A 54,931-nucleotide genomic window follows, 5' to 3' on the forward strand; every position below is an offset into this window, starting at 1 on the left:
AGTGCGGCTCCCATCTGGAAACCCAGACGGCAACCCGGACATTTGCCGTACACCGCGACGGCGCGCGGCGTTTAGTAGAGAGTGCTATCAATCCATGACAAAGGAGTCATCGTGGCACGCGCCGATTTCGCGACAGTGCAGTCAGCCCCATTTCCCCTCGCTCCAGCCTCACTTGCCAGCGGCCAAGCGCTTGACCCCGGTTTGGCGGCGAGGCCAAACGCCGACGACGATTCCGGGTCCGGCGGCGAGGTCCCCAGCAGCGCGTGGCGGGTGCGCGCCGACGCTTGGGAGTTCCTTGGCTACGCCGTCAAACAGCTGGCCGCCGCCCGGTCTCTCACGGGCGCCGGCCGGCCGCCGCGGGAACTGCCAAGGGACGTCCGAAGGTTGTTGCCGCTGCTGGAATCCCTCGAAATGTATTGGGCGTCTCCGGGACAGCAATATGTCACGGAATTGCGGCGAATCCTGGAGGCTGGAGAATACCTTGAGGCGCTGAACCTCATCGAACCGGTCGCGCGACGAGTTGCCGGCCACAACCACCACGCCCAGGAACCCGCACAGGACCCCGAACGCGAATCGGAACGGGTTGAAGAACCCGCCGAGTCGCGCAAGCGGTTCGAGGTCCTCGTGATCGATGACATATCCAGCGCCGACCGTGAAACCCTTCAAACAGAACTGCATAGCCAGCGCCGTCCCGCCGACGCCTTCAACTACGAGCTGGTGTTCGTGCCGAGCTTCGAGGACGCCATCGTAGCTGTCCTGCTCAACCCCGACATCCAGGCGTGCGTACTGCGGCCAGGCTTCGTCCCCAACAGCAGGCAGCGCCTGGGCCGGGATGTGCGCGGCTTCCTGGACAGGTTCCTGGAGCAGGCGCTCCCCCAGCGACCTCTGGACCGCATCCTGAGCTTGGCGGAGAAGCTGGGCCAACTCCGGCCCGAGCTTGATCTCTACCTGGTGGCGGGGGTGGGGATCGAAGAACTCGCCGGTTCCTTGACCCGCCAATTCCGCCGGATCTTCCGCCGCCAGGATGGGCTGGAGCTCCATTTGTCCTTGCTGGCCGGCATCGCGGAACGGTATGAGGCGCCGTTCTTCCACGCGGTCCAGCAATACAGCCGCAAACCTGCCGGCGTTTTCCATGCCTTGCCCGTGTCCCGGGGCGGATCGGTCATCCATTCCAAATGGATCAACGATCTGGGTGAGTTCTATGGCCTGAACCTGCTCCTCGCGGAAACCTCGGCCACGTCCGGCGGGCTCGATTCGCTCCTGGATCCGCACGGCTCCCTCAAGCAGGCCCAGAAGCTGGCGGCCCGGGCATTCGGTGCCCAGAAATCGCTCTTTGTCACCAATGGAACGTCGACAGCCAACAAGATCGTGCACCAATCGATCCTGGCTCCCGGCGACGTGGTTCTGGTGGACCGAAACTGCCACAAGTCGCACCACTACGCCCTCATGCTGGCCGGCGCGCAGGTCTCGTATTTGGACGCCTACCCTCTGAACGATTTCTCCTTCTACGGCGCCGTTCCTTTGGAAAGCATCAAGCGGATGCTCCTGGATTACCGCCGGGCAGGCCGGCTCCACGAGGTCAAGATGCTCGCCCTCACCAACTGCACGTTCGACGGCATCGTGTACGACGTCGAACGAGTGATGGAGGAGTGCCTCGCCATCAAGCCGGACCTGGTGTTCCTGTGGGACGAGGCCTGGTTCGCCTTCGCAGGCTTCCACCACATCTACCGCCGCCGTACGGCCATGGCTTCGGCCCGGTCCCTCGAGGCAAAGTTCGCGGATCCAGCGTACGCCCGGCGGCACGCCAAACAGCTTCGCGCGCTGGGCGCGCTGGGCGGGGCTGCGGGCGGCGGTGGCCAAGCGGCCAGCGAGCCCGACGACGGCGGGCCCGGTTCCGGCGTCGGGCACGTCAGCGATGAGCTGCTCCTGAAGACACGACTGCTGCCCGATCCGGCGAAGGCCCGCGTGAGGGTCTACTCAACGCAGTCGACGCACAAGACCCTGACGTCGCTCCGGCAGGGGTCCATGATCCATATCCATGACCAGGACTTCGGCCAGTTGAACGAGGAGAGCTTCCGGGAGGCGTACATGACGCACACCTCCACGTCCCCCAACTACCAGATCCTGGCTTCCTTGGACATGGGACGGCGGCAGGTCGAGTTCGAAGGATACGAACTGGTGCAACGGCAGGCAGATCTCGCGGTCAGCATCGCCCAGGCCGTGGCGAGGCATCCCTTGTTGAAGAAGTACTTCCGCGTCCTCGGCACCAAGGACCTCATACCGCCTCAGTACCGCGAAACGAGCCGGCAAATGCCGCTTCGCGACGGGCTCGCGGCCATGTCGGAAGCCTGGGAGCGCGACGAATTCGTTGTTGATCCGAGCCGTTTGACCCTGCATATCGGCCTCACCGGCGTGGACGGCGATACCTTCAAGCACGACTTCCTGATGGACAAGTACGGGATCCAGGTCAACAAGACGTCGAGGAACAGCGTTCTCTTCATGACCAACATCGGCACCTCGCGGAGTGCCGTTGCCTACCTCGTTGAGGTCCTGGTCAAGCTGGCCGAAACCTTTGAAGATGAGCAATCCGGCCTGAGCGGTCTGGGTCAGCGAGCGCGCCTTGCCCGTGTCGCGGCGCTGACCAGCACACCGCCGCCTTTGCCGGACTTCAGCCGCTTCGCCGAACGATTCCGGGTAGATGCGCAGACGCCGGACGGCAACATGCGGGACGCCTACTTCGAGAGCTACAAAGCCGGATCCTGCGAATACTTCAGTGCGGCCGAACTTATGCGAAGGGTCGCCGCGGGAGAGGAAATGGTGTCTGCCTCCTTCGTCACCCCCTATCCGCCCGGATTCCCTGTCTTGGTTCCCGGGCAAGTGATCACGGAGGAGATCCTGGCTTTCATGTCGGCACTGGACACGCGGGAGATCCACGGATTCAACCCTGAATTGGGGTTCAGGGTGTTGACGGGTGAGCTAGCGTCACGCCAAAAGCCTGCATAAGTGAGCGAGCGTTTGCCTCGTAGGACGCTCGCTCATATCTCACGCCATTTTCGCCAACGCTCGCTCACATCTCACGCCATTTTCGCCAACGTTCGCTCATATCTTTAGCCGAGCGCCACGGCCAGGATGCCGAGCACGACGGCGAGCAGCGGAGTCGTGCCCTGAAGAACCGCGGGGCGGAGGTACTTCTTGCCGCTCAAGGCGAGCACGATTGCCGCCAGCAGCATGGAGCCGCACGAGCTGAAGACGAGGGTCCAGCCCACCTGCGGATGACCAAGAGCGACGAAGACGATCCCGGCGATCGCCCCGATGGCAAGGAAGAGGTTGTAGAAACCCTGGTTGTAGGCGAGGCCCTTGGTGGTTTCCGCCTCGGACTGGGAAGCGACGCTAAAGCGCTTCCACGTGGCCGGACGGGTCCAGGTGATGGACTCCATGCTGAAGATGTAGACGTGCAGCAAGCCGGCAAGGAGGGCAAAAATCAGGGAGGCTACGATCATGTGCTGATCCTAGCCTCCCTGCGTTGCGCGGAGGCGCGGCGGCTTGGCCGCCCCGCGAGCCGCGCCTAGCGACTCAGCATGTCCAGTGTTGCTCCGGCGAACGCCCCTGCCGAGGAACTCCAGTGCCCCAGCAGGCCCTGGAGGTTCTCGCCGTCGGCCCGGTGCGGGGTTGTCTCGGCTTCGAGCGTGGCGAGGATGCCGGTGCGGAGCTCCGTGTTGAAGTTCACCTTGCCCACGCGCATTGACGTGGCCTTGACCAGGTCTGCCGCGGGAATGCCCGACGCGCCGTGGAGCACGAGCGGAAGCTCAGTGCGCGATGCAATGTCCTCCAGCACATCCCAGTGCAGCCTGGGCTCGCCGGTGTAACGGCCATGCGCATTCCCTACGGCAACGGCCAGGAGCTGGGCACCAGTGCGGTATACGAATTCCAGTACCTGGCCCGGGTCGGTCAGGCCCGCCGGATGGTCACTGGCCGGATGAGCGTGAACGTCAGCACCGAAGGCCTTGTCCTCGTCGCCCGCCAGCCCGCCAAGTTCCGCTTCGATGACGATGTCCGAAGCACCGGCGTCTAGCACGACCTCATGTACGGAGCGGACCAAAGCGATGTTTTCCTCGAATGGGAGGGAGGAACCGTCGGCCAGGACGGCGTCGGCACCGGCTGCCACCGAATCACGGATGACCTCGAGGTCCGAGGCGTGGTCCAGCTGCACCGAGACCGGCACGCGGGCGTCGTCGGCCAGGGCGCGCAGCGCCGTGATCAGTCGCAAGCCGCTAGGAGTGCCGGCTGTCTTGGGTGCGACCAGCAGAATGATTCCGCGGCCGGACTCCTCTGCTGCGGCCACCACCGCGAGGGCGGTGGTGAAGTCGTAGCAGGTGAAGGCCGGAACCGCGGCTCCTCGCTCCTGCGCGGAGCCTACAAGCTCGTCAAGGCGTACACGCATCAGTGGGCCAGGCCTCCCACCAGGATCCAGGCGACATAGCTGAGCAGGAAGCCCGCGACGCCCAGGATGGTGGTGAGCACGGTCCAGGTCTTGAGGCCGTCGGACACCGTGAGGCCGTAGTAGCGCACCACCACCCAGAAACCGGCGTCGGTCACGTGGGACAGGCCCAGTCCGCCGAAGCCGATCGCGATCACGATGACGGCGATCTGCGCGGGGGTGTAGCCGCCTTGGGCAACGGCAGCCGAGAGGAGGCCGGTGGTGGTGACGATGGCGACCGTGGCCGATCCCTGTGCGGCACGCAGTGCCAGGGAAATGATGAAGCCGAGGAGGATGATCGGCACGCCCAGGGAGTCCAGCGTCTGGGACAAGGCCGCGCCGATGCCGGAGACCTGCAGGACGCCGCCGAACACGCCGCCGGCAGCAACCACCATGAGGATCGAGGCGATGGGAGGCAGCGCGCCTTCGAAGATTTCGCCGGTTTCCTTGAGTGACCACTGGCGGCGGACCGCCAGAAGGAAGAACGCGAGCGCAACGGCCACCAGCAGGGCGAAGAACGGGTTGCCCACGAAAGACGCGACGGCGTACCAGTAGTCCTTCTTGTTGATCAGGAGGGTACCGGCTGTGCCGAGCAGGATCTGGACGATCGGGGCGGCGATGAGGAACATGATCAGGCCCGGACGCGGCGGAGCGACTGCGCTGGCACCGGGACCGTCGTGGCCGACGCGCACCAAGGAATCGGAGCCGAATTCTTCGATCTGGTCGCGGACGCCCGGGAGCAGTTCGTAGTCCTTGCGGTTCATGATGCTGGCAACCCAGTAGGACAGGAAACCGAGCGGCACGCAGATGATGAGCGAAATCATCGCGATCAGTCCGATGTCGGCACCCATGACGCCTGCCCCGGCAACGATGCCCGGGTGGGGAGGAACGGCGACGTGGATCGAGAGCATAATGCCGGCCATGGGAAGGCCGAACTTGATGGGGTGCAGCTTGGCGATCTTCGCGAAGGCGTAGACGATCGGCACCAGGACGATGATGCCTACTTCGAAGAACACCGGAATGGCAACGAGGAAGCCGACGGCGGTCAGTGCCACGGCGACGCGCTTGGCACCGAGCTTCTCGGTGAAGTGGTTGGCCAGCGATTGCACGCCGCCGGACACCTCGATCATGCGGCCCAACACGGCGCCGAGGGCAATCAGCAATGCGACTTTGCCCATGGTTCCGCCCACGCCGTTGGCCACGACGGTGAATACGTCCGCCAAGGGGATCTGCGCGGCAACGGCCACCAGGATGCTCACGGCCAGCAATGCCACGAAGGCCTGGATCTTGAAGCGGATGATCATGAGCAACAGCAGCGCGACGCCCGCAACTGCAATGGTCAGCAGCAGCGGGGTCCCAAGGGCTACGGACGGTTTGATGGCGGGGGCATCAGCTGCCCGGACCGCCAAGGAATTGATGAGGGGAATCATCAGGGGTGTCTCCTTTGACAGAGCCGGCCTGGACTCGAGGCCGGCGAGAGGGGCGACGACGGCGGAGGGGGGACCGCCGTCGTCGCACGTTTCTTTGGGGTGCTTTGCTAGACAGTGCGCCTCGTGGGCGCGACGACCTTGATGACTGCGGAGTCGTCGGCGGCGGCGAGGCCCTGGGCCTGGCCGAGGAGGTAGAGCTGTTCGGCGGCGGCGGCGACTGGGGCGGCGAGGCCGGCGGCGCGCGTCGCCTTGCCGACGATGCCCATGTCCTTCACGAAGATGTCGAGGCGGCTGAGGATCTCGGCGCCATCTTCGGTGTAGGCCTCGAGGATGCGGGGGCCTCGGTTGGACAGCATGAACGAGCCGGCGGCACCTGCTTCCAGCGCCGCGAGGGTCTTCGCCTGGTCGAGTCCGAGGGCGTCCGCGAGTGCCATGGCCTCGGCGGCAGCGGCGATGTGCACGCCGCACAAAAGCTGATTGACGGTCTTGAGGGCCTGGCCGTCGCCGGGCTTGTCGCCCACGATGCTCAGCGTGGAGGCCAACAGTTCGAGCGCGGGGCGGGCCTTTTCCTGGGCCGCCGGCGTTGCGCCAACCACGATCAGGAGGTCGCCTTCCCCGGCACGCTTGGGGCCGCCGGAGAGCGGCGCGTCCACGAGTTCGACGCCGTATTCGGCCAGGCGGGCCACGGTAGCCGGAATAGCCTCGGTACCGACTGTGCTACCGAGGATCACGACAGCGCCCGGCTTGAGCACGGGAGCGACGCCGTTCTCGCCGAAGAGGACGGCGTCGAGCTGTTCGCCGTTGCGCACGGCAAGGAGGAGGGCGTCGGCGCCTTCCGAGGCTTCGCGCGCCGAGGCGAAGGTGCGGATCCCGGCGTCGGCGGCGAGCTTCAGGCGCGGCTCGGCGATATCGAAGCCGTGGACGGTGAGCTGGGTCGCCAGGCGGGTAGCCATCGGCAGGCCCATGGCGCCCAGGCCGAGGACGGCGACGGTGTAATTGCTGGTCATGGTGTTCTCCATTGAATGCTGGGGTTGCGTTAGGAAGAGGATCGGCTAGAAGGTGTTGCTGAGTTTGCGCGTGACGTGCGCGAGGGATTCGTCGTCGCCCACGTTGCCGGCGAAGACGATGTACGGAATGCCCTTCGCGGGTCCGTCCACCGGCTCCCACAGCGAGACGATGCCGGGCAGCATGGGGCCGCGGACTATCGCGTGGCGGATTTCCAGGCCGTGCGCGGCCACGTCCGAGGACGTGATCCCGCCCTTGGCGATGACGAAGCGCGGCGGGAAGGTCTTGAGCGTCCGGTTCACGATCGCGACGACGGCGGCAGAGACGGTGCGGGCAATCTTCAGGCTCGCCGCGGCGTCGTCCGTCTTGATGAGCAGGCGGCTCGTGTGGACGATGACGTCTCCATTGCGGAGGGCAATGACGACGGCGGCGACCGTCTCGTCCAAGTAGGCCTCCGCGCCGCTAGCGAGCAGTTTCTCGACGTCGATCTCGATGATCCGGGCGGCGCCGTGCTGGGCCGTCAGGGCATTGAGCTGGCGCGTGGTGACGCCGACGTGCGAACCAACAACGATGAGGCCACCGGCTGTGGAGGGAGTGTTGCCTTCGTAGGCTTCCTCGCCGCTGAGCGCCTCACGGATTTCCTGGCCGATGCGGCCGCGGACGAAGGGCGGACCCACACGGTAGAGCAGCTTCTTGCCGCGGCGTTCGGCTTCTTCAAGCCCGAGGGCCAGTGCCCGGAAGTCATTCTCGGTGACGATGTCCGCGACGATCGGCGTGGAGTTCGTGGCGGGTTCGATCGCGTCTGCAATGGCCTTGGCGGAAATGGCAGGGTCCTGGGCTGAGGCCCCGGCACGGATGAGGTTCAGGTCCAGGACGATCACATCGCTTGCCTGGAACCGGCCCTGCGACTTCTCCTCCACATACCTGGCCATCTCCGAGTTGGCGAAGCCGAAGCTCGCATCCTTGGCGAACTCGGTCTCGGCAACCGGGGTGAGCTTGCCGGCGTCGTGCCCGGTGCCACGCGTGTAGTGCACGCCGCCAACGGTGACCCGCCCGGCGTCGGGAAACGCCGGGACGATCACGACGCCGTCGGTCGCCTCGCCGGTCACGTCCGCGACAGTGGCGGCAATGACGTCCGGTTCCAGCGGGTAGTGGCCACGGAGGGTGGAGTCGGAGCGGCTGACGAATCCCAAGCGCAGCTGGGAGCCGGCGGCGGCGAGCGCGTTCCGCACGATTTCCTCGTTGCGGGCAGCGGCCTCAACCGGGTCCAGGCTGCGCGTGTTGGTCAGCACGTAGACCGCGGGCTGAGACCGGCTTTCCGCGATGTGGGCGAACGCCCACGTGAAATCGGCGACCTCCCAGCGGGTGAGGACGGGCAGGTTGGCGACCGACTGGGTGCCGGTGGGGTCGTCGTCGAGGACTACCAGGATGCGGGGCGAGGTTGCGGAAGACGCTGCTACGGCGTCGGCAACCAGCTGAGCGGGGATCTGGACTTCAGCCGGGAAGGCAGCCAGGACATCGGCTTCAAGGGTCACTGTGCACTCCATCGTGGTTTTGAAGGTAAATGTAAGATGTCAGACATCTAATATTTGAATGCTAGTGTGACACACCCGCTTTCGGCTGTGCAAGTGTCAGTCGTCACTATGCTTGGCGCATGCTTCAAGAGCCTCCCGCCGTCGCGGCATTACACGCGGACATGCGCCTCCCGGCGGCCGCCGTTAAGGCGGACTTTCCGTCCCAACCTCCCGTTCTGTTGCTGCACGGCTGGGCGTCGACGTCCGCCTATTGGGAGCCACTCGCCACCGAGTTGCTCGACGCCGGACGAACCGTCTGGATCGTCGATTTGCCTGGGTATCACCGCGGGGACATGTTGCCTCCGGGCTTCCAGTGGACTCTGGAATCAGCTGCCGATTCCGTCGCTGCCGTTGCTGCCAGGAACGCGGCACCGGTCCACATTGCGGGCCATTCGATGGGCGGAAGCGTGGCGCTGGCACTGGCCGCGCGGCACCCGGGGCTCGTGGCCAGCGTGGCCCTGATCGGCATGGTTCCGGCCCCGCCGAACGAAGGCTTCAAATCGATGCTCGAATCCCAGCTACGGCAAGGCTTCATTGACGACGCGACGCGCGCCAAGTGCATGAAGGCCTGGTTCGGGGCGTTGTCGCCGGAGGACAATCGCTTGCTGAGCCGAGGATTTGAGCTGCCTTTCGAGGTCCTTGGCCCCAGCGGCCTCGCGGCGATGGCCGGAGTGGCTGCCGATGTCCCCGAAAAGGTGACCGCACCGACGCTGGTGATTGCCGGCGTCGGGGACCGATTACGTTCGCTGGACCAAGCGGAAGCCTTCGTGGCAGCCAGCCCGCTGCGCAGGCTCGTGGCAATACCCGACGCCGGGCACAGCGTCCATTGGGAGCAGCCGCATGCTTGCGCCGTGGCGCTCGGCGCGTTTTGGAACGAAAGCCGGCAACCGCCGGCGTAAGATGTCAGACATCTAGGAACGGAGCACCATGGCACGCAAGTCGCTGGTCGGCGTCGTCGCTGACGAGCTGCTGGACCGCATCGTCGCGGGCGAATTTCCGCCGGGCACAGTGGTTCCCGGCGAACTCGAACTGAGCGCCAAGCATGAAGTCAGCCGCATGACGGTCCGCGAGGCCATGAAGACCCTCGAGGCCCAGAGAATCCTGAGCGTGGAGCGCGGCCGGGGGACTTTCGTCAACCCACTGAACCGCTGGGCTTCCCTCGAAGCTGTGCTGCGTGCGGCTTCGGAAGGAAAGAACGACGCCGCAGCGGCCGTCCAGCTCATCGAGCTGCGCCGCATGCTCGAGACCGGCGCCTGCGAACTGGCCGCCTCACGGGTCTCCCCCGAAGAAATCGACCAGCTGCAGGTTCACGTGTCCGCCATGCAGAAGGCCCACGATTCCAACGATGTGAGCGCGTTCGTCGAGGCGGACTTAGGCTTCCACGATGTCATCCTCCACGCCTCCGGCAACGTCTTCGTCGCTGTGCTCTTCGAACCCCTGCACCGCGTCTTGGAAACCCGGCGCACCCAGACCTCGCAAATCCCCGATATCCAGCGGCACGCGATCGGACATCACCGGGCCATCCTCAAAGCCCTCGAAGCCGGCGACGCCCCCCGGGCCCGCGAGGCCATGGACGCGCACATGCAGCAGACCCTCGACGATCTCAGGACATACGTCCTGGAGGCCTAGGCAGGCCCGGCTCCTTGGGACGCCCGACTGAGTTCTCGGACGCCCGCTCACATATCAACGGTCGCGGGCGGACCCTCGCTCACATGTCAACGGTCGCGGGCGGACCCTCGCTCACATATCAACGGTTGCGGGCGGACCCTCGCTCACATATCAACGGTCGCGGGCGGACCCTCGCTCACATATATCGACCGATCCCAGCAATATCCTGCGGTGTCGTCCTGCAGCACCCTCCAATAAGCCGAGCGCCAAGTTCTTGCCAGATGCCGGCTCCTTCCGCAATGCTTGCAGGTTGCTTGCCATCAGCACCGCCCACGGCCGGGCCGGGCGTCCAGGTCTTGGTTAGAGCGTCATAGCTTTCGCCGGAATTCGGATACGCGATCAACGGGATTGAGGTGACTTTGCGGAGGGCTCGAAGCGACGGAGAGACCAGTTCCAGAGGCACGCAATTTACGCCGATCGCGACGACGCGCGGCTGCGTTGCACAGAGCCTTGCGACGTTGGCCAGCGTTGTGCCGTCGCTGATGTGCTCCCCGTCCCGTAGCGTGAAGGAGAACCATGCTTCGATGTTGAACTCTTCTACGAGTGCCAACAGTGCCTTCGTCTCCGAAACCGAAGGCAACGTCTCACATGCCAGCAGGTCCACTCCCGCCTCCACCAGCGCCGCGATCCGGGGCCTGTGGAATTCCATGAACTCGATCCGGCTGAGGGTGTAGTCCCCGCGGTATTCCGAACCGTCAGCGAGGTAGGCGCCATAAGGGCCTACTGATCCGGCAATCAGCAGGGGTCCCGCTTCCGGGTTTTCAGCCAAGTATTCGCGCCTCGCGTCGTCGGCCAGGCGTACGCTCAATGCCACCAGCCCCAAGGCTTCCGCTTCGCCGATGCCGCGCTGTCTGAAGCCTCGCGGCGTGGCCTGGTAGCTCGCAGTGATGGCTACCGTGGCTCCTGCATCGAAATAGTCGCGGTGCACTTGCTTGATCAGCTGCGGTTGTTCCAGAAGCACCTTGGCCGACCAAAGTGGGTCCTCCAGATTGCAGCCCCGCGCCTCGAGCTCAGTGGCGAGTGCGCCGTCCAGCGTCAGCTTCGAGCCGGCGTCGAGCATGCGGGACAGCGTGATCTTACTGGGCATCGTTCGGGGCTCCAAGCAGTTGATCTTCATTCGTGCCTATGTGGGGACGAGATGGTCCAGCGTGACCACCCTCTCACTATATTCGTCATTATGAGCATTTGAAAATGCTTGTAATGATCAGGCCAGTTATGCCACCATGGCAGTCAAGCAATCGGCGCCAAGCGCAGGGAAGAGGACCCCTTGAAGATAGAAATGAAATCAGTGCGCAAGCTGCGCGTACATTGGCCTATCGCGTCCGAGACTTTCGCTGGGCTCGCTGGGGGCGAGGCCGGTGCGTTCCGGAATGACCACGGCATTACGGCACTGCTTCAGGCCTTGGCGGACTCCCCGGAGTTGGGGGACTTTGGAAACTACAGGCACGTTTTCGAGTCCGGCGTGGGATTCGAAGGATTCACCGTGGCTGAAGGCGCCAACCCCACCTTGGGGCAAGTGGGCCAGCGGACCATTTCGCCGACCTTTGTCTTCACGACGTACTTCGACGCCGCCCTGGACGACGAGCGGGTGGATCGGTTCATGCGTCACCTTGTGGAGATCCACCCTTGGGAAGTCCCTGTCATAGAGCTATCCGGCGTCGTGAGCGTCTCATCCACCGCACTGGCAGAGGCCCGCGAGAGCGGTGTCGCATCATGACCGACAACGCCACGACGGATTTTTGGGACGGGCTCCAGCCCCTCATAGCGGGCAGGACGTTCGCCGACTTGACGCATGCATTCCACCCAGGCCAACCGCACTTCCCCGCTTTCCCCGACGAGATCAGGGAAGCCGTGTTCGATCTGGAGAATGGCGACGGATTCACCGCGCACCGCTATTCGATCATCGGGCAATGGGGAACACACGTTGATCCCCCCTCACATTTCATCCGCGGCGCCCGGTCTTTGGATCAGATCCCGGTAGGGGACATGATCCTTCCGCTGGTCATCCTGGACATTTCAGAACGGGTCAAGGCTGATCCCGATGCCACCCCCACGGTGGCGGACATCCACGCATGGGAAACCCGAAACGGCACTGTCCCGACGGGTAGCTTTGTGGCACTGCGGACCGGCTGGAGCCGACGTTGGCCCGATGCCGACGCCATGGCGAACAGGGACGACGAAGGCATCAGTCACAGTCCGGGCTGGTCGCAGGAGGCCCTCACCTTCCTGATTGAACGACGGTCGATTGCGGCTGTAGGTCATGAACAGACAGACACGGACCCGGGGCTGGCCACTTCCCGCAAGGACTTTAGCCTGGAGACATACGTGCTGGGACAGAACCGTTGGCAGATCGAGCTATTGGCGAACCTGGATGGTCTTCCGGAAAAGGGTGCCGCCCTGGTTGCGACGTGGCCAAAACCCCTTGAGGGCAGCGGCTTTCCCGCCCGGGTGTTTGCTATCCACTGAGTCACGCCCGTCCGGTGGCTAGAATCAGATCCATGCCTAAGACATCCAGCATGGGACGGGGAATCATGGCTGTCCTTGCAGTCGGCTCCCGTAACGCCGAAGGCCTCGCCGGCGGCACGGTCGCCGATATTGCAGCCGATTTAGGCAAGGATCGCAGCCAGGTCTCGCGGAGCCTGCGAGTCGCGGAACAAGAAGGGTTCCTGGAACGCGCCGAGCGGCGGTCCTACAACCTGAACTGGTCACTCTTTACCGACGCCCAGCTTTTGACCGAACAACGGCTGCAGACGGACGGGATCACTGCCCTGGAGGGCCTTGCCGGCGAAACGAACGAAGGATGCTTTCTCGGAGTGCTGAGCGGTGACAGCACGGTGACGGTCGGTGAGCGTATTCCGGCGAGCAGCAACATGGTCGGTTCGTGGTTGGGCCGGCCTTACCCGGCCTACTGCAGCGACGCCGGCCAGGCATTGTTGTGGGAGGCGTCCGACGCCGAGGTCCGAACCGTTTTCGCGTCCTCTGCATTTGTTCGCCACGGCCCCAATACTCCGGTCAATGTCGAGGACTTCCTGACGCGGCTGCATGAGGCTAGGGGGCGGGGGTATTCCATCGTGGATGAGGAAGCAGAACCAGGCTTGTATTCCCTAGCCGTTCCCGTACGGGATTTCAAACGCGAAGTGGTGGCTGCCCTGCAGGTCGTGGGTCCTAAGACACGGCTGGCCGCGCGGCGGGAACTCTGCGCCTCGGCTCTCGTGTCGTGGGGAAAGTGGCTCGAATCGACGATGGGTCAGGGACTGCCGCAGGCGCTGGCCTAGCTCGCAAGGCCCCTTCCTCCCGTATTGTCCCGAGTACTGCGACCGCATGATCCGAGCCGCGCGGCGGCTTCCGTGAGAACCTTCGCGATTTTCCCGGCCCTGGGCTCGATCTGGGGCCGGTTGCCCAGAACACTAAGTGAAGCAAGAATCACTCCTTCCGGGTCACGGACAGGAACGGCCAATTCGTAGACGCCATGTTCGAATTCTTCGGCCGCCACTATGAAGCCCCGGTTCCGGTCCCTGTCCATCAGCTCGCAGACCTCCTCGGTCGAGTGGGCCGCGCCCGGACCGCCGACACCGATGAAGTTGGCGTCCTTGAGGAGATCCTGAATCGCGGCCTGCTCGTGATCCCACAAGAGTGCCCGGCCTGATCCCGTGCACCATGTCGGCGTCACCATTCCAGGTTTGACGAAGCTGCCAGGGAGCGCGTCATTGCTAGATGCGCGCAGGAGAATTACCCGGAAGCCCTCGCGGACAGAAACCCTGGATCGGAGGCCAAGCGTGGCCACCAGCGCCTCCAACTCGGTTCTTGATTGGCGAACCCAGCCAGTATTAAGCGACGCCGCGAGGCCGAAAAATTGCGGGCCTGTCCGGAACGGACCGCGTTCGACCCTTTCGAGAAGTCCCAGATCACACAATTCCTGGGTCAGCCGGGATACCCGGCTTTGCTCCATGTCCAGCTCGGAGGCGAGCTGGGAGACGCCGAGGAGCCGCCGGCCCCACTTCTCCCGGTCCGCGACCAAGCGCACAATACGAAGTCCTTGTGCCATGGACGACGCTTCCGAGGAAGAATCCATTGTCAATGCTCCTTCCGAGCTTCATCAGGCCCTATTCTCACACGTCCCCGTTGACCGGAACGCGGCTTCCTCTTGCCCACACGGTGTAGAGATCGGCGAGGATTGCCGAGTTCGCCGTCTCCATCTCCTCAACGGTGATTTCTTCGGCTCCTTGCTTTCCGAACAGCACAACTTCGTCGCCCGGAGAGGCGTCAGCGATGTCGGTTGCGTCAACAACCATGGAATTCATCGAAACAAGGTCGACGATGGCGACACGCCGGCCACGGACGAGCACATGGCCTCCACGGGCCAGCGCGCGGCGGTAGCCGTCGCCGTATCCTGCGGTCACCGCTGCCAACTTTGAGTCCCGGTCCAGCGTGTGGGCGAGGCCATACCCGACTTTGGTGCGGGCAGGATAGCTATCGATATGGCGGTTGTCATCTTTGGGGGAGTGGGTCATGATCCCGGCCAGCTGAAGCCTCGGATGGCTGACCATCCGTCGGACAGCCCTCGGCCAGGGACAGCAGTCCCCGGCCGAGAGCTGGGTGAACGATGGTCAGCGATCCAGCAAAGACGGCGCGGCCGTGCGCGCCTTGCGTCCGTACTTGAGATAGAACAAGGCGTAGCAGGCTCCTACGAAGGGGACCCCGAAGTAGAGGGCGGCTACCTGGTTCGGGTCAAACGCGATACCGATCAACGAAATGAAGCAGAGCGAGAACGCCAGGATCGGAACTAGGGGAAACAGCGGGGCCTTATAGGGAAGGGCGGCGACGTTGCCGCCATTCTTGACGAAAGTCCGCCTGTGGAAGAAATGTGATGCGGCGATGGACATCCACACGCCGACGACGGCGAACCCTGCGACGGACACAAGGGCCAAATACACCGTCTCGGGCGCAACCACGCTGCTGATGAGCGATGCCAGGCCACCCACCATGCTCACGGAGAGCGCAACCATAGGGATGCCGCGCCGGGTCAGCTTTCGCAACACGCGAGGGGCATGTCCTTCGTCCGAGAGAGAGTACAGCATGCGGGCGCACGAGAAGAGACCGCTGTTGCCGGCGGAAAGGAGCGCGGTGATGATGACGAAATTCATGGCGTCGGCGGCAAACGGGATGCCGATGGAGGAAAAGACCGTCACGAACGGGCTCTGGTCCAGGCCGACCTGATCAAACGGGATGGTGGCGGCGATGACCGCGATGGCCCCGACGAAGAACATCAGCAAGCGGACGACGGTACTGCGCATGGCCTTCGGAATGCTCTTGGCAGGATCCGCGGTTTCGCCTGCCGCTACGCCGATGAGCTCGGAACCGGAGAAGGCATAGAACACTGCAAGCGCGGTGACCAGAACGCCAGTGAATCCGTTGGGGAAGAGACCCCCGGTGGTGTTGAAGTTCTCGAGGAGGAAGGGATGGTTGCCGGTCTCGCTCAATGGGTGGAAACCAAATAGTGCGGCACCCCCGAGCACGATCAGGACGATGATGGCTCCGACCTTGATGATCGCGAACCAGAACTCCGACTCTCCGAAGAACCGCGAAGAGACGGCGTTGAGGCCGAAAAGAACGGCGGCAAAGATGACACACCAGACCCACACGTCGATGTTTGGAAACCATCGCTGCATGAGGAGGCCGGCCGCTGTGAATTCCGAGCCGATGGCCACGGCCCAGCAAAGCCAGTAGAGCCACGCCGTGGTGAATCCCGTGGCTGGTCCGATCGACCGCGATGCGTAGATGTGGAAGGCTCCCGATACTGGGTACGCGATGGCAAGTTCGCCAAGGCATGCCATTACCAGGTAGACCACGAAGGAGCCAATCAGGTAGGCGATGACCGCGCCGAGCGGTCCGGCCTGGGAGATCGTGTAGCCGGAACTCAAGAAAAGTCCGGAGCCGATCACCCCGCCCATGGCGATCATGACGAGGTGCCTGGGCCCCATGGACCGGCGTAGCCCGGATTCAGACAACGGAGGGGATGAGAGCTGTGGTTCTAGCGCGACGGGTAATGAGGATTCCATGGTGCCTCCGGGGTCGGTGGTCAGGTTGGTGGTCGAATCGGTGCGAAGAATGCGCGTGATACCTCGGGGGTCGAGGGGTGATCCGGATTGCCGGAGGTGCGCAAGGGGATGGTGATGAAGATAACACAGCGTAGTCGAATTGGTCATTAAAAACATTTGGGCATGCACATGTTGCACGCATGTTACTTGCGGGTGCTGATGTCGAATCGCCATGCGGATGGTCGATTCGCCCTATTCTTCGGCCGGAATCACATGCCCTGGCTGACATGGAATCCGGTCAATATTGGAGGACAGATGTAACTGACTGAAGGAGCAGCATGACCACCTATGACATTGCCCTGATCGGCTTTGGCGGCGTCAACAGGACCCTGGCCGAACTGATCGCAACACGCAATGAGGCACTTCGTTCCGGGCTGGGCTTTGGCCTCCGGGTCGTGGCAATCACCGACCTTCGCCTCGGATCCCTGGTCCAGCCTGATGGTATCGACCTCTCCATGGCCCTGGGCCTTGGCGGCGGGAGCGAAACCTTCGCCGAACACGGGGGATCCGCGGACACCAACAATGAGTCGGTCATCCGCTCGTGCACAGCAGACATCATCTGCGAAGCCACCTTCACAAACCCCGACGACGGCGAACCTGCGGTCTCCCATGTGCGGTGGGCCCTCGAATCGGGCAAGAGCGTCTGCACCACGAACAAAGGACCGGTTGCCCTCCGTGGGGCCGAACTGATTTCCCTAGCCGCGCAAAATGGCGTCTACTTCGAATACGAAGGAGCCGTCATGAGTGGCACGCCGGTGATCCGTTTGGCGAAGAAGATGTTTTCAGGACTCCGGTTGAATGGTTTCGAAGGCATTCTCAACGGAACCAGCAATTACGTGCTCGGTCGGATGGAAGCCGGCCTGGACTTCGAAGCTGCCGTCAGCGAGGCACAGGAACTCGGTTACGCCGAGGCGAACCCAGCAGCAGACATCGAGGGCTACGATGTCCAGCTCAAGGTCCTCATCCTCGCCAACGAACTGCTTGACGCGGGCATCGAACTCAAGGACGTCCGGCGGCAAGGGATCTCGACGGTCACGGCGGAAGATGTCCGAACGGCATCCCGGAACGGACGCCGCTGGAAGCTCGTCGGTTCGGCACGGCGGAATCCTGACGGGACCGTCACCGCAGGTGTAGCCCCGGTCGCGGTGCCCCTTGACCACGGACTTGCCGGCGTTTCGGGCGCTACGAACGCCGTCTCCTTCGATACCGATCTACTTGGCCCGGTTACCGTATCGGGACCTGGAGCAGGTCGCGTGGAGACCGCCTACGCCTTGCTCTCAGACATCATCGCCATCCACTCAGCAAAGACAGGGGCGGCCGCACATGTCTGAGTCCACACTCTGCGCCACGGAAATGGTGCTGCCACGATTCCGTGAAGTGACGAGCCCCTACGATGGCAGGATCGTCGGCACGGTCCCCCTGACCGACGCTTGTGCCGCCGACGCCGTGCTCGAAGTGGCCCGGGCCGGCGCGCGAAAAGCACGGGCACTGTCCCGCAACACCCGGGGGAAAATCCTCGACACTGCTGCCACCGACATCGAACGGCGAAGCGAAGAGTTCGCCCGGACCATTGTTGCCGAGTCAGGCAAGACCATCCGCCAGGCCCGAAAGGAAGTATTGCGAGCCGTCAATACCCTTCGCCTGTCCGCGGCCGAAGCGCGCCGGAACGCCGGAGAGGTCATTCCCTTTGACTCATACGAGGGCTCGGAAGACCGGACCGGATGGTACTCGCGCGAACCGCTTGGCATCATTGCAGCGATCACGCCCTTCAACGACCCCCTCAATCTCGTGGCGCACAAGATCGGTCCGGCCATTGCCGGAGGCAATGCAGTGGTCCTCAAGCCCTCCGCCCTGACTCCCCTGTCGGCCCAACTCCTCGCGGACGCCCTCGTGGATGCTGGGCTTTCGCCTGAAGTCCTGACTGTTGTTCACGGGGATCGGGAGATAGCCGAAACCATCATCCGGTCCCGGGATGTGAGAATGGTGTCCTTTACCGGCGGGTTCGCCACTGGGGAAAGCATTGCCCGCGCCGCCGGCCTGAAGAAGCTTTCCATGGACCTGGGCGGAAACGCACCTGTCATCGTCCTGAGCGATGCTGACATTGACGACGCCGTGGAATCCTGCGTCTCCGGAGCGTTCTGGGCCGCTGGCCAGAACTGCGTGGGGGTGCAGCGAATCCTTGTAGCCACACCGTTGTACGCCGATTTCCGCCAGCGCTTCCTGGAAGCGACAGCCCGATTGGTATCCGGAGATCCGTCGGATGAGCGGACGGACGTCGGGCCGATGATCAGCCCCGCTGCGTTAGACGAACTCAAAGCCAAGCTTGATGAGTCCATCCATGACGGCGCTGCACTTCTCGCAGGCAACGTGAGGGTAGGCAATGTGCTTGAGCCGACTGTGCTGGAAGCGGTCCCGGCGGACAGCAGGCTGTGGAGGGAAGAAGTGTTCGGGCCTGTTGTCATGCTGCATGCTTTCAATACGTTCGAAGAAGCCATTGAAGTAGCAAATGCCATCGAATTCAGCCTTCACGCCGGCATTTTCACGGACTCCCTGAGCAACGCCATGGACGCCGCGCGCCGGATCGACGCAGGCGGAGTCATGATCAATGATTCCTCGGACTATCGGTTCGACGGCATGCCGTTCGGGGGTTCCAAATACGGAAGCCTCGGCAGGGAAGGTGTCCATTTTGCTTACGAAGAGATGACCCAGCCCAAAGTCGTCTGCATCAAGAACCGTGGGATATAGAGCCGTGACCAGCCGCATCGAGACCGATTCGCTCGGGAACATTCCCGTACCCGCCAACGCCTACTGGGGAGCACACACTGCCCGGGCATTGGAAAACTTCACCATCAGCGGCATTCCGATCTCCAGGCATCCGCACTTGGTACGCTCCCTGGCAATGATCAAGAACGCCGCGGCGCAGGCCAACTGCGAACTTGGGGTGCTCTCGCCCCGGCAGGCGGCAGCAATCCGCGAATCGTGCCGGGAAATCCAGGAAGGGCATCACCTCGAACAGTTCTGCGTTGACGTCATCCAAGGAGGGGCCGGCACCAGCACGAATATGAACGCGAATGAAGTGATCGCGAACCTCGGGCTGGAAAAACTGGGCCAGCGCCTCGGCGACTACCAGCACCTGCACCCCATCGACCATGTCAATCGTTGCCAATCCACCAATGACGCTTATCCAACCGCCATCAAGCTGGCCCTCATTTTCGCCATCGCGGAACTCAACCAGGAATTGGGCAAGCTTGCCGAAACCGCCAGAAACAAGGGTGCCGAATTTGCCGATGTCGTGAAGATGGGTAGGACCCAGCTTCAGGATGCTGTCCCGATGACCCTGGGGCAGGAGTTCAATGCCTTCGCCGCCACGTTGGAGGAAGATCGCTCCCGGCTCCTGGAGTCCACCGATCTGATGCGCGAATGCAGCCTGGGGGCCACCGCCATCGGCACCGGCATTACCGCCGAACCGGGTTATCAGCAACTGGTGCTGCGGGCACTCTCCGAAGTTTCCGGCGTCGACGTCCTTCCTGCCAACGATCTGGTTGAGGCGACGTCCGACGTCGGAGTTTTCATGCACGTGTCGGGCATGCTCAAACGGACCGCAATCAAGCTATCCAAGATCAGCAGTGACCTCCGATTGCTGTCCAGCGGACCGCAGAATGGCTTTGGCGAGATCACCTTGCCTCCCCGTCAAGCGGGGTCGTCCATCATGCCCGGAAAGGTGAACCCTGTCATCCCCGAGACCATGAATCAGATCGCTTTCGCGGTTGCCGGAGCGGACACCGCGGTAACGATGGCTGCAGACAATGGCCAACTCCAACTCAATGCCTTCGAACCTGTCATCGCTCACGTCCTGCTTCAAGCCGTTTCATGGCTCAAACAAGGAGCTCGCGTTCTCCGCACACACTGCATGGAAGGCATCGAAGCGAACACCGACCGCCTCGCCCGCCAGACGGCAGCTTCGGTGGGCCTTGCAACGGCACTGGTTCCGGCCATCGGCTACGCGGCCGCGGCGGCGGTCGCCAAGGAAGCCCTGCGGGACGGATCACCGGTTCTCGACGTCGTTACCGGCAAGAACCTCCTGGACCGTGCCACCGCTCAATCGATGCTTGAATCGGCTGCGCTTCCGGTCAGGGGTACCCGCATATCAGCGGTCTGATCGCCAACTCCTCACGCGGTCGGCACTGCGCCACGCCGGATGAGACTGGAAAGCGTCATGGCCGTCACGGTATCCGTGACGCCCGGAAGTGCGGCGATCTGCTCCCAGATCTCTTGGATTCTCTCCAAGGACCGGGCTTCAAGCCTCACGAGAAGATCAAAGTCCCCGCTGACGACGTCGCACAAAACCACTTCCGGAATGGACCGCAAAACAGCAATGACATCCGAACCACGCACCCGGTCCTTCCGGTAGACCATAAGGAAAGCCGAGACGGACCCTTGCCCGGGTAGGCCAGCAACCAGCGTATATCCCTGGATGTATCCTTGCCGTTCCATCCGGTCGACGCGCTGGCGCACAGCATTCCTTGAAAGCAGGACTTTGCTCGCCAGTTCGGCATGACTAATGCGTGCGTTCTTGGTGAGCTCCGCAAGGATCCTCTGGTCTATGTGATCGAGACTCACGCGGTCCATGCCCACCCTTCAAAAAGTAATCCCTGTGCACAACCCAAGCAGAACCCGATCCACAACCGAAAGCTCCAGAAAAGATGATACTTCCGCATCACAGCCATCCAACGTTCGGCGCCATCACCTGCGTCCTGTTCGACATGGACGGAACACTTATCGACTCTGCCCCAGGTGTTACCTCAAGTGCTGCCCGGGCTTTGGAATCCGTGGGAGCGCCGGTCCCGAGGCCGGACGAACTACTCAGGTTTGTCGGGCCACCGATGGTCGAATCGTTCAGGGCAGTCTCCGGGATTGACGAAGCGACAGCCCAGAGAGCCCTCCAACACTATCGCAAGGCATACGCGGATCACGGCGCTGAGCAATCGAGCCTCTACGAAGGAGTCACAGAACTGCTGGAGCAACTACACTCAGCCGGTATCCCCATGGCTGTTGCCACGTCCAAAGTGGAAGATCAAGCACTACGACTCGCACGACGCTTTGGAATCGAAAGCAACTTCATCACCATATGCGGGGCATCGGACGTTGAAAGACGGGCGACCAAGGCGGAAGTCATCGGTGAAGCACTGCTCCGCCTTGCCTCCCTGGGCATCGATATCTCCAACCCGGCAATGGTCGGCGACAGAAGTTATGACGTCGCGGGAGCCGCTGAGCATGGAATTTCCACCTTTTTCGCGCTCTGGGGGTACGGGGGAAATGAGGAGGCGTTGCACGCTGCTGCCACTGCCATCTCACCCACAGTTTTGCTGCCGATGATCCTGGCCTCATCAGTGAGCGAGCGTTCCGCCGTTTGGCCTCATCAGTGAGCGGGCGTCCGCCGAAAGGGCCGTATATGTGAGCGAGCGTCGGAGGGGACCAGACCCCTAGTCCGCCGGCCCTCCGTCGGCTAGTCTGCTTTCACGGCCTGCCAGGCCCGCAGTTCAGGCATCAAGGACGATCATGAGGAGCAAGAATGGCTGACCACACATATAGCGTTTCCGAAATTGTTGGAACTTCGTCCGAGGGCGTCGACGCCGCCATCAGGAACGGCATTGCGGCCGCGAGCCAGACCCTCCGGAACCTCGACTGGTTCGAGGTCAAGGAAATCCGCGGCCATCTTAGCGAGGGCGCCGTTGCCGACTGGCAAGTAACCATCAAGCTCGGATTCCGCCTGGAGCGTTAAGAAGCCCCCAAAACCCCAAAACGACGATGGCCGCCAGCCTTTCTGTGGAAAGGCTGGCGGCCATCAGTTGCGAGGCTGGACTCACCCGCGGGTCCAGACTTGGACGGGGTCACCGCCACAGAGGAGTCGCCGGCCGCGGCCGGCAAATTCGATCCACAGGAATTCGTGGTCCGACGAAACTTCGTCCACGAGGCCGGCGTCGAAGCCCCATTTGTCCTCGTGGATCCAGACGGTTTCGCCGCGGCTGAGCTCCGACCATTTCGACGGCGGCAGGCGAAGTGCCGCTCCAGCGGGCCGTTGCGCCGACGTCGTGAAGTGGCTTGGGCCCCACGCGCCCAAGGTTTCGGGACTCATCGGGACTCGGCTACCAGGTACTGGCGGTGCCAGACCGTTGCCGTACCGTTATGGGCCGGGAAGACGTGGCCTTCGAAGAACGTGTGCACCACGTGGGGTTCACCTTCGGGGCTCCACTGACCGGATGCCGGGCAATGCGAGCCCGTGGATCCCGCGGACCCGGCGGTGGTTGCCCGTTCCCTCAGCAGCGCGATGCGTTTCATCGTTGAATTCCATCCTTGATATGCGAAAAGGTCTGGATTCAGCGTAAACGCGATTCAAAAGCCGCCCAATGGGCACATAGACAGAATCACGCTGATTCACTATGCAGCAGCACAGTGACGTGGAGCACTTTTGGCTGAAACTCCCTCAGCTCTCGTCCATCGCATGACGCTCGGACAACTCCGCGCCCGGCGCCGTTCCGGCAGCAAACGTCGTTCCGGCACCAAACGCCGTTCCCGCACCAAAGCTGCCCAGCAACTTCAAGGCATCGTCCGACGGCGAACCCGCCTTCGCTGAATAGACCCGTAGGACCTGGTCCGGGTCCTCCGGCAGCGCCAGATTCTCGAAGTTCAGTTCCACGTCCCCCACCGTGGGGTGGTGCAAGCGGACCGTGCCGGCCGAGCGTGCGGCCACTCGATGCCCTGCCCACCATTGGCGGAAATGTTCGCTGTTCACGGCGAGTTCGCCCACGAGCTGGTTCGCTTGTGGATCGTCGGGGTGCCGCCCGGTATCCGCACGCAGGGAGCCGGCGGCTTCCGCGGCAACCGTCTTCCAGTCCCGGAACAGTTCGCGTGCCTGCGGGTCCAGGATCAGCCAGCGAGTGAGGTTCCGCTCGGCGGGAGGCATGGACGGGAAGTCGGCAAACAGCAAGACCGCCATGCGATTGGCTCCGAGCACGTCGCTGCGCCGGCCAAGCAGGAGCGCCGGAACGTCGCCCACGGCGTCCAGAAGTTGGCGCAAGGCCGGCCGCACCCGTGGTGCGGGAGTCGGCGCCTTGGCAGTCGACGCGCAGTGCTCAAGCAGGTCCATCATGTGGGTGTGCTCGCTTGAGTCCAAGCGAAGGGCCCTCGACACCGATTCGAGGACCGCCCGGGAAGGATGGATATGGCGGCCCTGTTCGAGGCGGGTGTAGTAGTCCGTGCTGACATCGGCCAAGCGGGCAATCTCTTCCCTGCGCAGCCCTGGAACGCGGCGCGCGCCGGACGCTTCCGGCAACCCTGCGTCCTCCGGCGACATCCGGGCACGCATGGCTTTGAGGAACTTTCCGAACTCGGCACTTTGACCCATGTGCCTATTCTTCCTTCCCTCAGGGCTTGTTTCTACGGCCAAGGTAGGACTCCGAGTCCTAGGAAAAACAGGGGGCGTCAAAACTACTGATTGTTGTGCCGAAAGTGCATAGGCTCGAAAAAGCCAGTCAGGCAATCCACCCACCAGTGACGAAAGGGCCGGACATGTCCAACGCTCAGAATTCAACCGTTCCCGGGCTCGTCCTGAACAACTCGGTCACCATCCCCCAGCTCGGCTTCGGCGTCTTCCAGGTCCCGCCTGCCGAGACCCAGAAGGCCGTGGAGGACGCTCTGGAGGCCGGTTACCGGCACATCGACACCGCCGCGGCCTACCGGAACGAATCCGGTGTCGGCGCGGCAATCAAGGCTTCCGGCATCGCCCGGGAAGAACTCTTCATCACCACCAAACTCCGCAACGGCGAACAGGGACGGGCGGCGGCGGCATTCAACAACAGCTGCCGCGAACTCGGCCTCGACGTCATCGATCTCTACCTGATCCACTGGCCCGTCCCGTCTCAAGGCTTGTTCGTGGATGCGTGGAAGGCACTCGAAAGGATCCATGCCGACGGCGGCGCCAGGGCAATCGGCGTCTCCAACTTCCTGCAGGATCATCTCGACACCCTCCTCGAGTTCGCCGACGTCGTTCCCGCCGTCAACCAGATCGAGCTGCACCCGACCTTCCAACAGCGGGAACTGGCGGCGAAGAGCCGCTCGCACGGAATCGCCGTCGAGGCGTATAGCCCGCTGGGGCAAGGAGCGGACCTGGGGTCGCCAACGGTCGCCGAACTTGCCGAAACGCACGGTGTCACCCCCGCACAGATCGTGCTGGCCTGGCACCTCGGAACCGGCAACATCGTCATCCCCAAGTCCGTCCACCCCGAGCGGATCCGCCAGAACCTCGCGGCGGCGGCGCTGCAGCTCACCCCGGACGAACTGGCAGCCATCAGCGCGCTCGACGCCGGTACGCGCCTCGGCGCCGATCCCGCCGTCGCGTCCTTCAGCCAAATGTAGAAACCACCAGCGTAAGGAACCCAAAACCATGCAGTACACCCACTTGGGCCGTTCAGGGCTCAGCGTCTCCCGCTTGTGCCTCGGAACCATGAATTTCGGCCCGCAGACGGAGGAATCCGCAGCGCATTCCATCATGGACTCGGCCCTGGACTCGGGCATCAACTTCTTCGACACCGCCAACGTCTACGGCGGCCACGACAACCGGGGTTGGACCGAGGAAATCCTGGGCCGCTGGTTCGCCAAGGGCGGCGAGCGCCGCGAGCGCGTCGTCCTCGCCACCAAGCTCTACGGAACCATGACTGACCGCCCCAACGAGTCCAAGCTCTCCGCCCTCAACATCCGGCGCGCCTTGGACGCCAGCCTCAAGCGCCTGCAGACCGACTACATCGACGTCTACCAGTTCCACCACGTGGACCGGAACACGCCGTGGGACGAGATCTGGCAGGCCATCGAGGTAGCGGTCCAGCAGGGCAAGATCCTGTATTCCGGAAGCAGCAACTTCGCTGGCTGGCACATCGCCCAGGCCCAGGAGACTGCCGCGCGGCGCAACTACAACGGACTCGTGAGCGAGCAGTCCATCTACAACCTGCTCACCCGCAATGTTGAACTGGAAGTCATCCCGGCCGCCCAGCAGTACGGCCTCGGCCTCATCCCGTGGTCGCCGCTTCACGGCGGGCTCTTGGGCGGGGTGCTGAAGAAGGAACGCGACGGCGTCCGTCGCCTTGAGGGCCGCGCGGCGGAGACCCTGAAGAAGCATGAAGACCAGATCCGCCAGTACGAGGACCTCGCCGACGACCTTGGCTACGAGCCCGGCGACGTTGGCTTGGCCTGGTTGCTCCACCAGCCGGCTGTAACCGCGCCGATCGTGGGTCCGCGCACGCAGGAGCAGTTGGACGCCGCCATCAGGGCTTTGGATGTCACCCTCGACGCCGATGCCCTCAAGCGGCTCGACGACATCTTCCCGGGCCACCGGACCGCGCCGGAAGACTACGCGTGGTGACGTCGGCACCGTTGCGCCTGCTGTTCATCGGCGGGACCGGGACCATCAGCGCGGCGGCGGCGGAGCGCGCCGTCGCGCTGGGTCATCGGCTCACCGTGCTCAATCGCGGAGTGAGCTCGGAAAGGCCCGCACCTCCGGGCACGGAATTGTTGCAGGCGGATATCCGCAACCCCGCGGAGGTGGCGGAGGTGCTGAACGGCCGCGAGTTCGACGTCGTCGCGGACTTCATCTCTTTCACGCCGGAGCATGTGGCCGCCGCGGTGGAGCTGTTCCGCGGCCGGACCGGGCAGTACGTGTTCATCAGTTCGGCCTCGGCCTACCAGAAGCCGCCCGCACGCTTGCCGATCCTCGAATCGACCCCGCTCAGGAACCCGTTCTGGAAGTACTCCCAGGACAAGATCGCGTGCGAAGACTTTCTCGTCCGCGCCTACCGCGACGAAGGATTCCCCGTGACCATCGTCCGGCCTTCGCACACCTACGACCGCACGCGGATCGCCCTCCTGGGCGGCTGGACGGACATCCATCGGATGCGGGAAGGCCTGCCCGTGATAGTCCACGGCGACGGTACCTCGCTGTGGACCCTCACGCACGCGGATGATTTTGCAGTCGCTTTCGTCGGCCTCCTCGGCCGGCCCCAGGCTGTGGGTGAAAGCTACACCATCACCTCGGACGAAGCACTCCCGTGGGACCAGGTATACCGGCTCTTCGCCACAGCGGCAGGGGTGCCGGAACCCGAGCTGGTGCACATCGCCTCGGACACCATTGCAGCGCACTCCCCGGAGCTTGGCCCTGGGCTTCTCGGGGACAGGTCCCACTCCGTGGTCTTCGACAACACCAAGATCAAAACGCTGGTGCCCTGGTATCGGGCAGAAATTCCGTTCGCGGCAGGCGCACGGGAGATCTTCCGGTGGCATGATGAACATCCAGGCATCAAGCACGTGGACCAGGACTTCATGAAACTCAGCGATCAACTGGTCCAATGGGCACGGAGGCCGATCTAGCAACTGAAAGGACAGGAACATGGCACTTGCTCCGACTGTCAGGCTCAACGACGGTAATGCCATTCCGCAGATCGGCCTCGGAACCTGGCCCCTCGACGACGCCCAGGTCGCCACGGCGGTGGTGTCCGCCGTCGAGCTTGGCTACCGGCACGTCGACACGGCGTACCGCTACGGTAACGAGGCCGGCGTCGGGCAAGGCGTGCGGGACTGCGGGGTCCCGCGGGAGGAACTGTTCATCACCACCAAACTGGACGGCACCCACCAGGGCCGCGATCGCGCCGTCGAGGGCCTTGAAGGATCCCTCAAGCGCCTCGGGCTGGACTATGTGGACCTCTTGTTGATCCATTGGCCGCTCCCCCAACGGAATGAATTCGTATCCACTTGGGAGACTTTCGAGCGGCTGCAGGCTGAGGGGAAGGTGCGTTCGATCGGCGTGTCCAACTTCAAGCCCTCGCACCTCGAGCGGCTCCTTGAGGAAACCTCGGTGGTGCCGGCCGTCAACCAAATCCAGATTTCGCCGTCCATCACGCGGATCGATGAGCGCGCCTTCAACGGCAACCATGGCATCGCCACGGAATCGTACAGTCCGTTGGGGGCCGGCCGCGATCTCCTGAATGCCCCGGTGCTGGCAGCCATCGGGAAGAAACACGGAAAGACTCCCGGTCAGGTGGTGTTGCGCTGGCACGTCCAGGAGGGGCTCGTCGCCATCCCGAAGTCCGCCAACCCCGCGCGCATGAAGGAAAACCTGGACGTTTTCGGCTTCGCTTTGGATCATGACGACCTGTCCGCGATCGCCACTTTGGACGCGGGCGCCGATGCCGGTGTCGACTCGGACGTACAGGGACACTGATACAGGTTTCACTCACCAACACTGAGGACGGCATGGCAGAGAACATCGACGGAACGCTCATCTGGACTGGCGCGTACACCGCGGACAGCGACGGGAACGGATGGGGCATTGGGGCAGTCGCCGCGCGCGAAGATGGCAGCCTAAGTTGGCTGGGCACCGCCGTCGAAGCGCCGTCGCCGTCGTTCCTTGCCGTTCATCCCACGCTGCCGGTGGTCTATGCAGTGGCCGAGGCCGCGCAGACGGTCCGGGCGTATCGGCGGACCGGGCTTTTCGGCCTCGAGCCGCTCGGCGAGGCCTGGCCAGCCGGAGCCGCGGCCTGCCACGTCGCCGTCGACCCTTCCGCACGTTTCATCGTGGTCAACTGTTGGGGCGACGGCAACGTGCTGATGTACGGGCTCGACGACGACGGCGGCATCACCTCGCGCTTTGCCGCACCGCCGGCGAAAGACCCGCACGCCGGCGTCGAAGGCGGCATCGACATCGCCACGGGCGGACCCCGGGTGAGCCGTGCCCATGCAAGCCTCATGCTCGAGGACGGCCGGATCATGACCACCGACCTCGGCTTCGACCTCGTACGGGTGTGGAATTACTTCCCCGACACCGGCCTCCTCAAGGACCACGAAGTCGCGCTCCCGATGGGCAGCGGCCCGCGACACTTGGTCCAGCACCCCTCCGTCGACGCAGTCTTCGTGGTGACCGAGTACTCCATCGAAGTGGTGGTGCTCCTGCCGGGCGCGGACGGCCGCTTTGCGCTCCACCGTCGCGGCCCTGCGACAGCCGGTGGAGCCGCCGACGGCGACGCGGCAGCGGAAATCGCGCTTTCCCCGGACCATCGCTTCGTCTACACGGGCATCCGCGGTTCCAACCGGATCTCGGTATTGGCCGTCGAAGGCAGCGGAACCCGGCTCCGGCCCGTGGCTGACGTGCCCAGCGGGGGAGACTGGCCCCGCCATCACCTGGTCCGCGACGGCTGGCTCCATGTGGCGCACGAGCGTTCCAACCAAGTCACAACCTTTGCACTGAACCCTGCCACGGGTATACCGGGGGATGTCCTCGAGCAGGTGGACGTGGGTTCCCCTACCGTTTTGGTCATCGCCCCCTGACGGGCCAAAACAGCGACGCTCGCTCACAAATGCGGTCAAAATCGGGAACGCTCGCTCACCAAGGTGAGCGAGCGTTCGAGGGAAAAGGCCCAAAGATGAGCGAGCGTCGTGGGGAGGGCCAAAGAGGCGAGAACTCACGTCTCGATGCGTTGCCTATCCCCGCACAGCCTCGTCCACTGCCGCCAGCAGGGAGTTGAACCGCGGGTTCGCGTCAAGGTCATCGATCAGCACCGCGCGGCCGTGGTCGTCGGCCAGCGGTACTTGCCAATTGGGGTAGACCTCCGACGTCGTTCCCGGTTGGTTCTGCACACGCCGCTCCCCCACGGCATCCACCAACGCAACGCCGAGCAGGACCGATGGCGCGAGGGCCAGCAAGCGATGGAGCGCCTCAATGACCTGTTCCTCGCCAAGCACCTTTCCGTCGGCCGGCAGCAGGCCGCGTTCCCGCAGCAACCCCATCATCTTGTCCAGGCTGGCCTCGTGCTCGGCCCGTTCCTCGGCCACGCTCCGTTCAAGCAAACCCAGTTGGCTGCGGAGTTCCACGTGATTGCCGGCGAGGTACCCCGCAGTCGGCGGGAGGTCGTGGGTGTTGACGCTGGCGAGGGCCTGCGTTCGGTAGCGTTCGGGCGGGAGCGGCGAGTCGCCGTCGTACTCGAACCAGAGGATCGAGGTGCCCAGGATGCCGCGGGCGGCAAGGTAGTCCCGCACCCACGGCTCGAAGACGCCCAGGTCTTCGCCGATGACCACGGCACCCGCGCGATGCGCTTCCAAAGCGAGGATGCCGATGAGGGCCTCGTGGTCGTAGCGGACATAGGCGCCGTCGCGGGCCGAGTTGCCGGCGGGCACCCACCACAGGCGGAACAGCCCCAAGATGTGGTCCACGCGGATTCCACCGGCATGGCGAAGGACGGTGGAGAGCATCGCGCGCAAGGGCGCGTAGCCCGCCTCTGCCAAACGGACCGGGTGCCACGGCGGCTGGTTCCAGTTCTGGCCCAGCTGGTTGTACATGTCCGGCGGTGCGCCCACGCTGACGCCCGGTGCGAAGCTGCTGCGCAGGGTCCAGGCGTCGGCGCTGCTCAAGTCCGCCCCGACGGCGAGATCGTGCACTACTCCCAACCGCATGCCGGATCGCTTCGCCGCGACCTGGGCCGACTCGAGCTGTTCATCGCAGATCCACTGAAGCCAGCGGTGGAAACCGATCCGGTCGGCCAAAGCCTGACGCATCGACTCGACCTTGGGCGAACCGAGGGTGGCCGCGGGGTCCTGCCAGAAGGGGTCGTCCGGCGACCGGTCTTCGCGGATCGCGCACCAAAGGGCGAAATCGTCCAGGCCGGGGCCGGACTCGCGGCAGAACTCCTCAAAGGCGCATTGCCGGGCCGGAGAGAGCTTGACCGTGTGAAGGAGTTCCAAGGCAGCGAGCTTCGCGGCAAAGATCTGGTCCCGGTCCAGCCGTTCGGCGTCCTTGTTGAGCGCGTGGACGTGGTCCAACAGCCGGTCCACCGTGGCGCGCTTGCGAGGCTTGACGTATGCCAATTCGGGAATGGATTCGACCCGGATGTAGAGGGGGTTGAAGAATCGCCTGGTGGAGGGAGAGTACGGCGATGCTTGAATGGGAGGCACCGGATCTGCGGCATGCAGTGGGTTCACCAGGACGTAGTCGGCCCCGCGCGCGCCGGCCAACGATGCCAAATCGGCAAGGTCCGCGAAATCCCCGATACCCCAGGAGCGCTTCGAGCGTACCGAGTACAGTTGCGTGGCGAGTCCCCAGCCCCGTCGTTCCTCAAGCCCTGCCGCCGTCTGCAACGAGGCTGGAACCACGGCGAGCGCGGCGGTGGCCGTCACGCCGTCGGACTCGGCCGTGAGCGAATGCCAGCCGAGCGGCAAACCGGCCGGAACCTCAAACGTTGCACGGCCTGTGGGCACTCCATCAACGTCGCGCGGCGGCGCCCAGTCCTCCTGTTGAACGGCGGCAAGTTCCGTTCCGTCCTCGAGCGAGATCGTCAGGCGGGCCGGCGAACCGTCGCGGACGTGGACGTGGACAGCCGCCGTCGTTCCTTCTTGGACGACGACGGCGGGTGGCAGCATCCGCCGCCACGGCGCCACTTCCGCGTCCGCAAGGGCCGCTTCGATCTGCTCGTCGGAATGGGCGGCGACCCCCAGGGCACCAAGCACCTGGATCAACGTGGTGGGCGAAACGTCGTGCTGCAGCCCATCCCAGCCATGGAACGACGTCCCGACGCCGTGAGCATCCGCGAGCCGGTGGAGCAGGTCCTCGTCAATGGCGGGGTTGGTAGCGGGTGGAATCGCCGTGGTGTCGGTGGCCTGCTGGATGGGAGTGTTGGTCATGTCCGCCTCGTCTGCGATGTGATTCGTCCGAAGGTGCATACCGCCCCGCGTGCAACTCAAGCGAGGCAACTGGTTCCGATTATTGCAGGGCGGTGATGGCCGTCCCACTTATTCCGGCAGCATGACGCCCCATTCCGGAACCCTCGCTCACATGATCTGAGCGAGCGTCGGTCGAAACACCCGCATACGTGAGCGGGCGTCGGTCGAAACACCCGCATATCCGAGCGAGCGTCCGAAGTCCCGAACCCTCGCTCACAAACAACCACCAAAATCCGAACCCTCGCTCACATACGTATGGGCGCGGCGTGGTACATGATTGAGCCATGGACGCCATCGACGCGCTCAATGAAACCGCCTTCTGGCTGGAACGGGAACTCGCGGACAGCTTCAAGGTCCAGGCCTTCCGCCGGGCTGCGGGAGTCATCGCCGGACTGAGCCACGAGGAACTGACTGCCCGGCTCAAGGATGGCCGCCTCAAGCGGACCAAGGGAATCGGTAGCCGGACCTTCGAGGTGATCAGCCAGGCCCTGGGCGGCGCTGTTCCCGACTACCTTGAGAACCTCCGCCGTCGCGGCGCCGAACCTTTGGTCAACGGTGGACACGAGCTGAACGCCGAGCTCCGGGGCGATCTGCATAGCCACAGCAACTGGTCGGACGGCGGCTCGCCGATTGAGGTTATGGCCGACGCGGCTCGTATACTCGGCCGGGAATATATTGCATTAACCGATCACTCCCCCAACCTCACTATCGCCAACGGGCTCAGCCCCGAGCGCTTGATGGAGCAGCTCACCGTTGTGGATGGAATCAACGAACGGTACGGGCAAGAGTCGGGCTTTCGGCTATTGGCCGGCATCGAAGTGGACATCCTTGAAGACGGAGAGCTGGACCAGTCCGCGGAACTGCTGAGCCAACTGGACGTTGTAGTGGCCAGTGTCCACTCGAAGCTCAGGTCGGACAAACGGCCCATGACCCGGCGGATGCTCACTGCCATCGAAAACCCGCACACGAACGTCCTCGGGCACTGCACCGGCCGCTTGGTGAAGGGATCGCGAGGAACGCGACCCCCATCGGAGTTCGACGCCGAAGAGGTGTTCGCCTCGTGCGCGGAACACAGGGTCGCCGTCGAGATCAATTCGCGGCCCGAACGCCAGGACCCGCCGGACGAATTGATTCAAATTGCCCTCGATGCCGGCTGCCTCTTCAGCATCGACAGTGACGCCCATGCCCCCGGCCAGCTCGACTTCCTGCAGTACGGTGCGGAGCGGGCGGAAGCCAACGGGGTACCCGCCGATCGCATCATCACGGCGTGGCCGTTGGATCGCCTTCTGCAGTGGCTCCAGCCCGGCTAGCGGCGCCGCGCCGCCCGGAACCGCAGGGCCGCAACCACCCACACGACGGCGAACAGCCCAATCAGCACCAGCCCGGCGTCACCGAGGTCTATTTCGCCCAGCCACGTGGTGACCGGATCGCTCAGTCCAAAGGCCGCATTGAGGAAACCGCCCAGTGTGATGACCGAGATGAAGAGCGCCGAAAAGGCCGAGATACCGGTGATAATGGCGTTGAATCCAAGCTTGCGCTGGGGATCGTGGATGGCGGATTTGTACATCCGCATCATGGCCACGCCGTTGATGGAATCGCAAAGGGTCATCGCCGCGGTGAAGGCCAGCGGCAGCGCCAGGAGGGCGAGCACGGGCACACCCGCGAGCGACGCCGCCGTCGTGAGCACCAGCAGCCCGATGGTGGTGGCGGTGTCGAATCCAAGCCCGAACAAGAACCCGATCACGTAGATGTTCCGCGGACGCTGGACCTTGGATAGCGGCTTGGCCAAGAGCCGCGCGATGAACCCTTTGGTTTCGAGGTCGTCGACGGCGATCGCGCCGCCGGCCTGGGCGGCGCGGTACAGCTGAATCGTACGGAGGAACGCCGACCCGTTGAAGATACCCATGGCCAGCAGGAACATCCCGGACACGCCGCTGCCGATCAGCCCCAGCACGAGGTGTCCGGTGGTGCCGTCCTCCATGAGCTGGCCCACAAGGCTGGCGCCCCCAACCACCATCACACCGGCCAGGATCACCACGGAGCTGTGGCCCAGGCTGAAGGCAAAGCCGACACTCACGGGGTCCTTGCGCTGTGCCACGAATTTCCGTGTGGAATTGTCGATCGCCGCGATGTGGTCCCAGTCGTAGCTGTGTTTGATACCGGCCACATAAGCCGTCAGCACGAGACCCAGCGCCAGCGGCTGCCCGCCACTGGCGCCACCCACCAACAGGAGTACGACGGCGGCAAGGTGCAGGAGGACGACGGAGCCGAACATGAACGCGAGGCGGGACTTCATCGGGAGATGCTCACGCCACCGGTACATCGAGGCGAGTTCCGCGAGTGACGTCATCAGTACTTCCTGAGGTTCAGCGGTGCCCTGCCGTACCAGCGTCCGCGCAGAAGGCCTGTACATGCACTGAGCAATCGATTCAGTTCCTCGGTGCTGTTCGAGAGGGACCGCAGGACCAGGCCCGTCGTGCCTGCAAGGGTTCGGCTCAACGACAAGCCCGAGTACGCCTCGTACCCCGCCGTCAGCCGGTGCAGTTCATCGGCGAGCGCCTGGTCAACCCGCGGATCCACCACAACGAGCGAACCCAGGTGGCTGTACCCCTCCATGAAGCCCATTCCGGTCACATCCCCCAGGGGTGGCCGGATCAGGAGGTTGTCGAGCGCAAGCAGCACGGCGCCGTCGTCGCCCTCCACCTGGATCTCGTTCCGGAGCCGGAGTTCCCGGTACTTGAAGGAAGCGCCGTCCGGGGACCAGCCCGGAGTGATGACTTCCGCCATGATGAGGCTCGACGTCGGATGCACACTGATGTGCGTATCCTGCCGATAGCTGGCCTCCCGGTAGGCGATGAGCTGGTCGGGCGCCAACTCCAGTTCCGCCCCCTCCCCCAGCCGGATGTTCATCCGCTGCTCAGCAAACGATCCCGGAGTCCGATAGATCTTCGTGGCCGACTGAGTGGTCAAAAGCAGCGAAGCCCCAGCCTCGACCTCCACATCCACAACATAGAGATCCGCCCCCAAAATCGCCCCGCCCGGATTGACCATGACATAACAAACCTGCCCGCTCTCATCCAAGTAATGCGGTCTCAAAACCCGCAAGGCACCCTGATGAAACTGCTGCACGGCCACGGACCGCTGACCACGAAGGGCGACCCGCAGGCTGAGCTCCCCGCGAGGCGAGCTTGCAGAAGAGGCGGCGAAGCCGGATTTGGGGGCCGCGGCGTGGTGGGCACCGCGATGGGCCCACTGCCGCGAGGGCCCCGACTCGAGCTTGCGAGAGTTGGGAGCGGCTGGGGACGGGCACGGCCCCAAATCCGGCGGAGCCGCCGGAGGTGACCCGTCCGCCGACGAGAGCTCAGCCGCCGTCGCCGTCGTGCTCATGACGCCAGGTCGAGCATCAGGACATCGTGCCGCATCCATGCGATGACCTTGTCCAGCCCTTCGTCGGTCTTCAGGTTGGTGAAGCAGAAGGGCTTGTCGCCGCGGAATTCCTTGGAGTCCCGTTCCATGACGGACAGGTCTGCGCCGACGAATGGGGCGAGGTCGGTCTTGTTGATGATGAACAGGTCCGACTTGATCATGCCTTGGCCGGCTTTGCGGGGGATTTTCTCGCCCTGGGCGACGTCGATGATGTAGATCGAGAAGTCCACGAGTTCGGGGCTGAACGTGGCGGAGAGGTTGTCGCCGCCGGATTCGACGAAGATGACCTGCAGGTCGGGGTGGCGTCTCTTGAGTTCCTCGATGGCCGCCGTGTTCATGGAGGTGTCTTCGCGGATGGCGGTGTGCGGGCAGCCGCCGGTTTCGACGCCGATGATGCGGTCTTCGGGAAGGATGCCGTTGGCCGCGAGGATTTTGGCGTCTTCGATCGTGTAGATGTCGTTGGTGATGGCGGCCATGGAGATTTCCCGGCTCATGTGGCGGGTCAGGCGCTCAACGAGCTGCGTTTTGCCGGCACCTACCGGGCCGCCGATACCGATCTTGATGGGTTCAGACATGTGTCCTCCTATGGTTCTAGCTCATGAACATGCGTGCACGTTGCCATTCGTGCCGCATCTGCGAAATTTCCAGGCCGGGGCTGACGGCTCCGAAGTCGTCCCAGCCGAGGTGCCGGACATGTTCGACGGCGGCAGCGACGTCGTCGTGCGCTTTGCGCAGCAGCCGCTGCCCGGAGTTCTGGCCGAGAGGGATGGCGCGCACGGCGTTCTGGGTCAGCGAGGTGACCGCCGCGAAAAGGTACGCGGCCAGCGCTTCTTCGAACGGCACGCCCAGCGAGCGCGCGACGACGGCGAACGCCAGCGGCTGATGGCCGTCGGCCCGGCCCGTGGTCACCATAGCCCGATAAGCTTCCAGCTCGGCCGAGGGAAAGACTTCGCTCCCGATCTCGATCAGCCGCCCGCCCATCTTGGTACTCGCCTCCCGCAACTGCCGAGGCAAGAGCTGAGCACTCAAATGCGCATCCAACTCCCCCAAATCCACCCCTTCATAAAGGAACCGGATGGCCAGCCCATCGGAATAAGTCAACTGCTGCCCCACAAACGCAGACAGCCAAACCCCAAAACTCCCCTCATCAGAAACGACCCCCCGGTCGATGTACGTCTCAAACCCCAAAGAATGAGCAAACGCCCCGGTAGGCAAAGCGGAGTCGCACAGCTGCTGGAGCGCGAGCTGATAGGAGCTCACTGCTGCCCCCCGAAGGTGACGTGGACGGCGTAGGTGGGTGATAGGGGCCGCGGCGTGGCGGGCACCGCGGAGCGGGCACGGCCCCTATCACCCACCGGAGGCTTGCCGACCGGGTTAACCGCAGCCGAAGCAGGCTCAGTGCGTGTGTTCAGCATGGCGGAAAGGCACCGGCATTACGCGTTCCTGGCGGTCATAAGGCACGCCGACGTGTTTGAGGTAGTCCTCGACCGTGTGGTCGTACTGGCACACCATGACTTCGGCCCCGTATTCGGAGTCGCCGTCGAAGAACTGGGCCTGCAGGTGCCTGTTGCCGAGGGAGTGCGCCACTACGCCCATTTCGTAGATGCTGCGCGCGGCTATGACCAGGACGTCGCTCGGCAGCACGGAGACCACGATGAGGTTCGCGTCCTCGACGGCGAGGATGTCGCCGTCGCGCAGGTCCCCGGATCCGGCGGGGAGGCGGATGCCGAGCTCCTTCCCGTGGTCCGTGGTGACGCGTTGGATGCGTTTGACCAGCTGGGCGCTCGGCAGCACGACCTTCTCCTTGTGGAGTTTGGCCAGCGCCGCGGCCTCGGCCTGCGGCAGTTCGTGCAGGTTGCCGAGGATCTTTTCGATGATCATGTGGTCTCCTCCTGCGATCTAGAAAAGGAAGTAGCGCTGGGCCATGGGCAGCACGTCGGAAGGCTCGCAGGTGACGTCTTCGCCGTCGACCGTCACTTTGTAGGTTTCGGGGTCGACGGCGATATCGGGGGTTTCGCCGTTGAACTTGAGGTCCGCTTTGCTCAGGTTCCGGATTCCGGAGACCGCACGGATGACGCGTTCAAGGCCAAGCTCTTCCGGAACGCCGGCGTCGATGGCCGCCTTGGACAGGAAGGTAATGGACGACTGCTGCAGCGCTTTGCCGTGGGTGGCGAACATCGGGCGCATGGTACGTGGCTGCGGTGTGGGGATGGAGCCGTTGGAATCGCCCATGAGCGCGTAGGCGATCTGCCCGCCTTTGAGGACCAGTTCAGGCTTCACACCGAAGAAGGCCGGATTCCAGAGGACGAGGTCGGCGAACTTTCCCACTTCCACGGAGCCGATGGAGTCTGCCATTCCCTGCGCGATCGCGGGGTTGATGGTGTATTTGGAGATGTAGCGCTTGATCCTGAAGTTGTCGCTCTCCGCGCCCAAGCCGTTCGGAGCGCCGTGGCTTGCACCTGACGCATCCTTGAGGACGCCCCGCTGCCGCTTCATGGCGTCGGCCACTTGCCAGGTGCGGATGACCACTTCGCCCACGCGGCCCATGGCCTGGGAATCCGATGAGGTCATGGAGAAGATGCCCAAGTCCTGGAGCACGTCTTCGGCGGCGATGGTTTCGGCCCGGATGCGGGAATCAGCGAACGCCACGTCTTCCGGGATGTCCGGGTTGAGGTGGTGGCACACCATGAGCATGTCCAGGTGCTCTTCGATGGTGTTCCGCGTGTACGGGAGCGTCGGGTTGGTGGATGCCGGGAGCACGTTGGGCAATCCGGCGATCTTGATGATGTCCGGGGCGTGCCCGCCGCCGGCGCCTTCGGTATGGAAGGTGTGGATCACTCGGCCGTCGATGGCCTTGATGGTGTCCTCCACGAAGCCGCACTCGTTGAGGGTGTCCGTGTGGATGGCTACCTGTACGTCGTATTCGTCGGCTACCCGCAGCGACATGTCGATCGAAGATGTCGTGGCGCCCCAGTCCTCGTGGACTTTGAGGCCCACTGCTCCTGCGCGGATCTGTTCGGCGAGCGGCTCGATGGCGGACGCGTGGCCCTTGCCGAAGAGGCCGATATTGATCGGCAGCCCTTCCGCGGCTTGCAGCATCCGCGAAATGTGCCATTTGCCAGGCGTGATGGTGGTGGCCTTGGTACCTTCGGCTGGTCCCGTGCCACCGCCGACCATAGTGGTGATGCCGCTGCACAGGGCCGTGGGGACTTGGTCCGGGGAAATGTAGTGGATGTGGGTGTCGACGCCGCCTGCAGTGAGGATCTTGCCTTCCCCAGCGATCATCTCAGTACTGGCCCCGATCACGATGTCCACGCCGTCGGCGATCTGGGGGTTGCCGGCCTTGCCGATCTTGAAGATGTGGCCGTCTTTGAGCGCCACATCGGCCTTGTAGATTCCGGTGTAGTCGAGGACCACGACGTTCGAAATGACGGTGTCCGGGACGTCCTCATCCCGGGTCACTTGGCCGTTCTGCCCCATGCCGTCGCGGACCACTTTGCCTCCGCCGAACATGACCTCTTCGCCGTAGACCGTGTAGTCCTTCTCGATCTCAAGGAAAAGTTCGGTGTCCGCCAAGCGGATGGAGTCGCCCGTCGTCGGGCCGTAAAGGTCTGCGTACTGCTTGCGCGAAATTTCGAAGCTCACTGTGCTGTCCCTTCTGTGCTGGCACCGGGCCGGTCGGTGTAAGCGGCAGCGCCGCCGTCGTTCTTTCCGGCGTCGACGTCAAGGGGACCGTTGACGTCGTTCCGCAGGCCGTAGACTTCGCGGGTTCCCGCAAGCGCGATGAGTTTGACGGTCTTGGAATCGCCGGGTTCGAAGCGCGCCGCCGTTCCGGCAGGGATGTCGAGGCGGCGGCCGAAAGCGGCTTCGCGGTCAAAATCGAGCGATGGATTCGACTCGGCAAAGTGGTAATGCGAGCCCACCTGGACCGGGCGGTCGCCACGGTTGACGACGTCGACGGCGATTGCCTCGCGTCCGCTGTTGCAGGCGATGGGGTCTGCTTGGAGACGGTACTCACCGGGAATCATGTTGGCCTCCTAGCGGATCGGGTCGTGGACGGTGACGAGCTTGGTGCCGTCGGGGAAAGTGGCCTCGATCTGGACGTCATGGATCATCTCTGGCACGCCCTCCATCACGTCTTCACGGCGAAGCAAGGTGGTCCCGTAGCTCATGAGTTCTGCGACGGTTTTGCCGTCGCGGGCGCCCTCGATCAGTTCGTAGCTGATGACGGCCACGGCTTCGGGAAAGTTGAGCTTCAAGCCACGGGATTGCCGACGGCGGGCGAGGTCGGCCGCGACCACGATCATGAGCTTTTCCTGCTCACGGGGCAAAAGATGCATCGGTTCTCCTTAAAAGTTCTGTGCTGCAGAAAGCGGACATCAGATCACTCGAGGCTCAGATGGGCCGAGGACGTCGGGGCAGCTACTACGGTTATAACGCCAAACATCAGACATATCCAGTTCGACCATTCACCACCCCTCCCGAACGAATTGTGACCAGCCTAAAGCCTTGAGATTTCCGCCAGATTTCCGCGCTGCCGCGGCATCAGGCCCTCTTGGCGCGGTGTTTCCTGACCTGCCACACAAGCACAATCGCCACCACAATGACTGCCACCACAGCCGCAGCACCCCGGCCCACTACGCGCGCAACTTCTTCGTACGAATTTCCGGCCACAAAGCCGAGCGTCACGAACAGGGACCCCCAGATAATGCCGCCGCTGAAGTTCCAGAACGCGAAGCGCCGGTAAGGCATGCGGCTGAGTCCGGCGAGCGCAGGCATCACGGCACGAAAGAAGGCCGTAAACCGGCCCAAAAGTACCGCGACGCCACCTTTGTCTTTGAGGAAGTCTTCGGCTTTCTGCAATTGGGCGCGCCTCTTGTCCAGGATTTTCAAGGCCATCACCCGCGGGCCGAAATGCTTGCCGATTTCGTAGCCCACGGTGTCCCCCGTGATCGCGGCAGTGACCACAATGGCGATCATGGCCCACAATTCGAAGAGCCCACGGCTTGCAATCACCCCGCCGACCACCGCTGCCGTTTCACCGGGAATCACAAAGCCCACAAAAATTGCATCCTCAGCGAACACGAGGGCGAAAACGATGCACGCGATCACAAGCGGGCTGGTATTCAGGAGTCCGTCCAAAAGCGCTTGCATGAAGAACAGTCTGGCAGTTGGAGGCCCACTTGGGCAGGAGGCGTTAGATCCGGCTGCCATTGCTCGTTTCGTGTGGCCCCGTCAAGAATGGTGAGTGTGAACGACAGCTTCGCTGATGTGACTTCCCGAGTGTGGCACGCAATCGGCGCCGATGATGCGGATTGGCCGGCCACCCAGCTAACGACAACAGGGCCCCGGGCCGTTCTCCCGGCCGCTTTCGACGTGACAGGACTGGCGACGGGGGCGGTTGTGGTCGCGACAGTGGCCGCTGAGCAGTTCCTCGCAGCCCGCCGCCAGTCAGTGCCGCGAGCGGTGACGGTAGACAGCCGGGAGTCCTGCGCCGCGTTCGCCTCCGAGCGGCTGTTCACCCCGATCGGCTGGACCCGGCCGCCACTGTGGGACCCCATCGCCGGGAACTATCGCACGGGGGACGCGTGGATCCGGCTGCACACCAACTACGCCAGCCACCGCGCCGTCGTCGAGCGGGTGCTTGGCGCCTATGACCGCGAAACAGTTCAGGCCGCAGTAGCTGGGTTGCCCGCCGAAGAATTGGAGACCGCCATCGTGGAGGCCGGCGGATGCGCCGCCGTCATGCGCAACCGCGGGCAATGGCTCGCCTCGGCTCCGGGGATGGCGACGGCGGACGCGCCGCCGGTCACCGTCGTCGACCGCCGCTCACCCGGCACCGGCGCACCGAACGCCGTCGGGCAACTGCCCTTCCACGGGGTGCGCGTGCTCGACCTGACCCGGGTGATCGCAGGACCCGTGTGCACCAAGTTCCTCGCCGGTTATGGTGCCGACGTGCTGCGGATCGATCCGCCAGGCTTTGACGAGGTGCCGTCGCTGCTGCCTGAGACGACGCTGGGCAAACGAACCGCCGCTTTGGATCTCACTGCCCCGACCGACCGCGCGATATTCGAGGAACTGCTCGCGGGCGCCGATGTGCTCGTGTCGGGACTGCGGCCCGACGCCCTGAAACGCCTGGGCTACGACGACGGGTCCCTGATTGCCATGAACCCCGGCCTGATCATCGCCAGCTTGGACGCCTACGGCTGGGATGGTCCCTGGCGCAATCGGCGCGGGTTCGACAGCCTGGTCCAGATGAGCTGCGGAATCGCCGACGCCGGAGCCACCGCCAGGGGCCAAGCGGAGCCCACCCCGCTTCCCGTCCAGGCCCTCGACCACGCGACCGGCTGGCTATTGGCCGCGGCCGTCGCCCGTGCCCTGACCCGGCGCCTTAGCCACTCGGTGACGGCCCGCATCCAGGGCTCACTCATCGGTACGGCCAATTTGCTGTACTCGCTGACCCCGGCGACTGATCACATGGCTGTAGCTGCACCGAATGACTTCACCTTGGTGGAAACCAGCACCGACTGGGGACCGGCGCGACGCGTGCCACTTCCGGGGCGAATCGACGGCGTCGCCGCGCATTGGTCGCAGCAAGCCGGACCGCTCGGCCGTCACCCGGCCGCGTGGGCCACGCCGTAGTTTCGCCTGGCACAAGTAAACCCCCGGAACCGTGCGGTTCCGGGGGTTTTGGGTGGGCCCTGTGGGGATCGAACCCACGACCCACGGATTAGAGGGCCTTCGATTTCGCCCGATGCCAATAGATGCCAACGAACGCTGGATTCCGCGGGTATCGAAGCTCCAACGGCAAAGCGGGGTCAGTTCGATTTCGTCGGATGCCGCTGTTTTCGTTGGGTAAACGTTGGGTTCAAGCGGAACGAACCTTCTAAATACGGACGAGATTGGAGGGCCTGTTGAGAACAGCTAGATCGGCGGCTACGTGGATCAGACAGTGATGGCTTGGACCTAACCATTTGGGACTTTTGTAGCACTGCCACTACCAAAAGTGGTATCGCGGGCACCATTATCCACACTCCGCGCGCCATGTCAATCTCCAGATTGGTCTTTGGCGCCGTTTGCGGCTATCTTCGTCCGTAGACGTCCTAATCGGCCACGGAAAGATCACCATGACGCTCCCAGCAACAGAAACCGGGCCCCGTACCTACAAGGTCGAAGAACTCGCCGAGATCCTGCAGCTCCGGCCAGCGACCGTCCGGGCCAACGCCCGATCAGGCGCCTGGCCCTACCTCCGATTCGGGGAACGCACCATGCGCTTTACCGAGGCGCACCTAGCCACAATCCTTGCCACATCAGAAGTTGAACCACCAGCACCGCAGCCCATGCGTCGCAGGACGCGCCGCCCAACAATGTGACGACGACACAGAGGCTCGGGAGCCCTGACGAACCGCTTGAGAACTTACGATCAACCTGAGCCACCGAAGGCTCACACAAACTTGGGGGAATCTAATGAGCATGGTTCGTACGAAGAAACTAGTTGCGCTCGCGATCGGGGCAGGCTTGGCGCTCTCCGCTTGCGGTAGTCCATCAACACAGACGTCCACGACGACACCGAGTTCTCCAACTCCCTCGCCCCAACAGACGGCGACGCCCGCCCAATTCGCGAGCATCCTCTCTGAAAATCAGAAAGTCTGGCGGGACTACAACGCAAACATCGTGGCGTGCGGCATTGCTCGAGTCCTTGGTAAAAGCACCTCCGATCAGATCAAGGTCATGACGTGCGGCATGACGGTTGTCACCGTAACCCTCACGGCGAAAAACGCCATCCGCGACATCGTGGCCCTCCCAAAACCAAGCCCCGAAGTAAAGAAGCTCGTGGATCGTGCGATCACAGACCTAACTCCACTTTCGAACGTTGACGCAGTTGCGGCCTGCAAAGACGCGAACAGCGAAGCCTGCGACGAAAAGGAGACCTTGGTCAACGGGCAAATCAGGGACGTCGTCTCCATGCTGGACGCATGGGCTCCATACATGCGGTGACGCGTGGATTCACACTCACGCGTTCAGGGACACGCTGAGGGGCTGTTTCGTATCTAACGCACTCTCGGGTCGATGGTCCGGCGGCGCACTCTGGACGCTTCGACCCAGACCTCTTTGCGGCCCTCGTAATAATCCATCGGCCAAGGCACTGACACCAGCACGTGCGCCTTCGTCCACCGGTAAGCAAAGGCCGGCACCTCATGACTTTCACCGTTGTCGTAATCCAGCATCACGAACACAGGCAGCGGCTCCTTGGGCGTTGTCGCGGCTTCAACGGCAGCCGGATCCACAGGTGGCACGACGGGAGTTACCTTGCGCGATTGGGGCGGACCCCAGAACTTCTTTTCCTCCACAGCCCGAGTCTGCCACCGAGGGCAGACAATCGGGGTCGCGTCCGGCAATGACGTTGGCCTCGTGGAAAGGTAGCCCCCACAGGGTCGGCGTTGGGGTTTCGGGGCGAGAGGAAATGGGGAACTTGTGGACGTTGGCGAGCTTGTACACCGCCTTAGGCGCCTGGGATAGTCTTGCGCACAAGTGTGCGGGCGAGAAACATTGGCCGGACGATCAAAGACTGAGCCGAGAGCTGAGATCGGGGGCGGACTTGGACGGACAGCAGTGGATCTGGGTGGCGGCGGTGCTGGTAAGCGCGGCGACGCTAGCCTTTCTTATGGCCTTTGGGCGCCGGTGAACAGTGAAGGGTCGTCCGCAGAGCGTGGGTGACCCTTCAGGTTGTTCTAGCGCGTGGACTTAGGCGGGGAGGTCGAACCGCTGGCCTTCTGGCTTGGACGGCAGGACGAGCTTCCGCGTACGTGAAAGCGGCCCGAATTAGATTCCGGGCCGCTTTCTAGCTTTCGGTTCTACGGGGCATAGGCCCATCCGAGGTACCCCGGAGGCCAAGTGATGTTTTTAACGCTGATGGGCTGCCCAGGTTCCAAGGTAGTGATGACCTGGCCGTTTCCGATGGAAACGGCCACGTGCCCGTTTCCTGCGTCCCATCGCGGAGAGGAGTAGTACACGAGCGCGCCGGCCGGTGCGTTCTTGTCAGTGTGGATCCGGCCCCGAGTTGCTTGCCATCTGTAGTTGGAGATGGCGTTAGGGAACGTGAAACTGTTACCGAAAGCTCTTGCGGCGAATACCTCGCACAGGCCCCCGAGACTCTTGTTGCCGATCATGGAGTGCGCGTAGGCGACAGCCCTTGCCTCACGGCTACCGCCCGAGGGTGAGGGCGCGGGTGCGGGCTGGTCGCAAGGAGGGACGATTGGATTGGCTGATCCGGTGATGACGAATGCATCTGCGGCATAGCCGATCCGGCCGCCGCCAAGGTCGACCCGGTCCCAGATGTTACTTGCCCCCCACGGTCCTTGAACATTCGCTCCGCGCACGTAGCAGAGGAGGTTAACGGAACCGCCCTTCGGGATCGTGCCCACAACTGATGCTGATACCTGTGGCGAAGACCGCACGTTGAGCGAGTAGCTTTTTCCGAGTCTTCCTGTGGCAGCGTCCGCCGGTGCGGCGAAGACCGCACTTCCCGCGGCCAAGGCGACTGTTATTGCGCCGGCCGCCAACACGCGTTTGAATCGTGTTTTAGTAAACATAGTGCCCCCATGATCTGCGTGGTCCCCAGCGAACGACGCAGTTCAGAGCTTGGCATGGGGAAAGCATCTCCGGAAGTGTTGAAGAACAATCTTGATGGAAAATTAAAGTTGCCTAATGGCGCTCAGCGACGCCCCAGTCGGCCGTTATCGACGCAGTATCTCGATCTTTTCCGAACAAGTAGGCGATGCCGACGGATATCCATCGACGTGTATGGCTGAGCGTGAGCATACCTTCGGGAGCCCGTTGCCTTAATTGGGATGAGTGCACGCGGCTGACCAACGAGCGGTGCACGGCTGTTGTTTGAGGCCCGCCTATTCGGGCGCGCCACAAGATCGGGTCCGTCACCAGGTGCGGCTCCCGCCAGCTCTCTTGAAGCGGGGGAATCTGGAGGCTACATCCGAACCCCGGATCCTGCATCGATGTGGCATGGTGGGGTCAATGTCCGAGCGGAGGGCTACCATTTGAATAGAACATATATTCGAATAAAGGTGTGTCATGTCTCTTGCCCTAGACCCCCGCATGATAAAAGCGGGGGCCGAGCCCGGGCACATCCCCGTGGCCCCGGTGGCCGTCCCCGCGGGCTACCCATCTCCGAGCCAGGACTACTTTTCCTCGGAGCTCGACCTGAACGAGCACCTGATCAAGGACAAGACCAGCACCTACATCGTGCGGGTTGCCGGGAACTCGATGGAACCGGCGGGCATCAGTGACGGTGACGAGCTCATCGTCAACAGGGCGCTCGCTCCCAAGGACGGCTCAGTGGTGGTCGCGATCCTCGACGACGAACTCACCATCAAACGCCTCCGGATCACCCGGGCCGGCATCATCCTGCAGTCGGACAACCCGGACTATCCGCCCATCCGCGTCCCTGAACTCTCCGATCTTCGGATCTGGGGAGTCGTCACATGGTGCCTCCACCATGTCTAAACCAGCAGTGATGCGCCGAATGCAGGAGATCGCACACATCGACGTCAACTGCTTCTACGCCTCGGCTGAACGGATCTTCGATCCCTCCCTCGAAGGGAAGCCGATTATCGTTTTGTCCAACAACGACGGCTGCGCGGTCACGAGGTCGAACGAGGCCAAGAAGCTCGGGATTGCGCTGGGTGAGCCATGGTTCAAACTCGCGCCTCGGGCCAAGGAATGGGGGCTGATCGCTAAGTCGAGCAATTACGAGCTCTACGGATCGATCAGCGCCCGGGTGATGGAGTTGCTGGCACGGTATTCGGCATGGCAGGAGATCTACTCGATCGATGAGTGCTTCCTCGGCGTCAAGGGATCCGGAGAGGATCTACTGGCCCTGGGCCGGACGATGAAGGACGCCTGCCAGCGGAACGTTGGCGTGCCGGTCTGCGTCGGCATCGCCCCGACCAAGACGCTCGCCAAGCTGGCCAACAAATGGGCCAAACATAATCCGGTGTTCGGTGGCGTGTGCCGCTGGGAGTCCGTGCCACCAGCGGAACGGGAGGCGCTCATGTCCCGGCTGTCCGTGATCGAGATCTGGGGTGTGGCCGCCAGGCTCACCAAGCGGCTTTATGCCATGGGGATTAACTCGATCCTCGACCTGTCCCGCGCCGACCTGGTCGCCATCCGGGACAAGTTCTCCGTCGTGATGATGCGAACCGTCCTCGAACTGCGGGGCACGCCGTGCATCCCTATGGAGGAAGAGCGGATCGGTCGGGACCAGCTCATTTTCAGCCGGTCGTTTTCCAAGCCGATCACGACGGCCGCGGACCTGCGCCAGGTCTTGAGCGTCTATGCGCAGATGGCCAGTGCCCGTCTGGCCAAGCACGATCAGCAAGCCAAACTGCTGACCGCTTTTGCGGGGACGTCGTACTACAACCCCAATGACAAGTCGTTCCCGTCAGTGAATGTCCCGTTGCCGATGCCCACGGCCGACCCGGTGATCCTGACCAAAGCTGCTCATGCTCTGCTCCCGCGGCTCATTGAGGGCGTCAAGTACGCCAGGGCAGGGATCATGGTGACAGACCTTCGGCCCAGCGGAAACCAGAAGCCGCTGGAACTGTTCGAGAACTCCCACGAGGAACGAGGCATCGGGACGCTGCTCGAGGACGTCAGCAAGAAATACGGCAGGGGCTCAATCGGGCTCGGGCACGCCGGCATCAAGGGAGGCCCAGACTGGACCATGAAGCGGGACATGCTCAGCCCACGGTACACAACCGAATGGGCCGAGCTGCCCATCGTCCGGGCAGCATAACCGACCGCGGACTCAGGCGGCCGGCTGGATGAGTTCGGGACCGTTGTTCCGCACATAGTTGACCTTGTCACTGACGATACGCGGCACGAGATGGGGTTCAGGCATGCAGTCCAACAGGGCGCGGACGTCGGCTTCGGAGGTTGTTTCAGGGTCAAGCCAGTCCGAGAACATGTCAGGTGGCACGATCAGCGGGGTGCGGTCATGGATATGGCCGAGCGCGTCGGAAGCCGCGGTTGTGATGATTGTGGCGGTCCGCAACCACTTGTCCGGATGCTCGTCCGGGAGGGCAGGATCGGGCCAGTTCTCGAACAATGCCGCGAAGGCAAGGATCCGGTCGTCGGCATCATGCAGATAGGTCGGGATCTTCCCGCCGCCAGGGATCTTCTCCCACTCGTAGTAGCCGTCACCAACAAGCAAACCACGCCTTGCCGAGGCGGCCTTCCGAAACGATGGCTTCTCGGTGACGGTTTCCATCCTGGCGTTGATTAGCCTCGCCCCGCCTTTGGGGTCTTTCGCCCACGACGGCACGAGGCCCCAGCGCGCCGTGACAAGTTTCCTCGTCACTGGCGTACCCTCACCGGGACTCCGATCCAGGATCAATGGCACCGTGTCCGTCGGGGCGACGTTGTAAGAGGGCTGCAGTTCATCGACGTAGGACTCGTGCACGTCGAAGGCGGCCATAAGGTCAGCCGTCGATTTCGAAACAACGTAGCGCCCGCACATAGGACTATTGTGCCTGCAACCCCGTCCGGGTGTCCCCACAGCGAGGCAACCATGCGTTGCGGCGTCGCGGGGGGATCATTGTCTCTAGTGCACCAAGGAACATGGGCGAATTAGGGGGAGTCGTGGATACCGCAAGAGCAAAGGCCTTTCGTCGGCTATTTTTCGACTTGAAGGCGGTTTGGCTAGACGGCCCTGCTCCTGGCTCTTCTTCGTTCGGGGAAGGCGGCAGAGATGATTTCAATGAGTGGTGCGTCAAGCCTGTTGCGTGGGGATGGGCATCCCGCGCTATCCGCTCAGCAGAGGCGGCCGTACGGCTCTCAGACGCCGGTCTGAGTGAAGAGACATCACCGCTTTTGCGTAGCGCAATCGAGCACTCGATGTTCCTGTGGTGGCTCCAAATTGAGCGTGGAAAAGTCATCGAAGTCCTCAAGCGAGCCCAGAAGGAGAGCTTGGGAAAGATGATCAAGGCTCAGTCGATCGGTTGGGCCATCGATGCCCCTACGCTCAAAGTCATTCAGGATCTGATCGATGATGCGAACGATCAGCACAAGCATCTCGACGCACTCGCCAAGACGGGAAACCTTGCTCAGCGATACACGGATGATCTTGGCAACCTTTTTCAGGCATGGCTTTACGACACCCAAACCTCACACGCAACGCTTCAGAGCGCGAGTGCCTACTACAGCTTGATTCCCGCCCACGATCCTGGAGGTCCCGGGTTCCGACTTCTTCGGATTCCCGAAACCAAAGACAACGTCGCGGCCAAAGCTGCTGTGGCGACCCAGGTGGCACTGTCCGGATACAGCAAGGCCAGTGGACTCGAAGGCTTTTATCAGCCAAAGCTTGATCGCTTCACCTCGAGGTTTGCCGGACTAATGGCCCCCTAATGCGCCTTGAAGGATACTTCGCGAATTCAGACACCTGCCCTCGACGGCGCCGCGCCCGCCCAGCCACGCAACCACGGCTTCGAGTGAGTCACGCGGAAGAGCTAGCTCAGGAGTCTGGCCTTTTGTTTCGAGAACTCCTCATCAGTTAGCACCCCAGAGTCCCGAAGAGTTGCCAGTTTTGTCAGTTCGTCAGCGATAAGCCGCCCGTCCAGGTTCGGGGCAGGCGTAGCGTCAACAGCTTCATCCGAGTGCTGATTGTCGCGGAAACTTGGATGTGCGCGGAACCATGCCTCGATCTTTTCGGAGGTCCCATGATTCACACTGACCGACGCAAGCTCGGTACCGTTACCGAGAATCTTGAGGGTACGCTCAAGTGCCTTATTTCCTCTGGTCACGGAGAATCCGGTGACGTCGGAAATTCGGACTCGGAAAGCCTGTGTGAATTCGATAGGCTTTTTATAGGATGCGGTTCCGTCGCCATTGTCGATCATTGTGCCATCCCCAAAACCCAACTTGGTCGTAATCATGCTCGTTTGCTCCCCATTTCATCGAGTTGTAATTGGACTGCTGGAGGCCTCACGGAGACGACAGTGCCAATACCTGGCAGATTGCCAGTCTGAAGCAGACTCTAGGCGTCGTTGGACAGTTGCGCTAGAGTCGGGTTTTCTGACGAGCCAATGGGCGGATGCTTGCGGGAGGCATGACACTTTCCGCCCCGCAGCGGTCGGCCACAGCTTCCTTGTCAGCCAGTGGAGGGTGTGATTGAGTCAGGGCATGGGTGAAATCTTACGGATCCCGGAAGTGCACCTTCTTCAGAAAGTCGTCGTTGCCAACAATCCTGAATTCGTCGTCAAACTCGGAGGCCTGCGCTTTCGTGGATATTTCACCAGTTTGGAAATTTGGAACACAATGACCAGGGCGCACGTTCTGTTGCCTGCCACCTCACTGAGCCAGGTCAGTCTGTTAGGGCGCCTCGTTGACCAGAACGGCGATGTCTGCGCATTCCAAGGAGCGAACGGTGGAAGTGACGGTTTCATGTCTTCGCAGGCATTCACCATGGAGCCCATCAGGGATACGGCCACACGGGTAACGCTGCAGATGTGCGACGCCCAGAGAGATAGATTAACCCCGTTCGAATCCATCATCACAAGGCGGTAGACGGGCAGTATGACGGACCCCTATGGCATTCCCGACAACATGTTCGGCTACGACCTCGGCGAGTTCCCGGCTCTCGTTGGCAGGGTCGTCATGGTTGCCGCAGTTGTCGAACTGAAGCTTGAGTTCCTTGTCATGTCGCTGAGCGGAGAGTCGCAGGAGGCTCATGCTGGCAAGAGCGCCAAGGCGAGCATTGACTTGTGTATCAAACTCCTGAAATCCCGACGCGTTGACTTTCCCGACGAACCGGCTGCCTTCGCAGACCATGTCGTGACACTTCTGAATGATGTTGAAGTCGCGCTACACCAGCGCAATGCTGTCGTACATAGCCGCTGGCCCGAGCCGGGCCGGGGCTGGAGGAATCTTCCGAAAAATCAGCGGGTATCCGGGCCAGCATTTGGCAGTCCTGACTGGACCAAGTGGATTCAGATCGACGAGGACCATCTCCAGTCTCTGATCCTGCTGTTGTGTGGCTTAGTGGATCGACTGGCTCAGGCCATAGGAATGGCTGGGTCCTTAGAAATGCATTCGTCGGAGAGAGGGCCCGGGCGCGACTCGAGATGACCGGCTGATCGGGTATCGCCAACGGACCTGCTGGATGGCCCCGCATGCGCGTCTCCGGTCAAGCCCTTCCCATCTCAATGAGCCGTGTCGCGGGGATCATCAGAGCGCTCCGCCATGCATACTCTGATTCATGGATGATCCTCATCGCTCCGTCTATCAGGCTGTTGTTGCTCGGCGTTTGCAGTGGGACAACCTGCTGTGGCAAGTTCCACTCCTGTCTCTGACGGCTCAGGCTTTCCTGTTCACCATCGCCCTTGGGGCCGACACCTCAAAATGGTCCAGAACCCTTGCCGCCACCCTGTCTGTCGTCGTGGCGGTGCTTTGTGTGTCGCTAATGGCACGACACCGCCAAGCCGAGCTGTCGGATGCACACTGGCTTGAAGTCTACGAGGAAGGCCACCCCGAACATTTGCGCGTTCATGGCAGCCCCTTCGTGGAGCGGAGAAACAAAATCAACGTACGGCTGGCGGCCGGTCGTCTCCCCGTTCCTACCTGGAAGGGCTATGAGACCTGGACTTGGGGGATGGCTATCTTCGGACTCATTGGCCTGTTAGTCGTGGTACTGACCTGGATTGATCCCAGCCCTCTCCACGCCTGACTCCAGCAGGCGACTAAAGCCTGGATCTCGCGTACTCCGAATTTGGTTCGTCCATGCCCGCGCAGGATAGGTGCCGCGGCCTGCGCACGCACTCATTTGCTCATGTTCCCCGCGTTTGCACTCCCAAGCACTTGACGCACCGTCGAGGCGTACCATTTCCCGCCCGCAGCAGTCGGCACGGCGCCCTCGTTGAGACTTCTGGCAATCCCTGCCAGTGAGGCGCCGTTTTCGCGCTCTGAGACGATCTGACGGACGGTAGCCGCAGGCAGCGAGCTGGGGCGCCCCATGTGCTTGCCCGTCGTCGTCTTGATCTTCGCCATGCCATCGCGGGTGCGCTCCGCGATCTTCTTGCGCTCCATCTCCGCGAAAGTACAGGTGACCTGCGCCATTGCCGCGCCGGTGATGGTCGATGTATCGATCCCGAGATCAAGACAGATCAGGGCCCATCGCTGACGGTTCGCCGTTTCCAACATCCCAGCGAAGTCTGCGACGCTACGGCTGAGGCGGTCGAGCTTCGAAACTGCGAGCGCGTCGAAAGATCCGCCCTTCAAATCTGCGAGCGCCCTGGCTAGCACGGGCCGGTTCTTGAGACTCTGTGCGGAGGCGGCGTCTTCACGGTAGATCGTGAGCGCCCATCCATTCCGCTTGGCTTCGGCCTCCAGCGCCGCAATCTGCACCTCGGGGCCGATGTCCTGCTTGGACGTGGAGACGCGAATGTAACCGACGACCCTAAGGGCTGAATCCGTGGCGTTCATGACCCGAGCATACACAAAGGGTTCCCTTTATGTAAGAAGGAAAATCTTAGGCACATTCTGTTTCAAACCATGCCTACGGATGGAAATCTCCTCAGTATGCCACGTCCGTGATGGATCCGATATCGGTACCGCTCATGCGCCTGAACAGCGTCGTCGCCTGCTTCTCGGTCAGTGACGACACGTGATCGCATGCAGCGCGAACTCGGTTTGAATGATCCTGAAAGTCCTCCAGCCTATCTGCAGGGAGAAGGTGCTCTGGATCCGCCGAGTGCCAACGAAGGAGCTCGGAAACCATGTGTTTTTGTCCACGCTGCTGCCCTGTCAGTTCAGGCCGATCGATCACATAGCACCAAATCAGCTCCTTGAGCAGAGCGCACATGCGTTGGCGGTCCTCCGGAACTCGGAACTTCGCCCCATATCGAGTCAGGTGACCGTCGTAGGCTTCTGTCGGTTCCAGTGCTATACCCGTCAGCATGTGGCGAATCAGCCCTCGAGTAGTGGCGGCTAGAGCCTGCCGATCCCTATGGCTTCCTCGAAACGGACCAAAGAACCGGAAGTAGTTGCTAAAGATTCGGAGCTGATCGACGGCATCCTGACGATCAAAGACGGTCCACTTACCCTCGACGTAGTTTAGGAAGTATGAAAGCTCCTCGGATTCTTGGGTCAAATCCAGCTTCCCCGAGACCGTGGGGAAAGCTACGATCGACGCAAGCGGAATGAAACCAGCCCGAAAGAAATCCTCGAGATCGTGACACGCGTAAGTTACGTCATCCGCCCAGTCCATGATCTGTTCTTCCACGGGTCGCCCAGATGGCAACGAAGGGCCATATAACCACGTGGAAGTGTCCTCGTCTTCGGCATAGATTCCGAACTTTCGGGTTTTATCAATGTCGCCGTCCGACTTCTCGAGAGCTCGCCGCCACGGATACTTCGTTGTCGCGTCCAACGTCGCACGGGTTAGGTGAAGGCCTCGGTGACCGCCATGGCTGCGATCCGACAAATAGGTGAGGATGCGAAAGTTCTGAGCATTGCCTTCGAATCCATCAGCGCCAGCCTCAGCGTCTCCAGGTTCTCGATACTCGTTCATCAATTCCCCGTAAGTCTCCCGGAGCGCCGTCTCGCCCGCGTGACCAAATGGCGGGTGCCCGATATCGTGAGCCAGACAGGCGGACTCCACTAAATCAGGATCTGGCCCATTGCCGCCATTTTCCAGGACAAGCATCTCAGCCATTCGCCGGCCGACCTGGGCAACTTTAAGGCTGTGGGTCAGCCTAGTATGGTAGCCGCCTAGCTCATCGGCGGGAACGACCTGCGTTTTGCCGGCTAGTGCAGAAAACGCGCTTGAATAGAGGATGCGGTCGCGATCATGTTTGAAAGGCGCGCGGGGGTCGATGGCTTCAGTATTATGCGCTTGCTTCAGGCCCTGCTGTTCAAAGTCTTCTAGCGAATACCCGGTGCTCTCTGTCATCCCTGAAGGATAGCGGAAAGCTCAGAGATCAACGGGCGCTTATTGTTGCGGTGAGGCTGGAAACCAATTCCCTAAAAGGCCCGTTCCAACTCTCCCGTGCCGCCTCAGCGGAAGATGACAGCTTTAGTCCATCCGGCAAAGTGTCCATCAATGACTGATCACTCAGGTCTGCAAGAACAGCCATTAGACGTTCCGGAAGCTCCCTGCGTACGAAAGGATTCGAATTTTCGCCAACGGTGGAAGAAACGTAGCTCAGCAATACCCGGCGCGGGGTCGGTTCGTGGCGAACGTCATTGTGCGCCGCAATGAGCGCGAGTGCAAAGCGATGGTGAGCGGGCAAATCCGCAAACGACTTCGGGAACGAAGTGAGCTGGGTTGGTCGCTCGGATAGGATCGCGGGCATTCTGACTCCTAGCGTTCGAGATAACCAGTCTGATGTATCTACTCAATCACATGCTGCCGACAAAACAGGGATGTCGGCAAGATCAGGGCGGCTCTAATCTGAAACAGTTTACGCCAACTTGCGACTCGACGCGCCGATGCGACTTCCTCTCTAAGCGGCATGCGGTCCGATCTCAAAGCCCGCAATGAACGCCTCCATCAAGTTTCGAAGATGCAGATCGTTGGCACTGGAATCGTCCGGAGGCAGCGCTGCCAGCATCGCCTTGAGCTGCCCGACGACGAGGCCTGCGTCGGCCCCTTTCATGCGGAGCTCCAAGTGTCTTGTAGTTCCAGCTTTCGTCATGGTTCCTTCCTATACCGAAGTCTGTCTAGGTCAAAATAGTGAGGGTCTGGGAGGGTGAAGCGGGGATTCAGTCATCCGACACCCTCGGCCGTATGGAGCCTTTACAATCAGGGCATGACTATTGGGGGCATTTCCTTGAACCTTCGCCGCGTACTTCCTGCTGTGATCGTAATTTCGGCGCTGGCCTTGGCGGGCTGTGCATCTTCGCCGCCACCCGTGTCCGAGAAGGTTCAGAAGGCCTATGAGGCAGGCGTCACGTTGCCACCCTCACCAGCCCCCGTTGATCCCCTGGCCAAGGGGCGGGCCGATGGGGTGCTCTCCACCTATTTCATAGGTGACTCTCTGACGGACGGGTGGAATGCGACGGAGCAGCCGAAGTCATTCCGACCCCTCGTGGCTGCAGGCCTTGAGGCTGGCGGGAAAGTGGACGCTACTGCGGACTTCAAGGCCGGCGCGAACCTCGCGCAAGTAGCGGCACTAGCCAACATCCCTGCCGCGCCAGATCTTGTCGTGCTTGAGCTCGGCACCAACGACGTCAATAAGACTGACCTTGGCGCGTTCCGGGCGAACCTGGAGTCCCTGCTTACGAGGCTCACGGCAGCCAAACCGGTCCTAGTCTGCGTGGGGACATGGCAGTTCGGAACGACCCAAGGTTTCGATACGCAGATCCAACAGGCCTGCGAAGCCAGGGGCGGCAAGTTCGTCAAGATTGGCGATCTTCGGGAAAATCCCGCAACCGTAGCTCCGAAGGGTTCTGCCGTATACCCCCTGGCGGCGGATGGTAACCATCCGAACGACGCCGGCCATGCCGAGATTGCCCGCCGCGTCCTCGCTGCTCTCGCTCCCTAGGGCATCGAGGCACTACTTCGACCTACCTCCTTTGACCCGCCCGAGCGAGTCACAGCCGGCCGGCGGGTCTTCGGTTTGGGTTGCGGCTGATTTTCTATTTGCCGAAGCTGGGCTTCTGCATTATTTGCCCGTGCCAACTGTGCCGCCGCTTCCTCTTGAGCGGCGGCGACCTGCGCGTAAAGATCGCTAAGCAGGGCAAGGATTGCTGAGGGGTTCATTGTTTCTCCTATGCGTTGTAGGCCGGAATGACCAGTGTTGTCCCGCTGGCATCAACGACCTTGAGGTATTTGTTGGGTGCTGCTGGTAAGGCGGCCGCTGACCCGGCGGCCCCCACGGTGGATTGCTGAAGCCCAGATGCATACCACTTCGGTCCCGATGAAGTGAGCCCGACAATGGTGGTGCCGCCCGAGTCGTGCGCGAAGAAGCCCTGCCGGCTTCTAACTGCTCCCGTTGTGTCGACGTATGCCTGTGCCGCTGATGCCCCTGATGGCCACCACTCTTGGATGTTCTTCGTCTGGCCGGCCGCGGCACCCACGCGGAGACTGACGAAGTCGGATGTTGAGGGAGGCAAGACCCGGGCAAACGGCGTGTTTCCCGAACTGACGGACACCCCAGCCATGTTCACATTGAACAAACCATTGCCGCTGGCGGGATTGATTCCGAGGCTGGTCTGAGTTTCGATCCGGTCAACGACTTTGACGCCGAAGTTGTTCGTCGCCCCTCCGGTGGCGTCCTGAGCGAAGCCGACATAAGTTGCCACGGACGCCGAAGCATCCTTCTCTGTCTGGGCATAGAACGAGTAGCCGTATGCCGTCGAGGATGTTCCTTTGAAGCCTGCTCGGCCTGACACGGCGACGGTCTTTCCAGTGACCGTGACATTGTTCTCGACCTGAGAGATGCCCTCCAACGCGGTCGTAGACGCATTCTGTGTGAACGGAACGCC

General features: G+C 62.7%; 59 protein-coding genes (1 of these 59 only partly in view). 27 read left to right on the forward strand and 32 right to left on the reverse strand.

Features of this window, described 5'->3' with window-relative positions; translation table 11 throughout:
* Positions 1-111: 111 nt before the first annotated feature.
* Positions 112-3,003 (forward strand): aminotransferase class I/II-fold pyridoxal phosphate-dependent enzyme, encoded by a 2,892-nt coding sequence (locus QRN51_RS15855; RefSeq protein ID WP_502870872.1) that lies wholly within the window; start codon positions 112-114, stop codon positions 3,001-3,003.
* 104 nt (positions 3,004-3,107) lie between these two features.
* Here QRN51_RS15855 and QRN51_RS15860 read toward each other — a convergent pair whose 3' ends face one another.
* The 5 genes from QRN51_RS15860 to QRN51_RS15880 all read right to left on the reverse strand — a co-directional run bounded on the left by QRN51_RS15860 (position 3,108) and on the right by QRN51_RS15880 (position 8,447).
* Complete coding sequence (locus QRN51_RS15860) at positions 3,108-3,500, reverse strand: DUF1304 domain-containing protein (RefSeq protein ID WP_284990807.1); 393 nt, start codon at positions 3,498-3,500, stop codon at positions 3,108-3,110.
* 65 nt (positions 3,501-3,565) lie between these two features.
* Entirely contained in the window at positions 3,566-4,441 is an 876-nt protein-coding gene (locus QRN51_RS15865; RefSeq protein WP_284990808.1) for a class II fructose-bisphosphate aldolase, read from the reverse strand.
* The gene (locus tag QRN51_RS15870; protein WP_284990809.1) at positions 4,441-5,907 is read right to left on the reverse strand and encodes a GntP family transporter; all 1,467 of its coding nucleotides are present in this window, start codon (positions 5,905-5,907) and stop codon (positions 4,441-4,443) included. The genes QRN51_RS15865 and QRN51_RS15870 overlap by 1 nt, the downstream gene beginning before the upstream one ends.
* 107 nt (positions 5,908-6,014) lie before the next feature.
* Entirely contained in the window at positions 6,015-6,914 is a 900-nt protein-coding gene (locus tag QRN51_RS15875) for an NAD(P)-dependent oxidoreductase (RefSeq protein WP_284990810.1), read from the reverse strand.
* A gap of 45 nt (positions 6,915-6,959) precedes the next feature.
* The gene (locus tag QRN51_RS15880) at positions 6,960-8,447 is read right to left on the reverse strand and encodes a four-carbon acid sugar kinase family protein (protein WP_284990811.1); all 1,488 of its coding nucleotides are present in this window, start codon (positions 8,445-8,447) and stop codon (positions 6,960-6,962) included.
* A 119-nt stretch (positions 8,448-8,566) separates the two neighbouring features.
* Here QRN51_RS15880 and QRN51_RS15885 point away from each other — a divergent pair, with 119 nt between their 5' ends.
* Together QRN51_RS15885 and QRN51_RS15890 are read left to right on the forward strand one after the other, a co-directional pair.
* Positions 8,567-9,385 carry an alpha/beta fold hydrolase gene (locus QRN51_RS15885; RefSeq protein WP_284990812.1) on the forward strand — a complete coding sequence of 273 codons (819 nt, stop codon included), beginning with the start codon at positions 8,567-8,569 and terminating at the stop codon, positions 9,383-9,385.
* 28 nt (positions 9,386-9,413) lie between these two features.
* A complete protein-coding gene (locus QRN51_RS15890) occupies positions 9,414-10,115 on the forward strand; it encodes a FadR/GntR family transcriptional regulator (RefSeq protein WP_059388380.1) in 702 nt (233 codons plus the stop codon).
* 175 nt (positions 10,116-10,290) lie between these two features.
* Here QRN51_RS15890 and mmuM read toward each other — a convergent pair whose 3' ends face one another.
* On the reverse strand, positions 10,291-11,241 hold the full coding sequence (gene mmuM, locus QRN51_RS15895; RefSeq protein WP_284990813.1) for a homocysteine S-methyltransferase: 951 nt from the start codon (positions 11,239-11,241) through the stop codon (positions 10,291-10,293).
* A 192-nt stretch (positions 11,242-11,433) separates the two neighbouring features.
* Between mmuM and QRN51_RS15900 the strand changes: the two genes are divergently transcribed.
* From QRN51_RS15900 to QRN51_RS15910, 3 genes are read left to right on the forward strand one after another with little or no spacing between them, the layout of a single operon-like run.
* Entirely contained in the window at positions 11,434-11,871 is a 438-nt protein-coding gene (locus QRN51_RS15900; RefSeq protein WP_284990814.1) for a YqfO family protein, read from the forward strand.
* The gene (locus QRN51_RS15905; RefSeq protein WP_284990816.1) at positions 11,868-12,620 is read left to right on the forward strand and encodes a cyclase family protein; all 753 of its coding nucleotides are present in this window, start codon (positions 11,868-11,870) and stop codon (positions 12,618-12,620) included. Before QRN51_RS15900 ends, QRN51_RS15905 begins: the two co-directional genes overlap by 4 nt.
* Before the next feature lie 32 nt (positions 12,621-12,652).
* Positions 12,653-13,429 (forward strand): IclR family transcriptional regulator, encoded by a 777-nt coding sequence (locus QRN51_RS15910; protein ID WP_059388378.1) that lies wholly within the window; start codon positions 12,653-12,655, stop codon positions 13,427-13,429.
* On the opposite strand, the gene QRN51_RS15915 is transcribed toward QRN51_RS15910, so the two are convergent.
* From QRN51_RS15915 to QRN51_RS15925, 3 genes are all read right to left on the reverse strand, one after another.
* The gene (locus tag QRN51_RS15915) at positions 13,426-14,226 is read right to left on the reverse strand and encodes an IclR family transcriptional regulator (RefSeq protein ID WP_284990818.1); all 801 of its coding nucleotides are present in this window, start codon (positions 14,224-14,226) and stop codon (positions 13,426-13,428) included. The two genes, QRN51_RS15910 and QRN51_RS15915, sit on opposite strands and share 4 nt — an antisense overlap.
* A 37-nt stretch (positions 14,227-14,263) precedes the next feature.
* A complete protein-coding gene (locus QRN51_RS15920; RefSeq protein WP_284990820.1) occupies positions 14,264-14,665 on the reverse strand; it encodes an alanine racemase C-terminal domain-containing protein in 402 nt (133 codons plus the stop codon).
* 96 nt (positions 14,666-14,761) lie between these two features.
* Positions 14,762-16,213, reverse strand: a complete 1,452-nt coding sequence (locus tag QRN51_RS15925; RefSeq protein WP_284990822.1) for an amino acid permease — start codon at positions 16,211-16,213, stop codon at positions 14,762-14,764.
* Between the two features lie 317 nt (positions 16,214-16,530).
* Here QRN51_RS15925 and QRN51_RS15930 point away from each other — a divergent pair, with 317 nt between their 5' ends.
* The 3 genes from QRN51_RS15930 to QRN51_RS15940 are packed head-to-tail and all read left to right on the forward strand — an operon-like array spanning position 16,531 to position 20,411.
* Positions 16,531-17,583 (forward strand): homoserine dehydrogenase, encoded by a 1,053-nt coding sequence (locus QRN51_RS15930; protein WP_284990823.1) that lies wholly within the window; start codon positions 16,531-16,533, stop codon positions 17,581-17,583.
* Positions 17,576-18,997, forward strand: a complete 1,422-nt coding sequence (locus tag QRN51_RS15935) for an aldehyde dehydrogenase family protein (protein ID WP_284990825.1) — start codon at positions 17,576-17,578, stop codon at positions 18,995-18,997. The genes QRN51_RS15930 and QRN51_RS15935 overlap by 8 nt, the downstream gene beginning before the upstream one ends.
* Positions 18,998-19,001: 4 nt before the next feature.
* On the forward strand, positions 19,002-20,411 hold the full coding sequence (locus tag QRN51_RS15940; RefSeq protein ID WP_059388372.1) for an aspartate ammonia-lyase: 1,410 nt from the start codon (positions 19,002-19,004) through the stop codon (positions 20,409-20,411).
* 11 nt (positions 20,412-20,422) lie between these two features.
* On the opposite strand, the gene QRN51_RS15945 is transcribed toward QRN51_RS15940, so the two are convergent.
* Entirely contained in the window at positions 20,423-20,881 is a 459-nt protein-coding gene (locus tag QRN51_RS15945) for an Lrp/AsnC family transcriptional regulator (protein ID WP_059388371.1), read from the reverse strand.
* A gap of 74 nt (positions 20,882-20,955) precedes the next feature.
* Between QRN51_RS15945 and QRN51_RS15950 the strand changes: the two genes are divergently transcribed.
* On the forward strand, positions 20,956-21,678 hold the full coding sequence (locus QRN51_RS15950; protein ID WP_284990828.1) for an HAD hydrolase-like protein: 723 nt from the start codon (positions 20,956-20,958) through the stop codon (positions 21,676-21,678).
* Between the two features lie 146 nt (positions 21,679-21,824).
* On the forward strand, positions 21,825-22,034 hold the full coding sequence (locus QRN51_RS15955; protein ID WP_059388369.1) for a dodecin: 210 nt from the start codon (positions 21,825-21,827) through the stop codon (positions 22,032-22,034).
* A gap of 81 nt (positions 22,035-22,115) precedes the next feature.
* On the opposite strand, the gene QRN51_RS15960 is transcribed toward QRN51_RS15955, so the two are convergent.
* The 3 genes from QRN51_RS15960 to QRN51_RS15970 all read right to left on the reverse strand — a co-directional run bounded on the left by QRN51_RS15960 (position 22,116) and on the right by QRN51_RS15970 (position 23,657).
* Entirely contained in the window at positions 22,116-22,388 is a 273-nt protein-coding gene (locus QRN51_RS15960; RefSeq protein ID WP_059388368.1) for a hypothetical protein, read from the reverse strand.
* On the reverse strand, positions 22,385-22,591 hold the full coding sequence (locus QRN51_RS15965; protein ID WP_284990829.1) for a hypothetical protein: 207 nt from the start codon (positions 22,589-22,591) through the stop codon (positions 22,385-22,387). Before QRN51_RS15965 ends, QRN51_RS15960 begins: the two co-directional genes overlap by 4 nt.
* A gap of 145 nt (positions 22,592-22,736) precedes the next feature.
* Positions 22,737-23,657: a helix-turn-helix transcriptional regulator gene (locus tag QRN51_RS15970; protein WP_284990830.1), complete on the reverse strand. Its 921-nt coding sequence runs from the start codon at positions 23,655-23,657 to the stop codon at positions 22,737-22,739.
* Positions 23,658-23,821: 164 nt separating this feature from the next.
* Here QRN51_RS15970 and QRN51_RS15975 point away from each other — a divergent pair, with 164 nt between their 5' ends.
* From QRN51_RS15975 to QRN51_RS15995, 5 genes are read left to right on the forward strand one after another with little or no spacing between them, the layout of a single operon-like run.
* Entirely contained in the window at positions 23,822-24,667 is an 846-nt protein-coding gene (locus QRN51_RS15975) for an aldo/keto reductase (RefSeq protein WP_284990831.1), read from the forward strand.
* Positions 24,668-24,695: 28 nt separating this feature from the next.
* The gene (locus QRN51_RS15980; protein ID WP_284990833.1) at positions 24,696-25,667 is read left to right on the forward strand and encodes an aldo/keto reductase; all 972 of its coding nucleotides are present in this window, start codon (positions 24,696-24,698) and stop codon (positions 25,665-25,667) included.
* On the forward strand, positions 25,664-26,668 hold the full coding sequence (locus QRN51_RS15985) for an SDR family oxidoreductase (protein WP_284990834.1): 1,005 nt from the start codon (positions 25,664-25,666) through the stop codon (positions 26,666-26,668). The genes QRN51_RS15980 and QRN51_RS15985 overlap by 4 nt, the downstream gene beginning before the upstream one ends.
* 19 nt (positions 26,669-26,687) lie before the next feature.
* Positions 26,688-27,518: an aldo/keto reductase gene (locus QRN51_RS15990; protein ID WP_059388362.1), complete on the forward strand. Its 831-nt coding sequence runs from the start codon at positions 26,688-26,690 to the stop codon at positions 27,516-27,518.
* A gap of 32 nt (positions 27,519-27,550) precedes the next feature.
* The gene (locus QRN51_RS15995; protein ID WP_284990835.1) at positions 27,551-28,621 is read left to right on the forward strand and encodes a lactonase family protein; all 1,071 of its coding nucleotides are present in this window, start codon (positions 27,551-27,553) and stop codon (positions 28,619-28,621) included.
* A gap of 153 nt (positions 28,622-28,774) precedes the next feature.
* On the opposite strand, the gene malQ is transcribed toward QRN51_RS15995, so the two are convergent.
* Positions 28,775-30,967, reverse strand: coding sequence for a 4-alpha-glucanotransferase (malQ, locus tag QRN51_RS16000; protein ID WP_284990837.1), 2,193 nt, complete (start codon positions 30,965-30,967; stop codon positions 28,775-28,777).
* A gap of 323 nt (positions 30,968-31,290) precedes the next feature.
* Here malQ and QRN51_RS16005 point away from each other — a divergent pair, with 323 nt between their 5' ends.
* Positions 31,291-32,316 (forward strand): PHP domain-containing protein, encoded by a 1,026-nt coding sequence (locus QRN51_RS16005; RefSeq protein ID WP_284990839.1) that lies wholly within the window; start codon positions 31,291-31,293, stop codon positions 32,314-32,316.
* Here the strand turns inward: QRN51_RS16005 and QRN51_RS16010 are convergent.
* From QRN51_RS16010 to QRN51_RS16050, 9 genes are all read right to left on the reverse strand, one after another.
* Positions 32,313-33,356 carry a HoxN/HupN/NixA family nickel/cobalt transporter gene (locus QRN51_RS16010; protein ID WP_284990840.1) on the reverse strand — a complete coding sequence of 348 codons (1,044 nt, stop codon included), beginning with the start codon at positions 33,354-33,356 and terminating at the stop codon, positions 32,313-32,315. The two genes, QRN51_RS16005 and QRN51_RS16010, sit on opposite strands and share 4 nt — an antisense overlap.
* The gene (locus QRN51_RS16015) at positions 33,356-34,141 is read right to left on the reverse strand and encodes an urease accessory protein UreD (protein WP_284990842.1); all 786 of its coding nucleotides are present in this window, start codon (positions 34,139-34,141) and stop codon (positions 33,356-33,358) included. The genes QRN51_RS16010 and QRN51_RS16015 overlap by 1 nt, the downstream gene beginning before the upstream one ends.
* A gap of 248 nt (positions 34,142-34,389) precedes the next feature.
* Positions 34,390-35,007: an urease accessory protein UreG gene (gene ureG / locus QRN51_RS16020; RefSeq protein ID WP_059388359.1), complete on the reverse strand. Its 618-nt coding sequence runs from the start codon at positions 35,005-35,007 to the stop codon at positions 34,390-34,392.
* 16 nt (positions 35,008-35,023) lie between these two features.
* Complete coding sequence (locus QRN51_RS16025) at positions 35,024-35,692, reverse strand: urease accessory protein UreF (protein WP_284990843.1); 669 nt, start codon at positions 35,690-35,692, stop codon at positions 35,024-35,026.
* 135 nt (positions 35,693-35,827) lie between these two features.
* A complete protein-coding gene (gene ureE, locus QRN51_RS16030; protein ID WP_284754344.1) occupies positions 35,828-36,313 on the reverse strand; it encodes an urease accessory protein UreE in 486 nt (161 codons plus the stop codon).
* Between the two features lie 18 nt (positions 36,314-36,331).
* A complete protein-coding gene (ureC, locus tag QRN51_RS16035; protein WP_284990844.1) occupies positions 36,332-38,077 on the reverse strand; it encodes an urease subunit alpha in 1,746 nt (581 codons plus the stop codon).
* Positions 38,074-38,460, reverse strand: a complete 387-nt coding sequence (locus QRN51_RS16040; protein WP_284990845.1) for an urease subunit beta — start codon at positions 38,458-38,460, stop codon at positions 38,074-38,076. The genes ureC and QRN51_RS16040 overlap by 4 nt, the downstream gene beginning before the upstream one ends.
* Before the next feature lie 9 nt (positions 38,461-38,469).
* Entirely contained in the window at positions 38,470-38,772 is a 303-nt protein-coding gene (locus QRN51_RS16045; RefSeq protein WP_284990846.1) for an urease subunit gamma, read from the reverse strand.
* A 205-nt stretch (positions 38,773-38,977) separates the two neighbouring features.
* Positions 38,978-39,586 (reverse strand): DedA family protein, encoded by a 609-nt coding sequence (locus tag QRN51_RS16050; RefSeq protein WP_284990848.1) that lies wholly within the window; start codon positions 39,584-39,586, stop codon positions 38,978-38,980.
* Between the two features lie 96 nt (positions 39,587-39,682).
* Here QRN51_RS16050 and QRN51_RS16055 point away from each other — a divergent pair, with 96 nt between their 5' ends.
* The 3 genes from QRN51_RS16055 to QRN51_RS16065 all read left to right on the forward strand — a co-directional run bounded on the left by QRN51_RS16055 (position 39,683) and on the right by QRN51_RS16065 (position 42,430).
* Positions 39,683-41,074: a CoA transferase gene (locus QRN51_RS16055; protein WP_284990849.1), complete on the forward strand. Its 1,392-nt coding sequence runs from the start codon at positions 39,683-39,685 to the stop codon at positions 41,072-41,074.
* A gap of 485 nt (positions 41,075-41,559) precedes the next feature.
* Positions 41,560-41,805 carry a helix-turn-helix domain-containing protein gene (locus tag QRN51_RS16060; RefSeq protein WP_284990850.1) on the forward strand — a complete coding sequence of 82 codons (246 nt, stop codon included), beginning with the start codon at positions 41,560-41,562 and terminating at the stop codon, positions 41,803-41,805.
* A 94-nt stretch (positions 41,806-41,899) separates the two neighbouring features.
* A complete protein-coding gene (locus tag QRN51_RS16065; RefSeq protein WP_284990851.1) occupies positions 41,900-42,430 on the forward strand; it encodes a hypothetical protein in 531 nt (176 codons plus the stop codon).
* A 53-nt stretch (positions 42,431-42,483) separates the two neighbouring features.
* Here QRN51_RS16065 and QRN51_RS16070 read toward each other — a convergent pair whose 3' ends face one another.
* Positions 42,484-42,783, reverse strand: coding sequence for a hypothetical protein (locus QRN51_RS16070; protein WP_284990852.1), 300 nt, complete (start codon positions 42,781-42,783; stop codon positions 42,484-42,486).
* 504 nt (positions 42,784-43,287) lie between these two features.
* Entirely contained in the window at positions 43,288-44,025 is a 738-nt protein-coding gene (locus QRN51_RS16075; RefSeq protein WP_284990853.1) for an SH3 domain-containing protein, read from the reverse strand.
* A gap of 496 nt (positions 44,026-44,521) precedes the next feature.
* On the opposite strand from QRN51_RS16075, the gene QRN51_RS16080 reads away from it, so the two are divergent.
* Together QRN51_RS16080 and QRN51_RS16085 are read left to right on the forward strand one after the other, a co-directional pair.
* Positions 44,522-44,953 (forward strand): LexA family protein, encoded by a 432-nt coding sequence (locus QRN51_RS16080; RefSeq protein WP_284990854.1) that lies wholly within the window; start codon positions 44,522-44,524, stop codon positions 44,951-44,953.
* On the forward strand, positions 44,946-46,244 hold the full coding sequence (locus QRN51_RS16085; RefSeq protein ID WP_284990855.1) for a Y-family DNA polymerase: 1,299 nt from the start codon (positions 44,946-44,948) through the stop codon (positions 46,242-46,244). Before QRN51_RS16080 ends, QRN51_RS16085 begins: the two co-directional genes overlap by 8 nt.
* A 12-nt stretch (positions 46,245-46,256) precedes the next feature.
* Here QRN51_RS16085 and QRN51_RS16090 read toward each other — a convergent pair whose 3' ends face one another.
* Positions 46,257-46,967, reverse strand: a complete 711-nt coding sequence (locus tag QRN51_RS16090) for an SOS response-associated peptidase (protein WP_284990856.1) — start codon at positions 46,965-46,967, stop codon at positions 46,257-46,259.
* Between the two features lie 122 nt (positions 46,968-47,089).
* Here QRN51_RS16090 and QRN51_RS16095 point away from each other — a divergent pair, with 122 nt between their 5' ends.
* Positions 47,090-47,854 (forward strand): DUF5677 domain-containing protein, encoded by a 765-nt coding sequence (locus QRN51_RS16095; RefSeq protein WP_284990857.1) that lies wholly within the window; start codon positions 47,090-47,092, stop codon positions 47,852-47,854.
* A 101-nt stretch (positions 47,855-47,955) separates the two neighbouring features.
* On the opposite strand, the gene QRN51_RS16100 is transcribed toward QRN51_RS16095, so the two are convergent.
* A complete protein-coding gene (locus QRN51_RS16100; RefSeq protein WP_284990858.1) occupies positions 47,956-48,381 on the reverse strand; it encodes an SHOCT domain-containing protein in 426 nt (141 codons plus the stop codon).
* Between the two features lie 247 nt (positions 48,382-48,628).
* On the opposite strand from QRN51_RS16100, the gene QRN51_RS16105 reads away from it, so the two are divergent.
* From QRN51_RS16105 to QRN51_RS16115, 3 genes are all read left to right on the forward strand, one after another.
* Positions 48,629-49,012 (forward strand): hypothetical protein, encoded by a 384-nt coding sequence (locus QRN51_RS16105; RefSeq protein ID WP_284990859.1) that lies wholly within the window; start codon positions 48,629-48,631, stop codon positions 49,010-49,012.
* A 9-nt stretch (positions 49,013-49,021) separates the two neighbouring features.
* On the forward strand, positions 49,022-49,573 hold the full coding sequence (locus QRN51_RS16110; RefSeq protein ID WP_284990860.1) for a hypothetical protein: 552 nt from the start codon (positions 49,022-49,024) through the stop codon (positions 49,571-49,573).
* 130 nt (positions 49,574-49,703) lie between these two features.
* The gene (locus tag QRN51_RS16115; RefSeq protein ID WP_284990861.1) at positions 49,704-50,171 is read left to right on the forward strand and encodes a hypothetical protein; all 468 of its coding nucleotides are present in this window, start codon (positions 49,704-49,706) and stop codon (positions 50,169-50,171) included.
* Positions 50,172-50,263: 92 nt separating this feature from the next.
* Here QRN51_RS16115 and QRN51_RS16120 read toward each other — a convergent pair whose 3' ends face one another.
* From QRN51_RS16120 to QRN51_RS16135, 4 genes are all read right to left on the reverse strand, one after another.
* Positions 50,264-50,926 (reverse strand): recombinase family protein, encoded by a 663-nt coding sequence (locus QRN51_RS16120; RefSeq protein WP_284990862.1) that lies wholly within the window; start codon positions 50,924-50,926, stop codon positions 50,264-50,266.
* A 91-nt stretch (positions 50,927-51,017) separates the two neighbouring features.
* Positions 51,018-52,394: a deoxyguanosinetriphosphate triphosphohydrolase family protein gene (locus QRN51_RS16125; protein WP_284990863.1), complete on the reverse strand. Its 1,377-nt coding sequence runs from the start codon at positions 52,392-52,394 to the stop codon at positions 51,018-51,020.
* 28 nt (positions 52,395-52,422) lie between these two features.
* Positions 52,423-52,797, reverse strand: a complete 375-nt coding sequence (locus QRN51_RS16130) for a hypothetical protein (RefSeq protein ID WP_284990864.1) — start codon at positions 52,795-52,797, stop codon at positions 52,423-52,425.
* Between the two features lie 150 nt (positions 52,798-52,947).
* Positions 52,948-53,100: a hypothetical protein gene (locus QRN51_RS16135; protein WP_284990865.1), complete on the reverse strand. Its 153-nt coding sequence runs from the start codon at positions 53,098-53,100 to the stop codon at positions 52,948-52,950.
* Positions 53,101-53,253: 153 nt separating this feature from the next.
* Between QRN51_RS16135 and QRN51_RS16140 the strand changes: the two genes are divergently transcribed.
* Positions 53,254-53,988 carry an SGNH/GDSL hydrolase family protein gene (locus QRN51_RS16140; protein WP_284990867.1) on the forward strand — a complete coding sequence of 245 codons (735 nt, stop codon included), beginning with the start codon at positions 53,254-53,256 and terminating at the stop codon, positions 53,986-53,988.
* 226 nt (positions 53,989-54,214) lie between these two features.
* On the opposite strand, the gene QRN51_RS16145 is transcribed toward QRN51_RS16140, so the two are convergent.
* On the reverse strand, positions 54,215-54,931 hold the 3' portion of the coding sequence (locus tag QRN51_RS16145) for a hypothetical protein (RefSeq protein ID WP_284990868.1). It continues 792 nt past the right edge of the window; only the last 717 of its 1,509 coding nucleotides appear in the window; its start codon lies off the right edge, out of view; the stop codon is at positions 54,215-54,217.

It is taken from the genome of Arthrobacter sp. efr-133-TYG-120, assembly GCF_030209785.1.
GTDB lineage: Bacteria > Actinomycetota > Actinomycetes > Actinomycetales > Micrococcaceae > Arthrobacter.

Bases quoted from the DNA above. Each gene is read 5' to 3' on its own strand.
- QRN51_RS16085 (WP_284990855.1), top strand. From the start codon at position 44,946: ATGTCTAAACCAGCAGTGATGCGCCGAATGCAGGAGATCGCACACATC.
- QRN51_RS16105 (WP_284990859.1), top strand. From the start codon at position 48,629: ATGGGTGAAATCTTACGGATCCCGGAAGTGCACCTTCTTCAGAAAGTC.
- QRN51_RS16050 (WP_284990848.1), bottom strand. From the start codon at position 39,586: ATGCAAGCGCTTTTGGACGGACTCCTGAATACCAGCCCGCTTGTGATC.
- QRN51_RS16130 (WP_284990864.1), bottom strand. From the start codon at position 52,797: ATGCCCGCGATCCTATCCGAGCGACCAACCCAGCTCACTTCGTTCCCG.
- QRN51_RS16040 (WP_284990845.1), bottom strand. From the start codon at position 38,460: ATGATTCCCGGTGAGTACCGTCTCCAAGCAGACCCCATCGCCTGCAAC.
- QRN51_RS16090 (WP_284990856.1), bottom strand. From the start codon at position 46,967: ATGTGCGGGCGCTACGTTGTTTCGAAATCGACGGCTGACCTTATGGCC.
- QRN51_RS15955 (WP_059388369.1), top strand. From the start codon at position 21,825: ATGGCTGACCACACATATAGCGTTTCCGAAATTGTTGGAACTTCGTCC.
- QRN51_RS15990 (WP_059388362.1), top strand. From the start codon at position 26,688: ATGGCACTTGCTCCGACTGTCAGGCTCAACGACGGTAATGCCATTCCG.
- QRN51_RS16135 (WP_284990865.1), bottom strand. From the start codon at position 53,100: ATGAAAGGGGCCGACGCAGGCCTCGTCGTCGGGCAGCTCAAGGCGATG.
- QRN51_RS15890 (WP_059388380.1), top strand. From the start codon at position 9,414: ATGGCACGCAAGTCGCTGGTCGGCGTCGTCGCTGACGAGCTGCTGGAC.
- QRN51_RS15965 (WP_284990829.1), bottom strand. From the start codon at position 22,591: ATGAAACGCATCGCGCTGCTGAGGGAACGGGCAACCACCGCCGGGTCC.
- QRN51_RS15925 (WP_284990822.1), bottom strand. From the start codon at position 16,213: ATGGAATCCTCATTACCCGTCGCGCTAGAACCACAGCTCTCATCCCCT.
- QRN51_RS16120 (WP_284990862.1), bottom strand. From the start codon at position 50,926: ATGAACGCCACGGATTCAGCCCTTAGGGTCGTCGGTTACATTCGCGTC.
- mmuM (WP_284990813.1), bottom strand. From the start codon at position 11,241: ATGCCCAGTAAGATCACGCTGTCCCGCATGCTCGACGCCGGCTCGAAG.
- QRN51_RS15905 (WP_284990816.1), top strand. From the start codon at position 11,868: ATGACCGACAACGCCACGACGGATTTTTGGGACGGGCTCCAGCCCCTC.
- QRN51_RS16075 (WP_284990853.1), bottom strand. From the start codon at position 44,025: ATGTTTACTAAAACACGATTCAAACGCGTGTTGGCGGCCGGCGCAATA.
- QRN51_RS16060 (WP_284990850.1), top strand. From the start codon at position 41,560: ATGACGCTCCCAGCAACAGAAACCGGGCCCCGTACCTACAAGGTCGAA.
- QRN51_RS15950 (WP_284990828.1), top strand. From the start codon at position 20,956: ATGATACTTCCGCATCACAGCCATCCAACGTTCGGCGCCATCACCTGC.
- ureE (WP_284754344.1), bottom strand. From the start codon at position 36,313: ATGATCATCGAAAAGATCCTCGGCAACCTGCACGAACTGCCGCAGGCC.
- QRN51_RS16065 (WP_284990851.1), top strand. From the start codon at position 41,900: ATGAGCATGGTTCGTACGAAGAAACTAGTTGCGCTCGCGATCGGGGCA.
- QRN51_RS15860 (WP_284990807.1), bottom strand. From the start codon at position 3,500: ATGATCGTAGCCTCCCTGATTTTTGCCCTCCTTGCCGGCTTGCTGCAC.
- QRN51_RS15935 (WP_284990825.1), top strand. From the start codon at position 17,576: ATGTCTGAGTCCACACTCTGCGCCACGGAAATGGTGCTGCCACGATTC.
- QRN51_RS15960 (WP_059388368.1), bottom strand. From the start codon at position 22,388: ATGAGTCCCGAAACCTTGGGCGCGTGGGGCCCAAGCCACTTCACGACG.
- QRN51_RS15980 (WP_284990833.1), top strand. From the start codon at position 24,696: ATGCAGTACACCCACTTGGGCCGTTCAGGGCTCAGCGTCTCCCGCTTG.
- QRN51_RS15920 (WP_284990820.1), bottom strand. From the start codon at position 14,665: ATGACCCACTCCCCCAAAGATGACAACCGCCATATCGATAGCTATCCT.
- QRN51_RS16045 (WP_284990846.1), bottom strand. From the start codon at position 38,772: ATGCATCTTTTGCCCCGTGAGCAGGAAAAGCTCATGATCGTGGTCGCG.
- QRN51_RS16100 (WP_284990858.1), bottom strand. From the start codon at position 48,381: ATGATTACGACCAAGTTGGGTTTTGGGGATGGCACAATGATCGACAAT.
- QRN51_RS15975 (WP_284990831.1), top strand. From the start codon at position 23,822: ATGTCCAACGCTCAGAATTCAACCGTTCCCGGGCTCGTCCTGAACAAC.
- QRN51_RS15875 (WP_284990810.1), bottom strand. From the start codon at position 6,914: ATGACCAGCAATTACACCGTCGCCGTCCTCGGCCTGGGCGCCATGGGC.
- QRN51_RS15910 (WP_059388378.1), top strand. From the start codon at position 12,653: ATGCCTAAGACATCCAGCATGGGACGGGGAATCATGGCTGTCCTTGCA.
- QRN51_RS16010 (WP_284990840.1), bottom strand. From the start codon at position 33,356: ATGACGTCACTCGCGGAACTCGCCTCGATGTACCGGTGGCGTGAGCAT.
- malQ (WP_284990837.1), bottom strand. From the start codon at position 30,967: ATGACCAACACTCCCATCCAGCAGGCCACCGACACCACGGCGATTCCA.
- QRN51_RS16115 (WP_284990861.1), top strand. From the start codon at position 49,704: ATGGATGATCCTCATCGCTCCGTCTATCAGGCTGTTGTTGCTCGGCGT.
- QRN51_RS15915 (WP_284990818.1), bottom strand. From the start codon at position 14,226: ATGGATTCTTCCTCGGAAGCGTCGTCCATGGCACAAGGACTTCGTATT.
- QRN51_RS15945 (WP_059388371.1), bottom strand. From the start codon at position 20,881: ATGGACCGCGTGAGTCTCGATCACATAGACCAGAGGATCCTTGCGGAG.
- QRN51_RS16140 (WP_284990867.1), top strand. From the start codon at position 53,254: ATGACTATTGGGGGCATTTCCTTGAACCTTCGCCGCGTACTTCCTGCT.
- QRN51_RS15865 (WP_284990808.1), bottom strand. From the start codon at position 4,441: ATGCGTGTACGCCTTGACGAGCTTGTAGGCTCCGCGCAGGAGCGAGGA.
- QRN51_RS15885 (WP_284990812.1), top strand. From the start codon at position 8,567: ATGCTTCAAGAGCCTCCCGCCGTCGCGGCATTACACGCGGACATGCGC.
- QRN51_RS15900 (WP_284990814.1), top strand. From the start codon at position 11,434: ATGAAATCAGTGCGCAAGCTGCGCGTACATTGGCCTATCGCGTCCGAG.
- QRN51_RS15970 (WP_284990830.1), bottom strand. From the start codon at position 23,657: ATGGGTCAAAGTGCCGAGTTCGGAAAGTTCCTCAAAGCCATGCGTGCC.
- QRN51_RS16005 (WP_284990839.1), top strand. From the start codon at position 31,291: ATGGACGCCATCGACGCGCTCAATGAAACCGCCTTCTGGCTGGAACGG.
- QRN51_RS16080 (WP_284990854.1), top strand. From the start codon at position 44,522: ATGTCTCTTGCCCTAGACCCCCGCATGATAAAAGCGGGGGCCGAGCCC.
- QRN51_RS15870 (WP_284990809.1), bottom strand. From the start codon at position 5,907: ATGATTCCCCTCATCAATTCCTTGGCGGTCCGGGCAGCTGATGCCCCC.
- QRN51_RS15930 (WP_284990823.1), top strand. From the start codon at position 16,531: ATGACCACCTATGACATTGCCCTGATCGGCTTTGGCGGCGTCAACAGG.
- QRN51_RS16125 (WP_284990863.1), bottom strand. From the start codon at position 52,394: ATGACAGAGAGCACCGGGTATTCGCTAGAAGACTTTGAACAGCAGGGC.
- ureG (WP_059388359.1), bottom strand. From the start codon at position 35,007: ATGTCTGAACCCATCAAGATCGGTATCGGCGGCCCGGTAGGTGCCGGC.
- QRN51_RS16110 (WP_284990860.1), top strand. From the start codon at position 49,022: ATGACGGACCCCTATGGCATTCCCGACAACATGTTCGGCTACGACCTC.
- QRN51_RS15995 (WP_284990835.1), top strand. From the start codon at position 27,551: ATGGCAGAGAACATCGACGGAACGCTCATCTGGACTGGCGCGTACACC.